Genomic DNA, 57502 nt, shown 5'->3' with positions numbered 1-57502 from the left:
TAAACTTTTACAAACCAGTACCTAGGCAAGAAAGGAGTGGATCATGGTTGCTCGAAACCGGTTGACTCTATCCGTGTGCGCTTTCTAGGAATTTAAGCCCACGACTAGAAGCTAGTATGTTAAAATACAAATTGAGATTTTGACATCAAATAAATGGCGTTTTTTCTGAATCGATCCAAATTCACAATAAAAAATTCAGAATTCCGCCGTTTAAAAGAAGGGAGTTAATCAGAGTATGAGAATCTCAGAATTAAAGAGGAAAGCCCTTCAGTCGTTAGGAGGTAAATGGGGAGTAACTGTTTCGCTTATGTTGCTGTTGTTCTTGATCAACCTCATTTTTCCTTTAATTGTCGAAGTGATCGGAAGCGGTGGTTTTTCAGAATGGCTCATGCAGGAAGACACACCGTTATGGTCCGATATCTTCAGCATGGTCTTTTCCATTGCCTTAATCCCGCTTACCATTTCAACCACTTGGTTCTACCTGAATTTAGTTAGGGAAGGGAATCCTGGCATTCCGGAAGTGTTCGCTATCTATAAAGATGGAAAAACCTCTTTCAAGCTTATTGGGGCATCCATCTTACAGGCAATTTTCATTTTTTTATGGTCATTATTATTAATCATTCCGGGTATCATCAAGGCCATCGCTTATTCGCAGCAGTTTTTCTTATTGAAGGATCATCCTGAATACACGGTGCTTGAAGCCATTACAGAGAGCAAAAAAAGAATGAAGGGCTTGAAATGGAAGTATTTCCTTATGCACCTAAGCTTCATCGGGTGGGGCATCCTTTGCATGTTCACGCTGGGAATTGGTTTACTATGGTTGATTCCTTATGCAGGAACAACAACGGCTGCATTCTATGAAGAATTGATTGTGCCTCAAGAAGATATTGACGATGATCAACAAATAGAGGGATAAAAGATTAACCGAAAGCATATGGCTATCGGTTTCAGACTGTAGACAAACTCGATTTTAATCGAGTGAACTGCCCCGTAAATGTTAGACACCAAACTAACATTTACGGGGTGTTTTTTATGGCATGTACAATTTGGACGTTGATTTACGCTCCAGGCACTCGCTTTCCACGAGCCTCCGGGGTCTCCCTAGACGCGCTTTTCCCGCAGGAGTCCCGCACCTTCCTCTCCAATCAGCTTTGTTATAAAAATTAGTTAGAAACCATACTGATGAGTTGAAGGTGTTGGTTTGGGAACATCATTTGATCAAAGTCACGTTTTCCGAACCCCTTTTGTCTACAAACTGCAATCAGTAGCAAAAGGCTATCGGTTTTTTATTCCCGTTTCTCCTTAAAAAGGTTAAATTGTTCATTTTGCCTGGTGTATAATAGAATATTGAGAATGCCATTTAGGGGGATTACATAGTGAGTGGGTATAATATTGCGGATCTGGTATACCAATTGTTTTGCCTTTTATTTCTAATCCTGATCATCGTTGGGACCGTATCCCTTTTCCGTTCCATCAAGCACCGTAAAACCAGACTGGATATCATGGAAAAGAAAATGGATGATTTGCATGAACTGATTAAAAGGGGAAAAAATTGACGGCGGCATCGTGCAGGCGTTCAAGCTGCAGGTAAACTCGAAGAAAAGCGAGTTTGCCTGCAGTTTTTTTATTTAATCAGCTTGATTTCAGAAATAATATTTTTATTTTAAATCATGGTTATCACCTGTAATAGCTTGATGGGCATTCGGCAGGAAACCATTCCGAACCCTATGTTTGTGCAGTTTTTATTATTTGAAAAACGTTCTAATCAACGTGATCCACAAACTCAGGTAAGCACAAAAAAATTATACTAAAATAACTTAGTGGAAAGCGCTGTCTCCAAATTTGAAAAAAGAGGATTGGATTTTAGCATCGATTGAGAGACATAAAAAAATAGAAAAAGAAAGGGAATTGTCAAAAATAAGCAGTTTTACATAGGGGTGTCGGGATTGTGGGGCAAATTTCATGTAAGGCCGCTGGTATGGAAGATGCATGGTTTGTTGCGGTGTTTTACCCTATAATGGAATAGATGTGTATTTAAGGATTTGGTGAAAAAGTCTATCAGGAATGCTCGGCCCTATAACAAATCGACGGAGATGGAGAATGCTTCACATTCGGTCCTTTTGTTAGGTACTTTTGAGAAGTGGGAGGAGTCGGTATCATGAAAGAAGTTATTGCAGTAAAAGAAATTACTAGGTTTAAAACAAGGGCGGAGGAATTTAGCCCGTACGCTTGGTGTAAAAGGATGTTAGAAAATGACCCTGTGAGTTATCACGAAGGAACGGATACGTGGAATGTCTTTAAATATGAAGATGTGAAGCGGGTTCTCAGTGATTATAAACATTTTTCAAGTGTTCGGAAACGGACGACGATTTCGGTTGGAACGGATAGTGAGGAAGGTTCTGTGCCTGAAAAGATCCAAATCACTGAATCGGATCCACCTGATCATAGAAAACGCCGTTCACTGCTGGCAGCAGCATTCACACCTAGAAGTCTTCAAAACTGGGAACCTCGCATTCAGGAAATTGCAGATGAATTGATTGGACAAATGGATGAGGGAACGGAAATCGATATTGTGGCATCATTGGCGAGTCCGCTTCCGATCATTGTCATGGCCGATTTGATGGGCGTTCCCTCGAAAGATCGTTTATTGTTTAAGAAATGGGTGGATACCTTATTCCTTCCTTTTGATAGAGAAAAACAAGAAGAAGTAGATAAATTGAAGCAAGTGGCAGCAAAAGAATACTATCAGTATTTGTATCCGATTGTTGTGCAAAAACGATTGAACCCGGCGGATGATATCATCTCAGATCTATTGAAGTCGGAAGTGGATGGGGAAATGTTTACGGATGATGAGGTTGTCCGGACGACCATGCTGATTTTAGGTGCAGGAGTCGAGACAACCAGTCATTTATTGGCCAATAGCTTTTATTCGCTGCTATATGATGACAGAGAAGTTTATCAAGAGTTACATGAAAACCTGGATTTAGTTCCGCAGGCGGTCGAAGAAATGCTCCGTTTCCGATTCAATCTTATTAAATTGGATCGCACTGTAAAGGAAGATAACGATCTATTGGGAGTGGAATTGAAAGAAGGGGATAGCGTGGTTGTTTGGATGAGTGCAGCTAATATGGACGAAGAGATGTTTGAAGACCCCTTCACACTTAATATCCACCGCCCTAACAATAAGAAACATCTCACATTCGGTAATGGCCCTCATTTCTGCCTCGGAGCGCCGCTAGCCAGGCTGGAAGCGAAGATTGCGCTAACTGCATTCCTGAAGAAATTCAAGCATATTGAAGCGGTGCCATCGTTCCAGTTAGAAGAGAATCTTACCGATTCAGCGACAGGGCAAACTTTGACATCACTACCGCTTAAGGCAAGCCGCATGTAAAAAATGAAAAACCTTGTGCCCTAACCTGCATAAGGTTTTTTTCTTTTTGCATGTTGAATGGTATGCGTTAAATATGTTCCTGACACTCCTTGAAACGTTCGGCAGGAAATCTTATAGTAACCTGAAGTTGAGGTGACAATGACGAATAGAGTAGTATGATAAAGTAGAAAATTTTGTGCCCAGGCATGTTCCCCGAATTAGGTTGGCGGGCGATGAAGCAATTACACCCACCATGCAATGAAGAAGATATGATAAAATAGAAATTTCCAGATGAAACAGTTTTAATAAGTGAAAGGATGTTATTATGAAATTAAAGCAGCAATTAACCATTGCCTTTATAATAAGTGTACTTTCTTTAATCGGGTTCAGTTTCATGGCATTTACCATAAGTGCAAATGAATACCTGAAATTTGATGAAGATGTGATTTCCTTGGTGCAGGGATGGGAGTCCCCTCTGCTGACGGACATCATGAAGTTCTTTACTTACATAGGTTCAACCGCTTCACTGATCATCCTTTCCTTGGTCATTTTGTTTTTCCTATATAGGGTTTTGAAGCATCGTTTGGAACTAGTCTTATTCACTGCAGTCATGGTGGGTTCACCTCTTCTCAATTTGATGGTTAAGCTATTCTTTCAACGCGCCCGGCCCGATTTACATCGACTCATCGATATAGGGGGATACAGTTTCCCTAGTGGACATGCCATGAATGCATTTTCTTTATACGGTATTCTTACATTTTTGCTATGGCGTCACATTACGGCTAGGTGGGCAAGGGTTCTATTGATTCTTTTCAGCATGTTGATGATCCTCTCGATAGGTATTAGCCGGATATACTTGGGGGTCCATTATCCTAGTGATATCATTGCCGGATATTTGGCGGGCGGTTGTTGGATTGCGATTTCCATCTGGTTTTTCCAAAGGTATCAAGACCGGCGGAAGAACAAAGATCGTTAATGAAGGGAGCAAGGTTATTGCAAGATAAGCAGCCGGCAGGTACAAGCCAGCTGTTGATTCAAGAAAGTTAGGAGCGTATTAAATGGAAAACTGGATTACGGAATTCATGAATGATTTTGGGTATATGGGAATCTTTCTATTAATAGCATTGGAAAATATTTTCCCGCCGATCCCGTCTGAGGTCATTCTTACTTTTGGCGGTTACATGACGACAAAAGCGGATATGACGATCATCGGTGTCGTGATCGCTTCGACCCTAGGGTCTGTGGCAGGGGCAGTCGTCCTTTATGGAATTGGTTTACTTCTTGATGTGAAGGTCATTGAAAAGTTCGTGGAAAGATGGGGCCATATTCTTCGGTTAACGGTATCGGACGTCCATAAGGCGAATTCATGGTTTGACAAATACGGGTCATGGACCGTGTTTTTCTGCAGGCTGGTTCCGCTGATCAGAAGTTTGATCTCGATACCAGCAGGGATGTCCCATATGAGTTTTTGGCTCTTCCTGCTATACACAACATCCGGAACATTAATTTGGAACATCATCTTGGTGAATATCGGGGCAGCTGTTGGCTCCTCGTGGGAAGATATTGTAGGGTACATGGACATTTATTCAAACATCGTATATGCGATACTGGCCTTGCTATTGATCGCTTTCGTTGTTTTGATTTTTAGAAGGAATAAAGGCAAAGTATAATCTCAGTTTAGTTGATTGGGCCGTTATCATCGGCATTCATTCCCTAACCGAATATGACCATTAAAGGCTGTCATTGCGACAGCCTTTTTCTTATTGGAGGAAGAAAACTGAACCCAGAATAAAGGGGGAGTGCTTTGGACAAAATGAGTGAAACGAAAAAGGAATGAGGTTCGGTGCTATGGCTTCTTTTTTCAAACAAAAGAGACAAGTGAAGCAACGTGAAAAGAAAAAGGAAGATGAAAGTCAATCCAAAAGCAAAACGCCTGATTATATTGAAAGTTCCCTTTCTGCCAATCTGGAAATCGTGAAGAAAAAGACGGGAAAAAGTCCCGACATCATTATCCGAACGTTGAAAATCGGGCAAAACCCGGAGATAAAAACAACTATTTTGTATGTGCAGGGTCTGATTGATAATCCTAGCGTTACGGACTTTATAATTGAATCAATCATGAAAAATCCTCACCTGTCAAAAAACATACTACCACTGGAAGCATTGGACATTATCTCTGAGGATGTAGTTTCCCTCGGTGGCGTAGAAAGGGTCACGGACTGGGAAAAGCTATTTTTGACATTATTATCTGGGGACAGCATCATTTTTGTTGATGGAGTAAACGTCGCCCTGGTTGCCAGTACAAGAGGAGGAGAGAAGCGATCGATTCAGGAGCCAAGCACGCATTTGACTGTCCGGGGATCTAGGGAAGGGTTTACGGAATCGAATGGAACGAACATCGCCATGTTACGCCGCATCATCAATACCCCGGATTTATGGATAGAGTCGATGAAAATAGGCACGGTGACTAAAACGGACGTTTCCATCATGTATATAAATGGGATCGCTAAGGAAGGAATTGTCGAGGAGGTCAAGAAGCGCTTAAATCGAATTAACATCGATAGCATTCTTGAATCAGGATATATTGAACAATTGATAGAAGACCAGGTCATGACCCCATTCCCAACCCTTAACCATACAGAAAGACCAGATATGGTCGCAGGAAACCTGCTGGAAGGAAGAGTGGCGATATTCGTAAATGGAACGCCTTTTGTCTTGATCGCCCCGGCATTGTTCGTACAATTTTTCCAATCTGTCGAAGACTACTATAATCGCTTCGACATTGCTTCAGCGACACGTTTTTTACGGATCATCGTTTTCATCATCTCGATAGTCGGGCCGGCTGTCTATGTTGCAGCCACGACCTTTCATCAGGAAATGATTCCAACGAAGCTGCTGGTCATTGTAGCAGCCCAAAGGGAAACGGTTCCTTTGCCTGCCGTCGTTGAAGCGCTTCTCATGGAAATGACCTTTGAAATATTAAGGGAAGCAAGCCTTCGGATGCCAAAGGCCGTTGGTTCGACGATGTCCATTGTCGGGGCATTGGTCATTGGGCAGGCGGCCGTCCAGGCTGGTATCGTATCGCCGGCAATGGTCATCATCGTCTCGATCACGGCGATTGCCAGTTTTGCAACCCCTTCTTATTCCATAGCGATTTCTGCCCGCATTGTGCGGTTCGGATTCATCATTTGTGCCGGCATGTTAGGTTTTTATGGGATGATTTTAGCCTTTATCATCCTTATTGTCCATTTATGCAGCCTGCGTTCACTTGGAGTTCCTTATATGACACCGCTCGCCCCTCTGAATCCGAAAGGGTTGGGCGACACATTCTTCAGAAGACCTATATGGGCATTCAAGGAAAGGCCGCAATTTTTGACCAATGAAAATAATCTGATCAGGGAAGGCGATAACCAAAGACCGCTGCCTCCTGAATCGCGTGGAATGAAAACTTCTGACGGGAAAAAAGGTGAAGGCAATGAATCGTAAAAGATTAGTTCTGCTCTTGATGATGTTGATCGCCGCCACATTCACCACAGGCTGTTGGGATAAAAGAGAGTTAAACGAAATGGCCATCGTCTCGGCGGTCGGACTCGACAAAAATAAAGAAGGAAAGTTAGTGGGAACTTTCCAAATCATTAATCCAGGAAATGTTGCCGGAGCTCTTCAGGGCGGCGGCGGAACGAATCCACCGATATCCATTTATAGGGCAACCGGAGATAATGTGCTTGAACTGGATAGCATCGCTTCAACTAAAATCTCCCGAGATATGTATTTTGCCCATGCCAACCTGATTGTCATAGGTGAGGAACTAGCAAAAGAAGAGGGTCTCAACAATATTTTCGATGCTTTTGAGCGCTCACCGGAATTCAGGGGAACTACGAGGGTCGTGATTGCCCGGGGTGTGAAAGCCAAGGATATTGTCGAAACGTTAACTGCAATAGATAAGGTATCTGCCGAGAAAGTCATTAGGACGATTGAAACCACTGAAAAAACCCAGGGGAAAAGTATTAGCATCAATCTCCAAGAGGTGATCAAGAATCTGCTTAGTACCGGAAAAGAACCGATAATAAGCGGTTTTACCGTGAGAGGAAACAAGGGTAAGGAAGATAAAATGGAGAATACCATGTCCTCGGATATTGAGGCAAACCCTATTGCAGCAGGGATAGGTGTTTTTAAAGATGGCAAATTGATTGACTGGCTGGATGGTGGTAGGGCATTAGGGTCAATGTGGGTATTGGATAGGATCGAAAATGCCCATTTAAACCTTGATTGGGAGGGTGAAAAAGAAGCAATCACCTATTCAGTTATTCGCCAAAAAACCAACATCGGGGCAAAATTGGTAAACGGCAAACCGAAAATATCGATAAAGGTGCGTGCAGAAGGAGATATCCGGGAAGTGAATGTTCCTTTGAATCTAACCGATATGCATGTCCTGATAGATATTGAAAAGAAGTTAGCGAAAGACTTGGAGAAAGAGATGGAAGACGCAATCGTTCGGGCACAAAAAAATAAATCCGATATTTTTGGCTTTGGGGAGCTCATGCACGAATCCCATCCGAAAGAATGGAAGAAACTAGAGAAAAACTGGGACGACGATACTTTTCCTAAACTGGCAGTTGATGTGCAGGTAGAAACTTTCATTCGCCGTACCGGATTGCGTAATAAGCCGTATCTATCGAATTTAAAAAAGGATGAACAATAAAGGAAAGGAAGTGGCATCCTCATGGAAAAGGCAAATATCAGCGGGTACCAGTTGTTCGTCCTTATTTTCCTGTTTGAAATGGGCAGTGCACTTTTGGTTCCGCTTGCAGGCGAAGCCAAGCAGGCTGCCTGGCTGGTCATCCTTATTGCGATGGTAGGAGGATTTTTATTATTTTTCATTTATTATGGCCTTTTTCAATACTACCCTGAGCAGCTGTTAACGGAATTTGTACGGAGTATATTGGGGAATTTTCTAGGCAGGATCGTAGCTTTTCTATACATCCTTTATTTCATCTACCTTGCTGCAAGGGTGCTGAGGGACTTCGGAGATACGCTGCTTACTTTTGCCTATCCTCATATTCCGTTATTTGTCGCGAACGCTGCATTCATTTTAGTCGTGGTGTACACGGTCCGAAAAGGGGTAGAAGTATTGACGAGGACCGGGGAACTATTCTTTGTCTTGGAGAATTTACTTTTAATGACCTTCTTTCTTCTGATAGTCGCTTCAGGCATGATCCATTTAAACAACTTAAAACCCGTTATTGAAATGAGCGTGACGGAGATGGTGAAAATGGCTTTCACTAAAACGATATTCTTTCCATTTGGCGAAATCATTTCCTTTTTAATGATTTTTCCTTATTTGAACGAACCTGAGCGATTGAAAAAAATTGGGATAAGCAGCATTGCTGCAGCTGGCATTTTTCTCGCGATAATAATGGCTATGAATATTGCTGTACTTGGGGTGGACCTGACGACACGTTCGCAATACCCTCTTCTTTCCCTCATTCAGTCCATAGAGGTCGCTGGCTTTCTCGAACGGCTCGATGTGTACTTCTTGTTTTTGTTGATGATTGGCGGGTTCATCAAGATAAGTGTATTTACTTATGTGGCGGTAACGGGTACGGCGAATGTTTTCAATGTTAAACAGCCCTCCAGACTTGCTTACCCCGTTGGCTTTGTCATATTACTGAGTTCCATCATAATAGCAAGCAGCTTTACGGAACATATGCATGAAGGGCTAGGAGCCGTACCGATATACATTCACCTCCCATTTCAGGTGATCATTCCGTTGCTTCTCTTGATCATTGCCTTTTTTAAGAATCGAAAAAAAAAGAAAGGCCAGCACCAAAATAAGTTCCAAGGCGGAGTTGATCAAAAATGAAATTCTTCGGTATTACGCTTTTGCTTCTGATCCCTTTAGTGGTCCTATCATTAGGTATGGATATTCTAATGGGATTTGATCTGGATAATTCAATCAAACATGACTTTAATCCATTCTTGGTGAAGGACCCCGCTGAATTTATCCTTTTTATCATTCTTGTTTCATTCCTTGTATTCAGCTTCTTTTATCGAAAAAAAAAGAAAAAGAACAAGGGCAAATGACAACAATGATGCTGCAATTCCCGTTGCTGAAATAGAGATGAACTCCGAATGGGGGAGTTTGTCTTTTTGCTTTTTTACAACCCTGTAAACCCATTTCATAGTATGATGATAAAATGAGATATTTTCAGCGGAATAAAATCACTCAACCAAAAAACCCCGGGAGGAGGACGGCAATTTGGATATCAAATTGAATCGAAAAATCATAAAAGACATGTGCGGGGCCGTCTCCTTCAAAAGAGGGGAAGCTTTTCATCGTGCCAATAAAGTCACATTTGAAAGCTATCGTCATGATGGTTGTGAAGCATCGGTTAGAGGCAAGGAAGACTTCCATGTCACGATTGAAGTGGATGCAGTCGGCGGATTTCAGACGAAATGCAGCTGTCCTGCGCTAGCTTCCTTCCCCAGGGATTGCCAGCATATTGCAGCCGTCCTGCTGTCGGTTTACGACCATCAGCGAGATGGAACGGTTCCAGAAGGTCTGCATGCTGCCGGTTCTGATGCTATAGCACATGAGAAGCTGTCAAAGGGCTTGCTGACCCTTTTCAATAATCAGCCTGTACGGAAAAGCGGTCATCAGCGCCATTTTGAAAAAAGAACGATGCTTGAAACGGAATTCACGTGTAAGCCAGTATGGATGGGAATGGAACAATATATGTTAGGACTGGAAATGAAAATCGGTTCTCTCAATGTGTCGAATGTCCGGGATTTCCTGAAGCGAGTTAAAGAAGGAAAGCCTGCCCAAGTGTCCCCTTCATTTATATATGACCCTGTGCTGCATTGTTTTCAGAATGAAAATGATTCCGTGCTTCAGGAGCTCATTACAGTGATATCGGATGAAAAAGTCTATGTGGACGCCCTGACGGATAAATCTGAATATACATTGGACGATCACTTATTACTTTTGCCTCCATCTTCTTTTCGAAGGCTTGTCCCCATCCTTGAAGCGGCGCCAATGGTGAAGCTTGCCTATGGCGGCCTTACATTCAATGGCTTTCGTGTAACAAACGGACCGCTTCCTTTACAGTTTGGCTTTACCGAAAGCGAGTTCAAAGGTTATCAACTGAATATTAAAAGGCTGCACGAGATGATCGTCATGAATGCATACACATTGGTCCTATTTGAGGGGAAATTGGTTCAGCTCGAAAATGAGGATTTCAAACGCCTTTCAGAGTTAAAGCAAATGATGGAGGGTTCGGGGATGAATCAAATTCCAATCCATCATGACCAGCTGGAATTATTCCTGGACAAAGTGGTACCAGGCTTGAAAAGACTCGGTGAAGTCCATATAGCAAGATCCATCACCGAATTGTTTTTGAAGACACCGCTGATTGCAAAGCTATACTTGGATCGAGTGAAAAACAGGCTGCTTGCCGGGCTGGAATTCCATTATGAAAATATCGTGATCAACCCTTTGGAAAAACAGGAATCCAAGGTTATGAGGGATGTTGAGAAAGAGGCGGAGATATTAAAGCTGATGGAGGATAGCCAGTTTGCCAAGACGGACGGAGGCTATTTCTTGCAAAACGAAGAGTTGGAGTATGAGTTCTTGTACCATATCGTTCCTAAACTCCAGAAGCTGGTGCAAATCTATGCCACGACCGCTGTAAGAAACCGAATTTCCCGTGGAAATGCTGCACCGCGCATTAGGGTGAAAATTAAAAAAGAGCGTACTAATTGGCTCGAATTCAAATTTGAAATGGATGATATCCCAGATAAACAAATACGTGAGGTCTTAGCCGCGCTTGAAGAAAAAAGGAAATACTATCGTTTAAGGAATGGATCGCTGCTTTCCCTTGAAACAAGGGAATACGAGGACATCAATCGTTTTCTGAATGCACTGCCCGTACAGGATGAAGACCTGGAAAGCACACTGAACATGCCCATCATAAAAGGGCTCCAGCTCCTTGACTCCGTTAATGATGGCCAGACATTCACGATGGAAGAATCATTCCGGCAGTTTTTGGATAACATCAGGAATCCGGGCGCCTTGGAGTTCACGGTGCCAAATAGTCTGGATCCGATTTTGCGCGAGTATCAAGAAAACGGCTACAAATGGATGAAAGTCCTTGCACAATATGGTTTTGGCGGGATTCTTGCTGATGATATGGGGCTGGGAAAAACACTGCAAAGCATCACGTTCATTTTATCCGAGCTACCTGACATCCGTAAGAAAAGGGTTCCGGTGCTTATTGTCTGCCCATCATCATTGACCTACAATTGGCTGAGTGAATTCACTAAATTCACTCCTGATATACAAGCCGTCGTCGTGGATGGAGACAAGACGGAAAGGTCGAAGCTGCTTAAAGAAATGAAGGACGTGGATGTAGTGATCACTTCTTATCCATTGCTCCGGAAAGACATCAAGTCGTTTGAAAAAGAGGACTTCCATACGGTGTTTTTCGATGAGGCACAGGCCTTCAAGAACCCGGTGACACAAACGGCACGAGCGGCCAAGAAGATAAAAGCGGCACATCGCTTCGCGTTGACTGGTACACCCATCGAGAATTCACTAGAAGAGCTCTGGTCCCTTTTCCACGTCGTATTCCCTGAACTATTCATGGGGTTAAAGGAGTATAGCAACCTCTCAAGGAAGCAGATTTCCCGCAGGATCCGTCCATTTTTGCTGCGGAGAATGAAAGAGGACGTACTAGGGGAATTACCGGAAAAAATCGAGTCGCTGGAATCGATGGAACTGCTTCCCGATCAGAAGAAACTGTACGGCGCTTATCTGGCCAAGCTTCGGCATGATACGCTGAAACACCTGGACAAGGATACCCTTCGCAAAAATCGGATCAGGATCCTTGCAGGCTTGACCCGGCTTCGGCAAATATGCTGTCACCCCGCCTTGTTTGTGGACGGGTATAAAGGCAGTTCAGCAAAATATGAGCAACTGATGCAAATTGTCGAAGATTCGAAGCATTCTGGAAGACGGGTGCTGATTTTCTCGCAATTTACAAAAATGCTTACAATCATCGGCAGGGATTTGGCCTTGAAAGGACAACCCTTTTTCTACCTGGATGGCCAAACCCCATCAAAGGAACGTGTGGAAATCTGCAATCGGTTTAATGAAGGAGAACGGGATATATTCCTCATTTCGTTGAAAGCGGGCGGTACGGGTCTCAATCTGACGGGTGCCGATACAGTCATTCTATATGACCTTTGGTGGAATCCGGCAGTTGAGGAACAAGCCGCGGACCGTGCCCATCGAATGGGGCAGAAAAATGAGGTTCAAGTCATCAAGCTTATTGCCCGTGGGACAATCGAAGAAAAAATGAATGAACTCCAAGAGAAAAAGAGACATCTTATTGAAGAAATCATCGACCCTGGAGACAAGTCATCATCTGCACTTACAGAAGAGGATATCAGGGAAATCCTGATGATATAAGGGTTTAGCCGAAGGTAATAAATAAATAGTTCAGTTATGGAGCATTCCTCTTACAAAGGAATGCTTTTTTATTTTTAAGGCACTTTTTCGTAAAGATTGTTGTTTTTAAAACGAAACTATTTAAGGTTGATTGGAGCGGAAGTGCGAGACTCCTGCGGGAGCAGCAGGACAGGTGAGACCCCACAGGCGTTTACGCCGAGGAGGCTCACCGCCCGCCCCGCGGAAAGGGAGCATCTGGAGTGGAAATCAACCACAACTCACTACCTGGTAAATAGCAATAAAGTATGTGAAAACATCCATTTTTAAAAAGAATAGGATATTTCATTAACAATAATAATATAATAAAAAACAACAATGTTTTATTGTAAAACGATAAAGTGTGTGTTAAATTAAATGGACAATAAATAAGTGAGGTGCTTTTTATGAAACTAGGAACAACACTCTTTTTAAAGATGGCTGTTATTCTTATTGGAATTCCAGTTCTTGCTTTGTGCATCTTCGTGGTGCCTGGAATAGCGAATTTTGCAGCAGAATTGTATCCGGATATGGCTTATTTGAAATCTCTCGTTTTAATCGACTTGTATGCATCGGCGATACCTTTTTACTTTGCTCTATATCAAGCCTTTAAACTTTTAAGCTATATTGACAAGAACAAAGCTTTCTCGGAATTATCTGTAAGAGCCTTAAAGACTATAAAAAATTGTGCAATCACAATAAGCAGCTTGTATGTAGCAGGCATGCCGCTCTTTTATCTCATGGCGGAAAGGGACGACGCCCCAGGTATCATATTAATCGGAATGGTCGTTATTTTTGCTTCAATGGTGATTGCAGTCTTTGCTGCTGTTCTTCAAAGGCTTTTACAAGAAGCCATCGATATAAAATCAGAAAATGACTTAATAGTCTGAGGTGAATAACTTGGCAATTATAATCAATATTGATGTGATGTTGGCTAAAAGGAAAATGAGTGTTACAGAACTTTCCGAGAGGGTTGGAATAACGATGGCTAATCTTTCCATATTGAAAAATGGCAAGGCAAAAGCGATTCGATTAACAACTTTAGATGCGATTTGTAAGGCTTTAGAATGCCAACCCGGGGATATTTTAGAATACCGAAATGATGGAGGCACTCAAGATTAAGATTTATAAAGGGGAGTTACTCATGAATGTAGAAGGAAAAATGGAGGCACCAATCATGAGAGCATTAAAACAACTCGTTCGTTTTGGTTGGGAGCAGGCCCTATCATGCTTGTTTCCGGCCGTTATTTTTGCCTCTTTGGCTATTACAAAATTCATTCCGCTTCCCTTTCTGCCGCGGTATGACTGGCTGCTCATCATCTGCCTTCTAATGCAGTGGTGGATGCTGCGTTCCGGGCTTGAAACACGGGATGAACTAAAGGTCATCACCTTGTTCCACCTTATTGGTCTTGCCCTTGAACTTTTCAAAGTACATATGGGCTCCTGGACTTATCCAGAGGAAGGATATTTCAAGTTTTTTGGAGTGCCTCTGTATAGCGGATTCATGTACGCAAGTGTAGCGAGTTATCTTTGCCAGGCGTGGAGGAGGTTAAAGGTTGAACTGATCAAGTGGCCGCCGTTTTTGGTCGTTGTATCTCTTGCGCTTGCGATTTATTTGAATTTTTTCACTCACCATTATTGGATGGATGTTCGTTGGTGGCTATCTGGACTTGTCATCATCGTCTTTTGGCGAGCATGGGTCACATACGAAGTTGGTGGAACCCGTTATCGTATGCCAATCGCATTTTCTTTTGTGCTCATCGGATTTTTCATATGGATTGCCGAAAATATCGCAACGTTCTTTGGAGCTTGGGAATATCCAAACCAAACCGATGCATGGAGTCTCGTTCATCTAGGGAAGGTAAGCTCATGGCTCTTACTGGTGATTGTCAGCTTTCTTATAGTAGCCACGCTAAAACAGGTTAAGGGGAAAGATTCCGCTGTGATGGATGAGGGTCAATTTTTATAAGATAATTATTCAAGTTAGATAAAAATAAGTATAGACGACACATTGTGTCGTCTTTGATTTTCTATGCTTTTATGCCATTCCTATGAAACAAGTTTTAATCCCACTGCTGCGCCAAGGACCATGGCTATAAAAACGACCCTGCGCCAATCTTTGGATTCCCCGTATAAAAGCATCCCGATTATCGCTCCGCCTGATGCACCGATTCCTGTCCAGATTGCGTAAGCCGTTCCCATCGGCAAGGTTTTCATGGCATAAGCAAGAAACAGGAAACTTGCTCCAAATCCGATGAATAACAGCAGCAAGGATTGCCAATTTCGGTCTTTGTGCAATTTATTGATCATCGCAACCCCAAACATCTCAAAAAGCCCCGCTAAGATTAAAGAGACCCAAGCCATTATGATTCATCCCCTTTCTCAGCCTTATCATCCGTCACTAGCTTCAAGCCGATCACCCCTGATAATAAGAGGAGGATCAATAGCGTTTTGCTCAGCTTGAAGGATTCTCCAAAGAAAAGGATTTCGGAAAAAACGGTCCCAGCTGTCCCCATACCGACAAAAACGGCATATACCGTTCCGACAGGAAGCTTCCTGCCAGCCATTATCATCAAGTAAAAACTGATGATGATCGAAATGACCGTTCCAGCCCAAGTCAAAAAGTCATCCGCATGTTTTAAGCCAATCACCCAAAATACTTCAAAAAAAGCTGCAATGAATACTTTAATCCAGTTTGTGCTCATGAAATAACGCACCTCCGATTTTATTCTTTACCAAAAAAACAAAAAAAGCCCAAGAGATAACTGTTAAACAGTTTCTCCCAGGCTTTTATCCTTCCGTGACACAGCATGCTGTGAGTTTTCTCTCGGACCAGACCAGCAATGAGACGCACTGCGGAACCCTAGAAAACCTTTGACATATACAATTACCTTTCATTATACATAATTTTTGAACTTACTCAAGGTAAAAGTTTTGCCAGCTGCCATGCCGGTTTTCCTCTAATATCCGCATATGTCCCGTAACGTTTGCAGCTTTATTTGGCTCTTTTCGTAAAGATTGTTGTTTTTAAAACGAAACTATTTAAGGTTGATTGGAGCGGAAGTGCGAGACTCCTGCGGGAGCAGCGGGACAGGTGAGACCCCACAGGCGTTTACGCCGAGGAGGCTCGCCGCCCGCCCCGCGGAAAGCGAGCATCTGGAGGGGAAATCAACCACACCTCACTACCTGGTAAATAGCAACAAAGTATGTGAAAACAGCCTTTTATTTAAATAACGCAACGTAAGGTACGAGACACCTGGGGACGAGCGCCTGGAGTGGAAATCAACAAATAATGAAGGGATAGATATGGTAGTGTAAACGGCTGAGGAGTTTGCGGCGGTGCAGGTCAATTTTTCGGATCTTAACAAAGAATGCTAATATAAGAAATAGATAAAAGAGGGAAAGTAGGTGGCTCTTATGGAGAAGCAGGTACATATTTTAATTGTTGAAGATGATAATGATATTAGCGGATTGCTTTGCAATATGATGAAAAAAAGTGGATATGTCCCTCAGCCGGCATTTTCAGGGACGGAAGCAATATTGTACGTGGAGAAAAAGAAATGGGATATGGTGTTGTTGGATTTAATGCTGCCAGGAATGGACGGGGAGGAAGTTCTTCGTAAAATTAGGGAGCATCATCATGTCCCTGTTTTGATTATATCCGCAAAAGGAGAACAGCAAACGAAAATAAATGGATTGCGCGCTGGGGCAGATGATTTCATTACGAAGCCATTTGATATTGAAGAAGTAATGGCAAGAATAGATGCTCATTTAAGAAGATCTTCAACCATGAAAAGAATAGAGGAAAAGAACCAGCTTACGTATAGAGGCATTACTGTGGATACTGATACGAAAATAGTTATCGTAAATGACTTGAAGGTAATACTAACGGCAAGAGAGTATGCCATTTTGGAATTACTTATTTCCTATCCTCAAAAAATATTTTCGAAAGCCAATGTGTTTGAAGCGGTTTGGGGAGATGATTATTTAAGGGATGAGAATACGGTGAACGTCCATATGAGTAATCTGAGAAGTAAATTGGCTAAAGCGAGCCCAACTGAAGAGTATATTGAAACCATTTGGGGAATGGGATATCGCTTAAAATAACTTAAGATTTTCTTAAGGTTTTCTTTATAATCCCTTATGATTTTCATTTTATGATGAATCACAGATAAGGGAGGAAAAAAATGAGTGAATATATATTAAGGACATCCGGTTTAACAAAAAAATATAAACATACCACTGCATTAAATAACGTGAATCTATCTATCAAAAAAGGTGCCATATATGGCTTCATTGGTCAAAATGGAGCAGGGAAGTCAACCTTTATTAAACTTGTGGCAGGATTAGCCTTTGCAAGTGAAGGAAGCATTGAATTATTTGGGGAAATCGATCCGGAAAAATTGATTGAAGCAAGAAAAAGAGTCGGAACCATTATTGAAGGGCCAGCTTTATTTCCTCATATGACGGCTAAGCAAAACCTGGAAGTCCATCGAGTGCAAAGGGGCATTCCCGGAAAAGAATGCATCGAAAAAACGTTAGCGCTTGTAGGGCTGCAACATACAGGAAAGAAAAAAACGAGAAATTTTTCATTAGGTATGAAACAAAGATTAGGACTGGCGATGGCGTTGTTGTCAGAGCCTGAATTTCTAATTTTGGATGAACCGATAAACGGCTTAGATCCAATGGGAGTAGTCGAAATCCGTGAGTTGCTATTAAAGTTAAACCGTGAGAAAGGAATTACGATTCTTATTTCCAGTCATATCTTAAGCGAATTGAATTTATTGGCAACTCATTATGGAATCATTCACGATGGAAAATTATTAGAGGAGTTAACAGCGAAAGATTTACAAGAAAAGTGTCAGCATTATTTACACATAAAAGTAGACAAGCCACATCAAGGAGTAGCGGTGCTGGAAGAAGAATTAGGTACGAAAGAATTTGAAGTAATGCCTGATGGAATCATCAAATTATATAAGTTTGTAGGTGAACCAGGCCTTGTTTCTACAACATTAGCAGCGAATGGGGCAGTGATTGAGCAGTTTATGCCAATGGGTGAAGATTTAGAAGAGTACTTTACAAAGCTTATTGGGGGCGGCAACCATGAATAATCTTATAAAAGCGGAATTGTATAAGCTTAAACATGATCGCTCCTTCTGGGCTATTGCCTTAACCATTATATTAATAGGAATTCTTGCTCCCAGTGAGATGCTAATTAGGGGAACTAGTGGAGAGATGAAAGGAATAGACGTTGTGATAGCGTTTGTTAATCAGAATGAACTGGTAATGAAATATGCCCCGTGCATTTTGGCTGGATTTTTTATTTCAAGTGATTATTCAACAGGTGTGATGAAAAATTTGATATCCGGTGGAAATAAAAGAATGGAAATCGTTCTTGCAAAACTGTCAGTCTTCACGATCGGTGCAATCATTATTTCCATCTTATTCCCACTTGTCCTATGGATAGTGTCCACTGTATTTTTTGGATCAGGGTCGCATTTATTCCCTAATATGTCCGTAGTGGAAAGCATTGTTCCAATGATAGGGTTACTTGCTTTGTATGGGGCGGCATTTGCTTCATTTATGACACTCATAGGACTCATCTTTACAGATAGTGGAAAGACCATTTCATTTTTATTTGTATTCACTTTCGGATTGGAGGTTGCATTTTCTATATTCTCGAAAAACTCTCCCATCATTCAAACGATATATAATCATAGCATCATTAAATTAATAAAAGATATTCCTGCGGCCATACTTGAACAAACAGAGTTATTTACGATGATTATTGTTCCTATTTTAACTTTTGTCGTATGTGCAATAGGATGCTGCATTGTATTTTCCCGTAAAGAAATCAAGTAAGAAAAAAGGGGGAGGCAAATGATCCATTTAACAGTACTATGTATGTTCATAGCGATCGTTTTTCTCTTCCGGTTTTTTTTCATGAAGCGAGAAATGAAAAGAATGACGAAACAGCTCCAAGCTTATCGTTATCGATATACAGAAAAGAAAGTGGATATTGAATATTTTGATCGGGATATCGAAAGACTGGCAGTGGAAATCAACGGTTATTTTGATTCCATGATGGAGATGAAGGTGGAACAAAAGCGAACGGAAGAGACATTGAAGCAGGCAATTGCCAATATGTCGCATGATCTGCGAACGCCACTAACCTCCATTTTAGGTTATATCCAGCTGTTGGAAGATGAGCACTTAACTTTGGAAGAACGAGCAGAGTATATTGGAATTGTCAAAAGGCGAACGAAAAGATTACAAGATTTGCTCGATGAATTTTTTGAATTATCAATAGTGGAATCGATGGACTATGAGCTGCAGTTCCAAACATTCCATCTCAATCAGAGTATTTGGGAAGTGCTCATGAACTATTATGATGCATTTCATGAGCGACAGTTACAAGTGGATATCGACATGCCTGATGAAGAGATCATGTTATATGCAGATCCATCTGCAGTAATAAGAGTTGTTGAAAATTTAGTGAGTAATGTTCTTAAGCATGCAAGTGGTTCGGTACAGATATCATTAAAGGAAGAATCATCTTCCATTGTCTTTACTATTCGTAACAAAACAGATGTAATGACAAAACAAGATGTTGAGAGGATTTTTGATAGGTTTTATACAGGTGATACTGCAAGAAATAAAAAAGGAACGGGACTAGGGTTATCCATTGCGCAAAGTTTAATGAAAAAAATGAATGGTGAGCTTTTTGCCACTCTGAAAAATCATCAATTTATCATGACCTGTCAATGGAAAAAAAGAACGTAGTCGGCTTCTGTTTTCAGCTCAAAAAAGCCCCTAAGTCTTATCCGGGGCTTTTTTGGCTTGCTATTTAGGCATTCACTGTCCGTTTCGGGGATGGACCTTCTTTTTTATGAGATGCATAGCTATGCAGGATCATTCCCATGATGACGATAAAGATGCCGAACCACGATAACGGAGAAGGAATCGGTAAAGATAGGAATAGTAATTCGCCAGCAAGGGCAAAAAGGACCTCCATCGATTGTGTTGCTTCAACTGAAGCTAATTTCTGCATATTTCCGCGTACCAAATCGGTCGCCATGAAAAAAAGGACCGTGGCGATGACTCCAGAAAATAGTGCCACCAAAAGGGATTGGAAACTCTGCATCTTCGTCGGTGCACCTACTGTAAAGAAACCGTACAAGGAAAGCAAAAACCAGAATGGCAGACTCGCCAAAGTCATTCCCAAAACCCGCTGATAAGCATCCAGACGGCCTTCGGATACTTCCATCATTTTGCGATTTCCCAAAGGGTATGCAAATGAGGCGATGACGATTGGAATCACTCCCAGCCAAAGATTGGCCATTGAAATGTGTTTGGTATGTTCCAGTTGCATCAGGATGATCCCAAGCAGAATGATCATGGACATGAGGAGGCCTTTCACAGAAACCCTTCCCCTTTGCCTTTCGATCCCATCTTTCGTTTGGACATTTTCAAAAAACAGCGGCGCAAGCAGTGCACCCGAAATGATCGTGATTTGCCAAGTTCCGGCGATCAGCCAGCCAGGTGAGTAGGCGGACGCAAAGCATAAAGGAGCATAAAATAACCCAAATCCGACAAAACTCCAAAGCAGCCAAGGACCCGGCTTTTCTCTCATCACTTGTAAAAGGGGACGCAGGTTTTTTCTGCTCCATACGATACACAACAGAAAGGGCACCATAAAGATATAACGCAGCGAAGCACTCCAAATCCAACTTCCGCCAGACAGCTCCATGGCCTGATTCAAAACAAACGTAAATGCAAAAAAGAAAGCAGAACAAATACCTAATATAATCGGACGCAATTGACTCACCTCAATCTGTTTTATGAGTCAGTAAGACTCTGGAAGGATGGCAATCGTTTCGGCTTTCTGAAAAATTTTTCAGGAATGAAAGCAGAATGAATTTTCTAAATATTATAAGCGATCAATTTAAATTGTCCTTCAAAAGCAAAAGAAAATCAACAGGATTCTTTTAAGCTAGTGAAATTCATTCTTCATGATTCGACATGAAATGAAAAGAAAGCTTGTTGGAATTGAATGAAGACGTTTCCATTTAAGTATTTAAATTAGAAATATATACCAAAGAAAGAAGCGGCAAACGTTGTCGTGACGCGTGTTATGAAGGAATTACTAATATTTTATATAAAAATCATATAGAGGCAGATAGTATATGAAGATACGAGAATTGACGAATATGGTAGGTAGTGGTATCTTAATAGAAGTGCAAATAATGTCGAATGGTGACGAAATGTATAAATGCAACATTCGCAAGAAAGTTAGTGGGGTAAATTAAATGAAATCTACAGGTATTGTACGTAAAGTTGACGAATTAGGACGGGTAGTCATTCCAATTGAACTGCGCCGAACATTAGGAATTAATGAGAAAGACGCTCTGGAGATTTATGTAGAACAAGAGCGCATCATCCTTCAAAAATATAAACCAAACATGACTTGTCAGGTTACAGGTGACGTTTCCGATGACAATATGAAACTTGCTGACGGTAAATTAATACTTAGCCCAGAAGGTGCCGAACTTTTAATTAAAGAAATTCAAGCCAGCATGGAAACTGCTAAATAATTAATATACTAGATAAATAGCATCCAAGTGTAGGGAAGGTTTTCCCTACACTTTTTTATATTAAATGGTGAAATAATAAAAATGGTTCGATTCACGGGAGAAACCAATCTTTTCATAAAGTCTCTGTGCTTTCACATTATCCTTGCCTGTCTCCAGTGAAACCCCTTTAGCACCTGTTTCACGTGCAAAAGCGATGGCCGCGTTCAATAACTCCTCGCCAAATCCCTTTTTACGGGCGGACTCCTTCACGAATAAATCATTCAATACCCATGACCGCATCATACTCACAGACGAAAAAGAAGGATATAATTGTACAAAACCAATTGGATTTCCTTCATCAAACGCCATAAAAACCACAGACTCCCCATGTGTCAGCCTTTCCCTTAAAAACTCCCTTGCACGACCAGGATCAGAGGTTTGCTCATAAAACACCCTGTATAAATCAAAAAGTTCCGTCAGTGATTCCAGCTCATGTAATGTAGCCTTCTGTATGCTCATAAATGGACCCCCAAATGTTAGAATACTCTAAATTTACCATTTAACCATGCCATACGCCAAATTCCGGACCGCATTTTCCAGCCCCAAAAATCAGGATGGAGCTCAAAAAGGCACCATCCTGATTTTTTCATCATGTAGAGGGCTGTTAAACCCGAAATGAGCAGCAAACTCATGAGATATCAGCGTTTACTCGTGAGTTTGAAGCAAATACTCGTGAGTTTAGTCGATTTACTCGTGAAAGGAGCATTATCCATAGAATGCAGCAGCAACCTCACGATATATAGGCGTTTACTCGTGAGTTTAGTCGATTTACTCGTGAGTTTAGTCGATTTACTCGTGAAATTGGAGCAAATACAAGTGAGTTTGGCCAATTTACTCGTGAAAGGAGCATTATCCATAGAATGCAGCAGCAACCTCACGATATATAGGCGTTTACTCGTGAGTTTGAAGCAAATACTCGTGAGTTTAGTCGATTTACTCGTGAAATTGGAGCAAATACTCGTGAGTTTGGCCAATTTACTCGTGAAAGGAGCATTATCCATAGAATACAGCAGCAATCTCATGAGATATCAGCGTTTACTCGTGAGTTTAGTCGATTTACTCGCGAGTTTGGAGCAAATACTCGTGAGTTAAGCTGTTTTACTCGTGAAATTGGAGCAAATACTCGTGAGTTAAGCCAACTTTACTCGAGTGGCTTATCTTCTAATCCGCCTGTGTTAAGGATATGTACCTTTACGTTTATATCATGTATTGAATCCTTATCTAAATAATCCTTCGGCTCGTTCATATGATTCTTTTGCCAGTATTTTGTTTCTTTGATATAAAGGGTGTTGCCTAAGTTTAAAGGGTCTGCGTTCTTTTGGAGCCCTGTTTTAAACGTTGTTTGGATTTCTTTTTTTATTTGGCTTTCGAATTTGCGTTTTATTTTCTCGATATCGATTTGGGTATCAAGCCCCAGTATTTTGCCGGATACGTTAATTTGAATATCGAATTTGTACTTTCCATCCTTGAGAACAGGTTTTACTTTATGATCCGGATGGGAGAAAGAGGCATAGATGTCTTGCTTATTCATGATGATGTTCACTGGAGTTTTGTTGGTCCTTTTAGTGAGCCAGCGGACACCGCTCAATTCTTTTTCAGAGAACCAGGGCTGGGACACTTTATAGTAAATGACAAATGCACCATCCATATAGAGACTTTTTCGATTTTTATCTTTTTCCTTCCAAACTTTATCGTTCCAGGAAATGGAGGGTAAAATGGTTGTAGATGCTTTTTCCCGCTGATTGGAATAATACCTTTGGACCGTAATGGGTTGGATGAATGATCTAATCCGGTATACATCATCCGGAAAATATAATGTCGTGTATAAAGGCGACAAATTAAAAAAGCCGTTAATGGAAAATAGCTCATCCATTGAACTTTTTGTGGCAAAAATATTGGCTGAGTATCTAAGCAATTGGTTTCTGTAAATATAATCCACTATTTCTGTGCTTTGCCGATTCAAAACATTTTCACTGATTACAAATGTGGATACATGCCCTATATAGAGAGACTGTTGAGTATTGCGCATTAGTTGATTAATGGCGATTGAAATGGACCGTCCTTTTTGTTTCCCTACATATACGGGAGGGGCTTGAGTCGGCTTCGATTCCGTTTTAGCTACCGCAGCGAAGTCTACAAGTTGCGTATAAACTATGTATTCCCCATCTTGGAAATCTATCCCGATGGCTGTTATATAATGAAAGTCCTGGATTGTTTTTTCATCCCAACAGCCTGAAAGTAATAGGATTAAATGTAGGGTCAACCAAATTTTACAGATGCGGAACATGCCTTACTGCCCCTTTCTCGTCTTATCATCAGCTGCCAAAGATCGTTTACTGATGGAATTCCATGGCCTCTTTATGAATGAATCCAGTATTTTTGTGATCCTTAGCGGGTTCATTCCTCCAATATATGGAAGACCGAATGAATCAAGCCTGGATAGTAATGTGACAATGGAAAGGAAACCGATTATCAAGCCATAGATTCCATAAATGCAGCTTAGTAACAGCACAAACATTCGCAGAACGGTAACGGCACCTGTTAAAGACTGGTTTACAAGTGTATAAGATGCAACTGAGGTTACGGCGGTGACCACAAGCATGGTTTGCGAGGTCAGTCCTGCCCTAATTGCAGCATCACCGACAATGAGACCTCCTACAACGGCAACTGTCTGCCCAACCGCTTTAGGTAACCTGACTCCGGATTCACGGAATAATTCAAATAAAATGAGCATGAGAATGAATTCCATCGTGGCAGATAAGGGAAGTCCCAGCCTTGAAAGGGTTATCGTGGCTAGTAACGGGAACGGCACCTGTTCAATATTGAAAGCGGAAATCGATATCCAAAACCCCGGCAATAAAACGGTAATGCCAAGCCCCATAAAGCGAAGAAGTCGCTCAAGGCTTACAAATAGAAAAGGAAGATTCGAATCTTCTGCGGTTTTTATTTGCAATAGTAAAGTAGAAGGGGCCACGATTATCGTTGGCATACCGTCCACGATTAGAATGAATCTTCCTTGATTGAGTGCTTCGACTACAAAATCGGGGCGACTCGTATAATGAGTGAGTGGAAATATACTAAATTTACTGTTAGTGATCAATTCCTCCAATTGTTGGCTGCTCACCAAAATATCAATATCAAGGGAGTTGATTTTCGATCTTACATTTTTAACAAGTTCTTTATCGATGATGTCATCCATGTACATTAGTGCGACTTTCGTTTGACTGCGCCTGCCAACGATAAAGTCTTCATAGGCAAGCGATTTGGTTTTTAGCCGCTTTCTGATTAAAGCTGTATTCATGGATAAATCTTCGACAAATCCATCTCTTGGCCCCCTTACCGAGACCTCGAAGGAGGACTCCTCAGGCTGCCGGTTCGGAACTTTGGACAAATTAATGGAAAATAAATCTTGTGTTAGCGGTATGAACAATAGAGCATTCCCGGAGAAAATCTGCTGTTGGACACTAATGAATTCACTATCAATGGTCACTTTCGTCAAATCCACCAATGGTTTTAGCTTGTTGATAACCTTTTCTGCATCTATTCTCTCATCCAATTGCATCATTTTATTTAACTTTTCTAAAATTCCTTCGTTCAGTAAACTGATATCAGCCATACCCGAGCAGTAAAAAATAAGGATTGGAATGGGCCTTTCGGTTTCTCCGATATAAATCTTGTCAAATAAGATATCTGAGCTTGAACTGAATAACTCTCGAAATGTCTCCTCCCTTAATTCAGGGAGGGTTGGCTCATTTTTGGATCGTTTCATTCTCATGTTTTTTACCCTCCTTAGAACTAATGAAAGTGCCGATAAACAAAAAGGCGGACAAAAGTATCAGGAAATAAAGAGCACCAGGGTAGTAAAAGGTTTGGGTTATATGCAAGAACTTGAAATTACTGTAGGGAACGATGGAGACGATCACCATAAGAAAGCCTACAGCGAAGAGAATTCCCAGCTTCATTTGGTTCGTTTTTTTATTAAAGACTTCAGTTATTAAGAATAAAGCCAGTGAAACACGAATATAGGCCCCAGCAAGCCATTGATAAATGGAAAAGAAATCTGTATGTTCGATATATTTTCCAATAGTCAGCAGCCGCCACTGTTCATAGGCAGGATACCTCATGGCTTCGGCTAAGGTCGGCCCGAATTCAGCGAGTGCAGCTGTTAATGGGCCGAGAAGTAGGAACACTAATCCGAGGCATATGAAAACCAATACTTTCCGACTGATCTTATCAGAAATATTTTCCTGAAAGAAAGCCAGTAAAATCAGTTCGGCAAGGCCATAACCAGTATATAGAAAGCTCTTAACACCATGAAAATAGCCATTCTCGAAAAGGGGAAGGAGGTGGCTGTAGTCTTTTGTCGGCATATTTCCGGTCGCGACGAAAATGCCAAGAATGATGACTATGGGCAATAATACAGAAGCGCAAATGGCAATGGAGCGCATACCTGAATGGGCAAGGAAGATACATAGCAGTGTAAACGGAATGATAATCGCTAAACTTGGGGTTTCAAAAAGAAAGCTTGTAGTGATCCAATCTATCGTTTCCTTTGTAGTCGCCAAAACAAGGCTGATCAGGTAGAGCACTATAAAGAATAAAGCGATATTTTTAATAGGTTTTCCAAATCTATTTTCAAGCCAATCCGTCAGGGATTGATTATTCATATTCTTGATTATCCTCGATAATATGTAGACCCAAATCGGGATCAACCCAATCGTAATGATAGAAAAAAACCAAGCATCCCTTCCGCCGGTGGATAGGAGGAAAGGGATCAAAATAACGTGATTAAGAAGGCCGATTGATAAAAAGAAGATGCTCAGGGTTTGTATCGAACTAATTTTCTTCAATATGATCCTATCCCCATTTCCATTGTTTAAAGATTGGATTGATGCAAAATGCCATTCATTTGTTTATGATTGCTAAATGAGGAAATAGTATACGCGCTAATGATATGGATTAAATTTCTGATATTTAGTGATGAGCAGTAGAGCAAAGCAAAGTATGCCGGAAAAAGGATTTGTCTTAATCGATAAAGAATATATATAGATGCTATTTTTATTGAACATCAAGGGGGAATGAAGATGGATTTAAGATACCCGGTCGGGAAGTTTCAGTTTGACGGGGAAATTACTAGTGGTGTAGCCGAAGGGTGGCTCAACGAGATTGAAGCCTTGCCTCAGATCCTGCGGGAAGCGGTAGGAAACATGGATGATGAACAGCTTGATACGGCTTATCGTCCTGGAGGATGGACGGTCCGCCAAGTGGTGCATCATGTTGCGGATAGTCATATGAATGCGTATATTCGCTTCAAATTGGCCCTTACGGAAGAAAATCCTGTCATTAAACCGTACGAGGAAGGGAAATGGGCAGAGCTGCCTGATTCTGATTTGCCGGTTGAAGTTTCTCTATCACTAATCGAAGCTGTACATATCCGCATGGGCAAACTTTTATCGGGGCTTCATGCAGACGACCTGAGCAGAACATTCATCCATCCTGATTCAGGAGAGGTGACAGTCGGTGAAAATATAGGAATTTATGCATGGCACGGACGCCATCATCTGGCTCACATTACTACTTTATCAAAGCGCCAGGGATGGTGAATATGACTGAGAAAGGTGTGATTACTGTGAACGCCGATGTGAAAATCGAACAAAAAACATCAATCGAAGACCATCTTAATGAACTGTCTGACCTTTTGGTGCAAGTGGTGGATGATGGTGCGTCCATCGGTTTTTTACCACCCATGGAACGGTCTGAGGCGATTGATTATTGGAGTAATGCAATGAATCCTGATGTGATTTTATTAGTCGCTAAGTTACAGGGTAAGATTGTCGGGAGTGTACAGTTACATTTATGTTCAAAGCAAAATGGCGGCCATCGAGCGGAAATCGCAAAATTAATGACGCATACTGGTTATAGAAGAAATGGCATAGGACGTTCACTCATGCTAGAGGCTGAGAAGAAGGCCAAACAGGAAAGGCGGACATTATTGGTCCTGGATACGAGGGAAGGAGATCCTTCAAATCTCCTGTATACCTCATTGGGATATATTCAGGCAGGCAGGATTCCTGAATATGCGAAATCTGCAAATGGTGAATTCCAACCGACCATTTTTTATTATAAAAATAATCTCAGGTAACGAATTGAATGGGGGGAATCCAAGTGCAAGCTTCAATCGAAAAAGATGGTAATGGGATTATCGCAAGATTCGATCGCCTGCTCAATCATTCGGTTGAAAAGGTATGGGGTGCTTTAACGGAGAATGATAAGTTGGAAAAGTGGATGTCCAACCTGGAAATGAAGGACCTCCGAAAAGATGGGACGATAAAATTCAATTTCAATGATGGGTCAGGGAAATCTTTTGATATGAAGATCAGGGACTTCCGGGAATCTGCCGTTTTAGATTTTGAATGGGGGGACGGCTGGGTTCGTTTCGAGGTATCCCCTGAAAAGGATGGATGCTCATTGGTATTGAAAGAATCCATTACGCCAGTTAATGATCATACATCAAAAGATTTGGCAGGCTGGCATATTTGCCTAGGTATGTTTAGTGATTTACTTGATGGACACCATCAGGACTTCCCAATGGATGAATGGGAAAAATGGCATAAGGAATATACGGCTGCCGTCAAACGAATGGATGGATAATGAATGTGTGACAGGCAGCAGGATACATAAGGAAGCGGAACAATGAATTTCGGCCAAAGCCGAAGTGATGCTTCTGCCATGAAGGAAGTTTTTTATTGATATTCCGGTTGGCTCCATGTTAAGATGACTTTAACTTTTAAGAAATGGAGGTTTTCCTTGTGACATATATCAGACTGCGTTTCCAATCTTTGAACCGTTAATTGAATACGTTCAAGAGCTCTGCCGTCCGCAGGGTAAATGGGAATGGTCTGTCTATTTTTAAGGAAACCTTCATTTTACGCATTTAAGAAAAAAGAGACCCAATCTCTTTTTTTTGTGTCCAGCTGTAGCCGGGGCAACCTTTGTGATCATAGGTTTTCACGATTCCAGTTGAATTTAAAATGGAAGAATTATAAGGGGAAATTATATTACTTATCCAAGGGTCATTTTGGATAGATGTAAGATTCTTCATTGTATTGACCAAACCGAAGGCCAGTGGGAGATTGATTTTTTATCGTGAAAATAGTCATCCTCTCAGGTTTCTTTAGATAGGTTCTGATCCATTTACTCTAAACACAGGCAAATAGCCTGTGTTTTTTTTAGGGCATTAAGAACAAATATTGAAAATAGAATGAGGTGTTTAAGAGATGAAATCATTAAATGAACAAGTAAAGGACAATTGGAAAAAGAATATCACTCTTTTTCTAGGCAGTCAGACGATATCCCTCTTTGGCTCGTCCTTGGTCCAGTATGCCATCATGTGGTATATCACATTGAATACACAGTCGGGTGTCATGATGACGATATCCATCGTTTGTGGTTTTGTGCCCACCTTCATACTCTCCCCAATCGCGGGGGTATGGGCAGACCGCTATAATCGGAAGATACTGATCATTCTTTCGGATTCTTTGATTGCCATTTCAACGCTCGTATTGGCCATCTTGTTTTTAATCGGCTACGATGAGCTTTGGCTGCTTTTCGTCATGTCCGCTGTCCGCGCAATCGGAACTGGGATCCAGACTCCTGCAGTCGGGGCCATTCTCCCGCAACTTGTGCCAGAGGATAAGCTTACGAAGGTGAACGGGACAAATGGAAGCATTCAAGCGCTAGTGATGCTCGTTTCCCCCATGGTGAGCGGCGCGCTGCTTACGATGGCTTCAATCGAAACCATTTTCTTCATTGATGTGATTACAGCAGCAATTGCCATCTTCACATTGCTGGCCTTTTTGAAAATTCCAGCACATTCGAAGGCATTACAAAAGCAAACAACCAGCTATTTCACCGATTTGCAAGAAGGCTTCAGTTATATCAGGAATCACGACTTTCTTAAGAAGTTCTTTATGTTTTTCGCATTTTTCTTCGTGCTTGCCGCACCAGTTGCATTCCTAACACCGCTTCAAGTCACACGCTCTTTCGGGAATGATGTTTGGCGGTTGACTGCGATAGAAATCACCTTTGCCATCGGTATGATGCTAGGCGGGATTTTCATGGCTTCCTGGGGAGGCTTTAAAAACAAGATCCATACGATGACACTTGCAAGCCTTATAATTGGTGCCTGTACTTTCGCTCTTGGAATCATCCCCGTTTTCTGGATTTACTTGATCATCATGGGGGTAGTGGGATTGGCGATGCCCATTTTTAATACGCCGTCCATGGTCTTGTTACAGGAGAAAATCGAGGGTGATCTTCTTGGGAGGGTATTTGGTGTTTTAGGAATGATCTCGACTTCCATGATGCCCCTGGGAATGCTTGTATTCGGACCGATATCCGACATCATTAAAATAGAATGGCTCCTTATAGGAACTGGTATATTGCTGTTCATTCAAGGTTTTTTCCTGCTGGGCAGCAAAGTGTTGATCGAAGCCGGAAAACCTATCTCCAAAGATGCCTCCGAGTAATGGGGCACGGAACGACATGTCAGGCTGAAGGATTTTCAGCATGCCGGATATTTATTCTTGTAGAAAGATGATACCATGAAAGTCATCATTTGATTGGGGAAGGAGGAAAAGATGGGTTTTTTGGGGAAATTATTTAATTGGATGGTAGTTATCGGAATGATTCTTCTTATAGGACGATTGATTACGATGGCGTTCTTGTTTCTGGAAATTCCATTTACGACCTTTTTCAAGGATTACAGTCTCATTTCGATCATCATTTTAATAATAGGTGCAATTGGTCAGCAATTCACCAAGCCGGGTAAAAAGTAAATGAGTTATCACCTTTCCTTTTCATGAAAAGAATCAGCTTCGAATTCACTAGACCGAGATATTCTAATGTCGGTCTAGTTTTTTATTTAAGCTATGTTAAATAATTCTGACTGTGGAACAACATCGCTATCGGCAATGAATTGTCGTCGGACAATACACTTTGCACCGATGCTTGGAGGGCATTTTCACCTAGGCAAGAAATAAAGGATTGGAACACTACTGTTTTAAATCAGACGGTGCAGAACGTGTAAGAGGGATTTATCATATCCAAAATGTTAATAATTATCACATTCTATTAAAAGGTTGGATACAACGACTTAATGGAGTAGCAACAAAATACCTACCCCATTATTTGAGTTGGTTTCATTTCTTGGATATGATTAAACATCGAAGTGATAACATTTCAATAAGTAGTATGATAGTAGAAAGTTGTCTTTTCAAGACAGATTTACTTATAAAGAGTTAAAGATTATCAACCTTAATAAATGAATACATTGGAACTAAGGGGGCGGAAAATTGAATATAGAAGTTGGCTATTTCCCGAAGAGATATTATGACTCAAATCCTGATGCTGGAGGTTTTTTTCCGTTTGCAATAGAAGGCACTACACCATATGTTTTCTTAATGGATGGCTTTTATCTACCAGAATGTGATGAAAATTTCCTGCCATTGTGGATGAGGAATATGAAAGCATTTCCACTTTATTTTTGTGCTGAGGTTTCTTCTTATTGGAAAGATGAGTTTGAACATAATTGCAAGGAATTCAATATCAGTTATAGATACTTAACTAACCGATACGTTGTTACTGAAATCCAGAATGAAAAGCAGTTTAAGGAGATTTTCCCTTTCTATATTACTCTTGGTAGTGGGAATGATTTAGTTTTATGGTCCACAAACAAAGATGTATTTAGTGTAGAACAAAGAGAATGGAAAGGAAATTGGGAAGGGAAAATTGCGGGAACAGTAGTGGTTAAAGTAGAAGTCGATGCAAGTATTTTTTGGATTGGCTATGATGGAGATAACATTGCGGTTATCTCAGGTCAATCGAATTTCGCAACATATAAAAAAATAATCAAGACTTTTCCCGATTTTGTAGTTCCAAAGCTATGTAAGTACGAGTAATTTTAAAAATTAAAATGATTATGAGACCCCTGATAAGAGAAGGTCTCATTTATTTGACTAAAAAATAACAATATTATTTAACATAACCTTTATTTAAAAAAATGTTTCAGTTGATTTCAGAAATCCGCTCCCTTTCCGCCGACAGTCTGCCAAGCCTCCTCGACGCAAGCGTCTGCGGTGTCTCGTCTAGCCAGTTATTCGGCAGGAGTGTCGCAAATTTCTTCAATCGATTAAGGATATAGGAAAAAAACATGAAGAATAATCTAGTCTTAAGAATATTGGGGATGAGACTAGCCTACAGTTTTTTCTTAATAAATGTTCCAGTTGATTTCAGAAATCGCTCCCTTTCCGCCGACTGCCTGCCAAGCCTTCACAGCATGCACTAGTGGGGTCCCGGCCCTTGGAAAGCGAGTGTCTGGAGGCAACGCTCACATTTTACAATGGGCTTTGTTTTTCGGGTCACGAATGCATTATTTATTCCCATCATTTTCACTGACATGCATTTCTTGTTTAATTTCATTCATCCTGTTTTTTCCCCATTCATACATCATTTCAACGATCGGCAGCAAGGTCATTCCAAGTTCAGTCATGGAATATTCGACTTTTGGAGGGATCTCGGGATATACCTCCCGATGGACGATGCCGTCTTCCATTAGTTCACGTAACTGATTCGTTAAGATTTTATGGGATATTTTCGGGAAAAGCCGTTGTAGTTCACTGAATCTGTGTGGGCCTTCTACACCTAAATGCCATAGAATGACGATTTTCCATTTGCCGCTGAATATGGATAAAGTAAGTTCTTTTTCGCAATTATAATAGCCGTTTAAGATCTTTTCTTTGATTTCATCTCTTAATGTTTCTGACATGGACATTAGCTCCTTTTTTATTTTACCAGTAACCTTAAGGTAACCTCCGCACATAAAAGTGCATTCTTCACAGCGCCGATTACGAGCGTTACAATTTGAGTGTCATCAGACAATTCAATTCAGGAGGCAATATATATGAGTAAAAAAGCATTACTAATTATACCACCAGAACGTTTTAATGAAGATGAATTATTTCAGCCGAAGGAAGTATTGGAAAATGCAGGGGTGGCAGTGACGATAGCCAGTACGAAAACAGGAGAAATAACTGGTGACTATCAAGGCAAGGCTTTGGCAGAGGTGATCTTTTCTGAAGTTTCAGCAAGTGATTATGATGCAATCGCAGTAATTGGGGGATCAGGTACGAATGATCATCTATGGGGCAACCAAGAACTGCAAAGTTTTTTGAAACAAGCGCATGAACAAAAAGTTCTTGTAACGGGAATTTGTGCAGGTTCTGTCACTGTAGCGAAAACAGGTTTACTTTCTGGACGTAAAGCTGCTTGTTACCCAGTTGATGTTCAAATTGACGAATTGAAAGCCAATTCCGCTGAATATGTAAAACAGCATGTCGTTGCGCATGGTGACATCATAACGGGTGATGGTCCGGATGGCGCAAAAGAATTCGGAGAAAGCTTAGCCGCAGCATTACGCTAAATCGCGTGTTATTGCTGACTTAATATCCCCTATGTGAAACCCTTGGATTCTATACAATCCAAGGGTTTTTTTTTTGAAAATGGAATGCGAACTTTAGACCTATTAATTTATCCGTTATTGGTGATTGACAAGGGATTGATAGGTATACAGTATGTTTATGTGGAAAAATAAAGTAAGTGACCGTAATTTAGGAAGGATCCATTTTGAGCATAGATTGAATCTTTGTTTTCACACATAAGGGCATTTGCAGGCCAAATAAAAGGGGGAAACGATTGATGAGAAGTTCATCGATTGACAAGAAAGAAAAAGTAAAGAGAAGGATATCGCTCCGGATAAAATGGTTACTATTTATATGTACATCCGTTTTTCTCGCGATAGTCGTATCCGTTTCGATAATGGGGGTAAAGGTGACTTCCATTTTTAAAGAAGATAGTACGTCCATCAACGAAAGCTCGGCCCAAAATGCAGCGGCACAAATCGATTTGAGCATGGCCACGTATGAAAATTCGTTAGAGCAATTATCACAGCTGGTTTCCAATCAGATCAAGAATGGTGATTCAATCAAGGATATTCAAAAAACGTTAGAGGCTTTTCAAAAGAACAATGAGGATTTAATTTCCGTTTATTATATGGATGGATCGGATGGTTCCTTGTATGCTTCTCCCCAAATGGATTTCAATCAGGATGCCAGGGAGACAAAGACTTATACGCAGCTGACCGAAAGACCAGAAACGAAATGGATGGATGTGTATAAAGATGGAGGTTCGGGAATGATCATGACTTCCGTTGTCACGCCCGTTTCATCGGACGGGAAAATGGCAGGGGCCCTGGGTTATGATATCGACCTTGCGGCAATCGGGAAAATGAGGTCAACCATCGAAAAAGATTCCACTAGCAATCTGGTGATATTGGATTCACAAGGGTTTATCGTGAGTTCATTCATGAAGGATATGGACGGGAAGAATATGAATCCTGACAAAAGCGGCATGGAAGAAGGTGTGGAGGATTTCATTACGGACACTGATCGATTCAGTTCAGAGTTCAAGTGGGTGGCCGACATGTATAATGGGGGCGGAAAAGCGAACCAACCCTTGACGTTGGATGGTGAAGATTACACAGGTGAATGGAGTACGGTCCCTGAAGTGAACTGGAAGGTGTTGGCGCTCACACCAGACAACATCCAGCATGAGCTTAAGACTTGTGGAAAAATCAAAAACCATTTCAGATGTCACGAATGCCATTTCGAAAATATCGGAACAAACCAATTTATTATCTTTGAATGCATCTATAGAAGCTGCAAGGGCAGGTGAGTCCGGCAAAGGTTTTGCTGTCGTGGCGAATGAAGTAAGGAGCTTGGCTGATGATTCAAAAGAAGCTACAAAAAATATTCAAGCAATCATCCAAAGCATTCTGTCAGATACAGAGGAATTGCTGAAAACGACAAATGAAACGAATCAAATCAGCAAGGATCAGAAAAATGCCGTGAACACGGTAAGTGAAGCCATGAAAGAGCTGGAAGATTCAGTCGGGAAAATATCCAATTCGATTCAGGAAGAAACACAATCCATTGAAAGCATCAATCGACAAAAAGAAACGGTTATTAAAGTGATAGAAGAAATCACCGCCGTATCACAGCAAACGACAGCTTCATCAGAAGAAATTGCATCATCCATGGAGGAACAAGCTGCTTCTTCCAATGAACTTGCTCAATATACACAGCAGCTTACACAGTTAATAAATGATTTGGAGCAGACGCTAGGGGAATTCCAGATAGAGAAGTAGGGATAACAAGTGTTGCAAAAAGGGAGGCCATTACAGTGGTTTCCTCTTTTGTTGGATTGCCATTTCATCATTATGAAAGGTGAATCGCTGGGACATCTCTCTATGGTGGACAAAATCAATAGAAGTACAATTTAGAGGATCGGGTCAAGTATCCATGCTTTTTTTACAAAGGGGAATAATATATAGGAATCGGACAAGTCGGCACGGATATTAGAAGCTTCACAAATTTATATGCGATAGATTCATAGTAACGAGAGGGGAATGCCATTTAGCTTTCCCCTTATTTACTTCTGCTAGATGATGGGTGTACCAATGGGTTTGGGTTCCTGATCAATAATCCATCGCCTTCGTAATCAATTTCCGTTTGTTCTCATGCAAAACCTCAAATACATTTCCCTTCCAAAACTATGCTGCATATCTTCCATTTTTATCAAAGTGTGTAAACAAAATCCTCTAGGAATTCTTCGATTTCCAACTTTTCTCGATGAGGTATAGGAATAATGATTTGCTTTTATGGTGTTTTATTGAATCCGACTGTTGGTTCTTTGTGAAAAATAGGCTAAAGGTTTCGTTATTTTTACCGATAATATTATTGTTGTGAGCATTAAGGTGCATCTGATTGAGTGGATGATAGGATAGAAGATTCGTATGATGGGATTTACATGAACATCGTAAATATATAAATATTTCAGCATATAAAGGAAGGTTAAAATGTTTAATGGAAAAATAAGCTGTATGATACTGACGACATTGGTATTCATGGTTAGTTTCACTTTTTTACCTGGTTTAAAGGCCGAGGCTGCAGATCCTGTGCATACTGTAATCTCTGGCGAAACGGTGGAATCGATTGCCAAGACACATGATATATCGGCTGAACAATTGATGAAGACGAATGGTTTACCGGATGATAAGTTATTTGCGGGCCAAAAGTTGACAATCATTCAAACGGCGTATACTCCTTCCATCTATCAATGGTCGGAGAGAGGAAAAAAAATTGCGAAATATGCGAGATCTTTCATAGGGTTTAAAAAGACAGCTGGAGAGGAGACGCCTGAAAAAGGATTCGATTCGAGCGGATTGATTCATTGGGTGCTTTCCCGGCAAAATGTGCCGGTTGACCGTTTGACAGTAGATGGTTTTTATAAGCAAGGGATGGATACAGCCACTCCGAAAACTGGGGATATAATATTCTTTCTGGAAAAAGACAGCTTAAAAGTGGTGACTGCGGGTATTTATGTCGGCAATAACCAATTTGTCAATTCTGGATATGGTGCGGAAACGGTTCAGGTGAGATCCACTACAGAAGATTACTTTGCAAAATACCAAGTGGCGTACAAAACATATACGCCTAAAGGAGAGCATATCGTCCAAACGGGAGAAACACTTAAAAGTATATCCGAGAATTACAGTATTTCCTTGAGTACGATCAAAAGTCGTAACGCTTTAAATACCGATGAGTTGATGCAAGGGCAGTATCTTCAACTATACAGCAACCCGTTATATCCGTTTTACGTAAACCAGGAGGCTGCATATGATAAGGCATATGATGTCATCAAGTATGCATACACTTTACGCGGATTCACCTATGCTTTCGGGGGAGAAGATCCAATGACCGGAATGGATTGCAGCGGCTTCATTTATTGGGTCATGAAAGAGCAGGGCCTTTCGGTAAAACGAGGTTCCGCAGAGGAATACTTTTCATTGGTACCCAAAATTTATAATCCAAAGGCAGGGGATTTAGTATTTTTTAGCGACACAGGAACAAGGCTAGGTGTGACGCATGTAGGTATTTATCTGGGTGACGGACGTTTTCTCCATACAACGGAAAACGCAGGCGTTCATATTTCCAACCTTTCGTCAGGTTATTTTGCCGAGAAATTCGAAAGCTTCGGTCAAGTTGAAAGCCTCATGGACTAAGAAGGTCATTCAACCTGTTTATATTCATGAGTCGCTTTTTCAATGGCAGTAACGAACCGTTTAAGAAGATTACAGTGATTGACCCTGTTTTTACTGGTAAAGTCATCACCTTTGAAAAAGCTTTTTCTGAGCTTTGTGGAAAGTTCCAATTGCACCCCTGCACCAGTTTTGGATGTGTTGGTGATGTTGTTTCCATTCATGCCAGAAAGGTGCTGCGGTGCATGATCAGTTTGAAATCCAGCTTTGTTGAGGCATTGCTGGATAAGGTTCTTATATGGTTCGTTCTTTCCGCCAATGTAAACCAGCGCATGATGTACGTCGTAGTGGCCATGGATCGAAAGGGTGGTCTGAGCATTCGCTGCCATCGAAACGCCGCTCGGTTCATTGAATAAGCGGGATGTTATATGGAGGACCTGGTTGCCCCTTGGTTTTAGGCCTTCGAATAGGTAGGTGCTTGCACAAAGTCTCTCTCCAAGTGCGGCCGCAACTTCGCTCGTACCTGGTTCGATATTCCCGCCATGGATGGCTAGAACTGCAATATCAGGATTCCTGTGATGAACGATGATGCGGTAATCAAGGTATTCTTGTTCATTTTCCTGCAGTTCAAAAAAATCGGTATAGCTATTTTCAATCATGGTAATCCTCCGTATCTGTAGTGTATCTAATCTTCCATACCCGTTGACGGCAAAAATAAAAAAAGCGGGGATGCCCCAGCTTTTTTTATTTTTCGACTGTTGTATATTGTTCTATTTTCTTTTGCTCGTCGGGTGTTAACGTTTCTGTCCGTTTAAACGTATTCATTGTTACAAGCAGGGCTGCTACAAGAAGGACAGGTATTACCCAGCTTGTTATTTTTTTTACGATATTCATATTCAAAATCCCCTTATACAACGCTAAAATTCATATGATATTTAGAAAAGGAGGGGCTGGATTGCCTGTTTAATGCTGAGCTTTCCAGCTTCCGTTTCTTCTTTTATCTCCAGCTCCGGATATTTGTCCATTTTTCTCGTTTTTAACGAGTCCTTGAACCCCGCCATAATACATGGGGGAAATCTTCTGAATGACTTCATATCCTGAATCTTCCAAGTCGGATATGGTTTCATCCGAAAGCCTGGATTCTGTATAAATCTTCTTTCCATCAAAGACGAACCGATTACGATCGACGATATCCTGTAATGAGCCTTCATTTTCTGTATAAGAATAAAGAACCTGCATCAATACTTGCGGAATCCTATCACCGCCTGGTGAGCCGATCCCGATCGATTCGCGCCCAGGTTTCTTGAGAATGGTCGGAGCGGTGAAAGTTCTTGACCGTTTATATGCCTCTTGAGAGTTCAAGCCGGACCTGAAATTTTTCAATTGATCGTTAAGGAAAAATCCATTTGTATAATCCCCAGATCCGAAAAAGTTACTGAGCGTATTTGTTGTGGAAACGACAGTGCCATTTTTGTCCATTATCACAAAGTGTGTCGTACTTTCATGTTCTTCGGAACCATTCGATTCTTTATCTTCCCATTTTTCACTTTTTATCTTATTTTTAAGATTATCCAAGTGAATGGGGGAGAGCAATTTTTCCGCCTTGGAGTGACTTATTCCATCTCCAACATGGACGGTCCGATCTTGATAAGCAGTATCCGTGATGCCCCCCAAGACTTTCATATAAGCTGATTTGCTTGAAGAATCACCTAGGTTCATTTCCTCGGCTAGCTTTAACATTTCAAGAACGGTAATTCCTGAAAAGGGCGGAGGGGCGGTAAAAACATCATAACCGGCAAATGTTCCTTGGACCGGTTTCCGTTCTTTCACCTCATAGCGCTTTAAATCCATCAAGTCGATATCTGATTCCCTTTTAATATCCCGCGCAATTTCCCCTTTATAAAAACCATCAGGTCCTTCCTGCTGGATCTCCTTCAATGTTTCAGCAAGTCTTTCCTGGACGAGGGTTTTGCCTGGTTCAATGGCATCACCATCAGGATAAAAAAGTGAAGTCGCATCGGAGGATATCCTTGGCTGAGCCGCTTCTAAGCGTGATGATAACGATTCGTCGACTTCAAATCCGTCTTCAGCCAAATCTATCGCCGGCTGAAGAAGATCTGCCATTGGTACGCTCCCATACTTATCACTGATGACCTGCATGCCGGCCACTAAGCCAGGAATCCCTGCATCGTGTCTTGAACTTGGGTCTTCTGGGGAGGATTCACGATAATCGATAAATTCGGGTTCGCCGGATTCCGGGGCAATAAGCATACCTCCGCCGCCGCCCACGCCAGATCCATAAGGTTCGACTACACCTAATACATACGATACCGCAATGGCGGCATCAGCCGCCGTTCCGCCGTTTTCCAAAATATCCATACCGACATCTATTGCGAGTGGATTTGAAGAACTGACCCCATATGATTGTTCCGTTTTACTCTTTATCGGATCATTCGTGTCAGAAATAGGGGGTGTCTTCGAACATCCAGCAATATATATGAGCAAGCTTAGGGATATGAGCACTTTTCCGGTCATACGGTTAATCATCGGTTTTTCCCCCTTTTCGTTGAGCTTCTAAGTTGTGTGTCTTCATTCTTCAAAATAGTAGTGATAAAGCGTTCCTTACTGAATGGGTTGCATTTCCGGTTGTTTAGCTTGTACGGCCTTTTTCTCTTGTGCTGCTTTTTTCTCTAGTGCAGCTTTCTTTTCCATTGCTGCCTTTTCCTCTTGTTCACGCTGTCCCTTATGATCGATTACCTTCTTGTGATCCAAGGTAATCTCGATGCGATCCTCTTTTTTAGACCACTGGACTTTTTCACTCGTTTCCTTCGTCAACTGTCGGTAAACACGTGATTTGTCAATGGAAGAGGTAGCTGGCCTTGGTGTTGCTTCTTCAATTTGCAGCGGTACGACATCGATTGTAGCTTTTCCGTCTTCCGCTAAATGGTATTGAACCATGGCTGAATCCTTTGTGCGTGTCCAGCCTTGATCGAATATGAAATTTCCTAGACTATAGAAAATGATTCCATCTTTATAAACATCAAACGATTGAAGCACGTGGGGGTGATGCCCGATGATGATGTCAGCGCCCGCATCGATGATAGCTTTAGCCAAGTCTTTTTGCCGATCGGTTGTTGAGGTTGAATACTCTTGTCCCCAGTGCATATTCACCACAACCAAGTCTGCATTGCCTTGCTTGGCATTCCTTGCTTTGCCGATCATTTCAAATAATAAATCAGGATTGGAGTTCAATAGTCCGGCTTTATCATTTTTTGATACGGCATCCTTACCGTAAACATCTGTGAAGCCAAGTGTTGCAACACGTACGCCATTAACATCCGCATAGTCGATGCTGTTTTTTGCTTCCGCAGTGTTCGATCCAACACCGACATAGTGCATATCCTCACTTTTGAATTCATCAATCGTGTCAAGGAGTCCTTGTTCTTCATAGTCCATCATATGGTTATTTGCCAATGACACCACAGAGAAGCCAGCATCTTTAATGGCTTCCACACCACTAGTATTGGAGTTTAACCGGATTGGAGTATCTGCTTCCTTGTAGTTAGATACCTCTTCTTTTAAAGCGGTATGTTCATAATTCCCACTGACATAATCCGAATTGGCAAAATAGGGTTTCATATACCGGAAGAGGTATTCATACCCGTGCTTTTCCGTCACTTCTTCAACATAACGTCCCATCATCACATCACCGACCATTGTCATCGTCAATGGTTGATCGGATTTTGTTGCGACTGTTTTCACTTCCTCAGCCCGTCCCATCCAAGTGGTAATGACTAAAGCGATTAGTAATATAGGTAGTATGATTCCAGTGTATTTAAGATTCTTTTTCTTCGTGCGTTTAATAAAGATAAGTGTTTTTTCTTTTGCATTTAAAGTCCGTTTCATTTTTTGCACCTCAGAATAGGTAATACACGTTCATTAAACCGAAAGTTAAGCCGGATAATAAAAGCGTGCTGCCAAGTGTCAATGGCATTCCTTGTCTTTGTATGGTATTCGCTATCAATCCAGGTACGATTATACCGATTCCCCGAAACTCGAATATTTCAAAGGGCATGACGGGGTAGACTAAGTCCAATAGGAGTTTCAAGCAAATCCCGGTCACCATCATGGCGGCGAATTTTCTTCTTCCATATAAAATCACCCATCTTGAAAGGCCGTGGGTGACGATTAAATAAGTTACGACACTAATGATCAAAATGGTGAGCATGATTTCCCATTGATCAAATACTAATGCCAAATAACCTGGCACGATAAGTCCTGCGGGTACGACACCCGTCTTTTCTGAAAATATAAGGCTAAGCGTTACTCCCAGTACTAGGGCTACGTATAAATCCGATCCAAACATTAAGGTTCCTCCTACTTAACTTGCTTTTTGCTTTGTTTTAGATTTCATGAATGCTTCAATTAATGGTTCCGCTGCACCGTGAATATTCCCGACACCGTAGACGATGCGATTTTTCATCAATGGGCGGAGACGGGCCACGATTTCTTCAGTTGACCAGTTTTCTAAATCCCAATATTCTTTAGTATCCAATTTACCTTGCTCGAATACCCTTGTAATCGGTGATGTGGTTTCGCCAATGGCAATGACGATTTCAGATTTTATGTAAGGCAATACATCTCTTGCAAACTGCTCGGTACGGTCCACACGATCGGCACGGCAATTCATGATGACGATAGGAGGTTCTGTGCTGTATCCGAACGTATTGACACGTTCCCATATGTTCAGCGTCGATGACGCGTCATTTGCAGCAAAGCCATTGACAAAGAAAGTTGGCTGGATGGGATCTCCGAATTTGGTGATCCGCATGGCACCTGGATCGGGATGCGCATTCAACATGCCGCGAAAAGCCGTTTTTTCATCAATGCCCAATGCCTCAGCAACGGCCAAGGCCAGTGATGCATTATCAGGAAATACCATATAGTCGAATTCACGCAGGAACTCTTCCGATATTCTGGAGTTGTCTGCAACGATTACTTTTGTGTTGCGTTCTTTGGCAATTTGCTTGAAAAAGTCCAAATATTCACTTTCGATGGTTATTAAGTGACCATTATGGGGAATGGTAGCAGTGAAGGCTTCAGCAACCTCATCCAATGTCGGTCCCATGACATCCATATGGTCTTCCAATACATTCACGATGACCCCAATGTTTGCCTGGATCATTTTGTTTTGAAAGATTAGTTGATAGTCAGGCTGTACGGCCATGCACTCACAAACCAGTGCTTCCGTGCCTAAGTCGGCCACTTCTTTAACTACACGCCGTTGTTCTCCTATGTTGGGTCCTTCCGGGCGTCGTACAATCGGTTTTTCCTTGTCGGTAAACCAATAGATCATTCTTGCTGATGTTCCGGTTGTTTTACCTACTGTTTTGTATTTAGCTTCCTGGATCACACCTGTAATTAGACGCGTTACAGTCGATTTCCCTCGAATCCCATTCACATTCACACGTACCGGGATGGAGTCGAGACGCTTCTGATGGCGTTTTTGTTCAAAAATGCCATAGCCAAGCAAAAAGATCGCACAAATAAATATTGGTGCCATTTTTTAACCTCTCTTTTTTTCAAATATTTGAATTACTGAATACACACTACATGATTTTAAACTTAATAGGCAAGAGTCAATTATTCTATCGTAATATAGTTATCGTCAGTTTTTTCAAATATATGTATATTAGAGTGTAATAGTATCTAATGGGATAAATTGTTTTATGAGTACAAAGATATGGCTGAAAATTGAGGGAATCGAGGTTTTATTTACACTAAATTATGGAAAGTTTAATAAAAACCTATTTTGGTCAGAAGTAAAATAGGTTTATGAGTATTTGAACCTAATTCATAATGGCTATATTTGAATAATAATTAATTTTTAAATGTGAGGTTTATTACAGTTTGTTAATTGTTTATACCCATTGTTTGACATAAACGTTACAATTTTTATGCATTTGTCATTCAATGTGAAATATTGCATCTAACGACTCAAATAGTTGAACTCTTTTGAATATGGATAAAGATGAGTAAAAGAACACATCTCTTTTTTTTGATATTTTTCGGATTTTCCTTGGTAATACCCAGGGGTCTATAATTGAACTTTTACCTAAAACATGAAATAAACTAAAGTTAACCCATTTCTTTTAAAAAATACCTAGTTTCTTCTATAAATATAGTGTTTATAGAAGAATGAAAAATAAAAAAGCCCAGAAGCATATCTGAGCTTTCGGCTTATATATTGTAAATGAATGTAATGGTCACGGATCTCCGTTAATCATGGAGATTTAACTTTTGTGGGTCTTGAGTTACAGCTTGGGTAGCTGATAATGGAAGGAATCAGGTTAACTGGATTTCTTTCTGTCAGAAATCTCAAGGTTGGAGCCCTTTTTACCGCCATCAATCACATAAAGTCTAGGAGCTAATCTCCTTCTTTTTCCTTGATTGTCAGGATTCTTCTTCATATAATTTTCGTATTCTTTGCGAAAGAATTCTTCGGTTTCCCGTTCCAGTGCTTTTCTTTCTTTAAAATCTGCGATGAATTTGAAAAAACGTTTCATATGAATTCCTCCTTATGGGGTTAAAAGGTCTTAGTTTAATAGTAACATATCGTTGGTGTAGTTTAACCTTTTTTTACAAATTTGGAGTGGAAAATATGTTTTTGTGTGAATAAAGATGTGAATGGTTTGATTCGAGAGAAAGCATGCAATCGATAATTACTGAGCATATGGGCCCGTGCATGGTGTTGAAGGAAAGGACAGGATTTGCAGGTATTGGAAGTAATCATTATTTCAGTTAAAATATTCCTTTAATTATATTCATTATACACTAAATATTCTGAAAACAAAGGAAAATATTCACTTCCAGCCGCTTTTGATAGATTTGCTTTTTTAATGGTTCATTATTGTGTATAGTTATATATTCCCCGAATATACGAAAATGAAACAACCCTTATAATAGGAGAAAAAAAGCAAGTTCCCGCATTCAAGCAGCGGGAACTTGCTAGTGTCATAATTGGAATTTCTTAACCTGTGCAGTCAGCAATTCTGCCGAAGATGCAAGTTCACTGGCATGATTCGTGATTTCATCCATCGAAGAGCTGGATTGCTGAGCGGAGGCGGAGACTTGTTCGATTCCTGCCGCGGACTCTTCAGAAACGGCAGCGATATCTTCGATAGCCTGATTGATTTTTTTGCTATTTGTGGAGATATAGTTCAATTCTTCGGTAATATGCTGTATTTTCATTTCCATATTCCCGACAGAGTGATTGATTGTTTCAAAGGTTCGGCCTGTGAGTGTGATCTGTTTCGTGCCTTCATCCACTTGAGTATAACCATCTTCCAGGGAGTGGACGACTGTTTTTGAACCCGTTTGAATGGCGGAGACAATATTGGTGATATCCCCAACGGAGTGTGTGACCTCTTCAGCGAGTTTCCGCACTTCATCGGCGACGACGGCAAAGCCCTTGCCATGTTCACCAGCACGAGCGGCCTCTATGGCTGCATTCAGCGCCAATAGATTGGTTTGATTGGATATATCTTTGATGACCTGCACAAGCTGCGAGATGTGCTGTGATTGAGAATCGAGCCCTTTCACTTGCTCTACGGCATTTTTGACAATCCCATCAATACTTTGCATCTGTTGGACTGAACTGCGCATTAAAGCGGTGCCGTCCTTGGTCAAGGAAAGGATTTCGGTTGAACTTCTAGCCACATCCGCTCCTTCCAGGTGGGCCAACTCGATCCTGCCGGTGAAATCATCCATCATGCGAACCATTTCAGCTGCCCGGCTGGCTTGTGACTCCGAACCTTCCGAAAGTTCATACATCGTAGACGCTATTTGCTTGCTGCCCTGCTGCACTTCATTTGCTGATTGAGTCAGATCCTCGCTTTGGTTGGTAACGGATTGCGAAACAACGAGCATTTTTTCGATCGTATCACGAAGGTTTTTCTGCATTTGGTTGGCGGAGACCGTTAATTCGCCCAGTTCATCATATGACTTTTGCTCCAGGGGCTCATGATTCAGCTCTCCGTCAGCAACCATTTTCATCCTGTCCCTAATTTTAAGGAGGGGGGTGGTAATGAGGTTGGCAGTAACAAGCGCCAGCACAAGGCCGATAAGGACTGCTGCAATGGATATGATGATACTTGTCGTCTTGACCGATTTCCCGCTTTCGATGACGGTTTTACCTGAAGCGACAAACAATTCCTCGCGTTTAGAAGCAAGCTCCTTGAAACCCTCCATTACTTCATTGCTGATTGGCGCCACTTCATTTTTGAGTATCTCTTTAGCGCGTTCTTCATTTCCTTTTTCATACTGGATAAATACCCGTTCTACAATCATCGTCCTCCAATCCACGCTTTTCTCGATCAATTCCTTTGTTTTATCAGAATCGCTTAAGGCTAGGAGTTCCTCCTGGATGACCTGGCTTTCTTCGGTATATTGTAAGAACCTTTCTTTATAACTCTCGTCGCCATATAGAATATAGGCCCGGACGAATGCGGTTCTTTGTGCTAGATTATATAGGAGCTTTTCGTCTTGGATAAGAAGCGGAAGTTCCCTTTCGATGATATCCTGGGAGTATGCCAGTGACTTGTTGCTGCTATAAATGTTGAATGCTCCTAAGATGACACATAAAGATATGATGAGTGAAAATGCCACCAATACCTTTGCTTTAATGCTTTTCAAATTATTGGACCCCTTTATCGATATTTTATTCACTCTTTTTTATCGGATTTTTAATGTGATTTTTAAGTAATGAAAAGTTAACCAAATTTTCCATCAGGTCTAATGTTCACTTTATATAAACATCTTGATTTCTTATCATTTTCAAGTTACTATTGACTTGGAAAAATATAATATTCCGCGTTAAGGCGGAAGAGGTTCTAGCTACCCTCTCAAAAAAACTAAGGAGAAACAGTGCTCTATTCTTAGGGTGCTGTTTTTTTCCGTAAAAAGGAGTTTTATAGAAATGAAGAAGAAAGAAAAGGCAGTGGTTGTGTTTAGCGGAGGGCAGGACAGTACGACGTGCCTGTTTTGGGCATTGGAGAGATTTGAGGAAGTGGAAGCGGTGACGTTCGATTATAATCAGCGGCATAGCTTGGAAATCGAATGCGCTCAAAACATTGCCAAGGAATTGGGCGTGAACCACCATATCCTTGACATGTCGCTGCTGAACCAACTGGCACCGAATGCATTGACAAGAAGTGATATCGCAGTGGCGGACGGAGAAGAAGGGGAGCTGCCGTCGACGTTCGTGCCAGGGAGGAATTTGCTGTTCCTTTCGTTTGCCGGAGTGCTGGCGAGCCAGATTGGCGCTAAACATATTGTCACAGGAGTCTGTGAAACGGATTTCAGCGGATATCCTGACTGCCGCGATGTATTCATTAAATCGTTGAATGTGACCTTGAACTTATCGATGGACCAGTCATTCGTGATTGATACGCCGCTAATGTGGCTTAATAAAGAGGAAACATGGGAGCTTGCTGACCAGCTTGGCGCGTTCGACTTTGTCCGCGAAAAGACCCTGACTTGCTATAACGGAATCATCTCCGATGGCTGTGGAGATTGTCCGGCATGTAATCTGCGGAAAAAAGGACTGGATGACTATGTAAGCAGACGGAAGGTGCTTTCATGATGTACGGTTTTAAGATAGTGGATAAACTCCAAAAAATAGATGAAGATATTCAGCGCAGCCAATTGAAGTATACAAACAAGAGGGTTCTCGTGAGTAAGGAATTCACCTTTGACGCGGCGCACCATCTGCATGACTATGAAGGGAAATGCAAGAACCTGCATGGCCACACGTATAAAGTCATTTTCGGATTGAGCGGGTATACGGATTCACGCGGGTTGATGATAGATTTTGGTGACATCAAGGATATATGGAAAAATGAAATCGAAATCCACCTGGATCATCGTTATTTGAATGAAACCCTGCCGCTCATGAATACAACAGCTGAAAATATGGTTGTCTGGATCTATGAAAAAATGGCCGAAGCCCTTTCATTAAAAGAATATGAGGGTGCTAGAGTCGAATTTGTTCGACTGTACGAAACGCCGACAAGCTATGCCGAAGCCAGACGGGAGTGGATGGAAAGTGAGTAAACTCCCGGTTATGGAAATCTTCGGGCCGACCATCCAAGGAGAGGGAATGGTCATTGGTCAAAAAACCATGTTCGTTCGGACGGCCGGCTGCGATTATTCATGTTCCTGGTGTGATTCCGCATTTACTTGGGATGGCACAGGTAAGGAAGATACCGTTCAGATGACTGCCGATGAAATATGGGATGAGCTGAAGCGAATTGGGGGTTCCGGTTTTTCCTTCGTGACGATATCTGGGGGAAACCCGGCCCTGCTGAAAAACCTAAACGGCTTGATAGCGATCTTACATGAAAATAAAATGAAAATTGGTATCGAAACACAAGGGAGCCGATGGCAGGATTGGTTTCTCGATATTGATGAACTGACTATCTCACCTAAGCCGCCGAGCTCTGGAATGAACACGGACTTTACGGTTCTTGACCAAATCATCTCGAATCTTGCCAATCGAAATCCTGAAAACCATGTTTCTTTGAAGATCGTCGTCTTTAACGAGGAAGATTATCAATATGCCAAACATGTACATGGGCGTTACCCGGATATTCCTTTTTATCTGCAGGTCGGCAATGACGACAGCAGGACGGCGGATGATCATCAATTGATCAGCGGCCTATTGAAGAAGTACGAAGAGTTAATTGATAAAGTGATAGCGGATGATGAATTGAATGATGTGAAAGTCCTGCCACAGCTGCATACCTATATATGGGGTAACAAGCGGGGCGTGTAAAGTAAAGGCAGTGTGATGTTTAATCACACTGCCTTTTAAGCTTATTACAACCTTTGCATGTGTGTAGCTTTGAAGGATGATGTGTATTTAAGGCCATATCCAAATAAGCGATCCATTCCTATATGTGCGGTCCAAATTAAACCAATCATCATCCATGCATCCGACTTTAGGAAAATGGCTAACAAAATCATGAAGATGGACACGATATAAGTATGGAATGCGTTATAAACCTTTGCTCCAATCCGATCATCGATCAGATAGGCCAGCATGGAAACATCAGGGGACAAAATCAACAAAAGGAAAATCCACCAGCTGAATTCATATAACGAATAGATGTAAATCACCGCTAAAAGGACCATAAGTCCTTCAATATGAAGGAATTTCTTCACCATTTCATAACCTCCAAAGTTTAATTGACCATTGGTCAATAGTGTCCGAAAAAATTATATGATGTTCTTGGTGATATTTTTTACATGAAAATAGGCTAAACCTTTTACATCTTGATAAGATAGCTCAGAATTAATATAAAAAGTTATGAATCCGTGAAGAGAAAGAAAAATCGACCAAATGGATGCAGGATTCAGTTTGTTGTCCGTTAGATCCGTCAAGGACTGGATTAGCTTTTCGTATGTTTCATTAGAATCGAATTGAAGTAACTGCTGAATTTCTTTTTCCTTCGATAAAAACATGATGGAATAATGATTCTGTTGGGTTAAACCAAACTCCAAGAAGCACAATAAAATCTTTTCCATTTTTACAGAAGGGGCATTTTCCGACAGGATGATATCATCGATTAAAGAATTTAAAACGGAAAAATCCGTTTTCACTAAACTATAAAATATTTCCGCCTTGTTTTTAAAATGATAATAAATGGCTCCATGACTGCAATCCAATGATTTAGCCAATTGCCTCATCGAGACATTCGAATACCCTAACGCTGCAAAAAGGTTTCTAGCTTCATTCAAAACCATGTCCCTGGATAATTCTTGACCTGCCGATTTCCTTGGCGACATCTTGTCACCTCCTTATTAATTGACCACTGGTTAATTAGGATGATAGCTCACTGATTTTCAAATGTCAATTATTAGGTCGAATGATAAAGTACTGTTTTTTAAGTGGAATTTTGCCATTGTAGGCAACCGAAATCGCGATAGCCCTATAGTAAACCTGAAATCGAAAGGAACACTTGCTAATCTTACGGTTCAAGGGGAGGGTAAAGTTGCAAATGGAGCAGTGGGCGAAGATGCAGAATCCATTTCCAGTTCCCCTAACCAGAAATTTGAATGTCCTTGTAACTGAAAAAGAATCCCGCTTTTAATATGAGCTCGTCTTAGTTTTTAACCAATAATAACCTTTTATGGTATTATGAGGTTATACAGATGTCCTTGGAAGGGATGAATATATGAAAAAGAAATTTGGTATTTTGGCATCAATTTTCATAGTCTTGACCAGCTTTTTTTTATTCACTAAACCGTATAAAGAGAAAACAAAACCTGTAGAAGACATTTTTGAAGTGTATCCAACAGATCAGGTAATAACAAATGAAATGATATTCATAGAGGGTATTGATGAGGTCAATCCAGGGAATATCGATTTGAATGATGAAGAGGAATTGGAAAAATTGGTGAAAAAGCAATATGAGCAAAATCAAAAGGGGGAAATAATTTTTACAGAAAAAAATCAGTGAAATCACCTGCCTGTAATGAGTAACTAATGGGGGAGGGGCAGTTATTGATAGTATTGGATAGTATCTATGGGGAACACATTGTAGAGGGAGTCCTGGAAGAGCTGATAGTAAGCAAACCGGTCCAAAGATTGAAAGGGATACATCAAGGTGGGGCAAGTTATTTAGTTAATGAGAAGTGGGATGTCACACGATTTGACCATTCGATTGGTGTGATGCTTTTAATAAAAGCGCTTGGAGGTTCATTAGAGGAACAAATCGCGGGCTTACTGCATGACGTATCCCATACTGCATTTTCACATGTCATTGATTTTGTTCTGGATTGTAAGGATGAAGATTATCATGAAAAGATATATGATCAAGTCATTATGGAATCCGAAATCCCATTTATACTGAAGGAATATGGATATGATTGTAAAGTCATTTTCCAATCAAAATGGGAATTGCTTGAACAACCAGCACCTGAGTTATGTGCAGATCGGGTAGATTATACTCTTCGGGATATGTATCAATATGGACATATCACCAGGGAATCCGTTAATGAATTTCTAGATCATGTCATCATAATAAATGGAAGGATGTATCTGGATAATATTGAATCGGCGGAATGGTTTGTGAAAACGTATTACAGCGAAGTTATTGATTTTTTCATGAACCCGCTTAATATATATGGCTATGATATCTTGGCAAAGACCTTAAAAGTGGCTTTAGCTAAAAAACTGATCAGCCTTGATAACTTACTCAGTACAGATGAAGAAGTTATGTCCTTGTTAAGCTTCACTGAAGACCATGCAGTGCAAAACCTGTTAAAACGGATCCATGGTAACGTAAAGGTGAAAGAAGATCAATTGGAATACGATATACATCGGAAAAATAAAATGCGCCTGATAGACCCTTCCGTTATTCAAGGAACCCAATTAGTAAGAGCATCCAGCTTATCGGAAAAAGTGAAGAAAATGGGAATTGAAGCCTATAAAAAAGCTTCAAAGGGCATATATCTAAAAGTGATTTCAGATTGAACTTTGTGTCAAATCATACGGAAAGTCAAAAACTCAAGGGTATCATTCATCCTTGAGTTTTTTCTCGGAAACATCTAAGTCTCCTCCCGTATAATCGAACATCTAGGAAAGAGCTAGATTAACGGATGCCTTATACATCTGAACCAGCAATCTTTAATAATTAAAAAACTAATGATGCTCTCAAAGTAGTAACGCCATTTTCTAAATAACCCTTTAAACAGGTTAATGTATATACCCAACCTTCTTTTTGTCCGATCATTTTGTTTATTATTTCAGGGTCGTCTTCACTCAATCCAGATTCGTTCACTTCAATGATCGTACTCGTTTTATCCAACTCTTTTAGTGTAATGGTAACAATCGTTTCTTGATCATTTCCGCCCCATGCAAACACGATTTTCCTATTTTCCTCTACTTCCAATACATGAATGACCACTTCAGCATCGTATTCGTTGTATCTCAATGTAGGCGTCCTGCCTTTTTCCCATCTTTCCGAACTTGATGAGAACCAGAAATTCCCGATTTTTTCAGGATTCACAATGGCTTCAAACACTTCAGTAGCTGGCTTGATTATCTTAAATTTCGTGATTATTTGGGTATCCATTACTAACTCAACTCTCTTTCAATGTGTTTTTATAGTTTCCGTTTAATTATCCCAGTCTACTGATATGGGCGGGAGGGTCCGTCCAGTTTCAAGCAAGCTCTTCAGGTTACTTAAAAGGGCTGGCCATCCATTATTCAAGCCTTCAAAGGTATTGTCATCATATACGAAATCCGTCTCCAATAGCTCCTCATGCCTAAGAATTAACTTCACAGTAGAATCGTCCATTTTCTGTAATTCAAAAGTGACCCGTGTAGGCTGCTCGCGAGGTGTTTCGTCTCCTGCCATGATCCATGTAAACGAGAGCAGGTGCAACGGCTCGCATTTAAGTACATGCCCATGATCGGTAATCCGTCCATCATCCAGCAAATATTTAACGGCTGACCCTTCTTGCCAGTCAGACTGTACTTGTAATCCGAAGTGGTATTTCTTCGTGACTTCACCACTCGTCAAGGCTTCCCAAAGCTTCTCTGGTGTGGTTGCGATATAAATAGGATAGACAAACGTAGTTTTTTTCATCATTCTTTTTCTCCTCGCCAAATAAGGTACAAGACTCTATCTTTGATTTTCGGCTTTTATATACAGCCGGTCAAGCAGTTTTATGCGACAGAAATCGGCAAAAGGGGGAAACAGGCCCATTGAAATAAATGGCTAAATCAATCGGTTTCAGCGAATACATACTTAAATCGACGGTATGGAAACTTCTTGATTTCCAACCGCTTTCAAGCTACGATGAATAAGGAAAATGATAATCCGCCCGGGCGGAAGAGGTTCTAGCTACCCTCTCAAAAAAACTAAGGAGAACAGGGCTCTTTCTTAGGGTGCTGTTTTTTCTGTATAAGGAGAATTAAGAAATGTTAAGAATTTTATTGTATTTAGTATCCATCATCACGGCGAATGTGGTTACAGCAGCTTTTGCGCCATTACATTTTGGCATGTTCATCATCCCGATGGGGACATTGCTCATCGGGGGAACCTTCATCTTCCGAGATCTGGTCCAGAATAAATTCGGCCGCGCGAAGACCTATATATGCATCGTCACTGCACTTATTTTATCTGCATGTGTATCATTTTTATTAGGAGATACGTTACTGATTGTGTTTGCTTCCGCATTATCCTTCGTGGTCGCAGAAACAGCGGATACGGAAATTTATACCCGTTTAAAGCTCCCGATGAGTTGGAGGGTGTTTTACAGCGGGATCGTTGGAGGATTTTTCGATTCAGTAATATTTGTCGTGATTGGCCTAAGTCCTCTGGGTGCCAATATATTGCCATGGGAAGCAGTACCAGCTGCGGTCATCGGCCAAATCATCGTTAAAACGATCATTCAGTCCATTGGTGCCGTATTGTTGGGACGAATCAACGTAGAACTGGAGAAACGTGTAGTCTCCAGTTAAATGCTAGGAGGGATGCACTCGATGGATGGAACCAAAAAAGAAGAAGAAAAATGCTATTGCCTCGAGGCCTTTCGTGAAAAATATGGCCCGCATGTTCAAGGGGAATGCATGAAGCTCTCCTGCGCCAATTATCGCAAGCATAAAGGAATAGACAAAAAAAGGACCTGATTAGGTCCTTTTTTTGCGTGATTGAAGTAACTCACGAGTAAACAGTGCCAAACTAAGTGTACAGTACGAATTCACGAGTAAAAGTGCGAAACTCACGAGTAAAAGTGCAAAATTCACGAGTAAAATTGCGAAACTCACGAGTAAAAGTGCGAAACTCACGAGTAAAACAGCAAAATTCACGAGTAAAAGTGCAAAACTCACGAGTAAAACAGCAAAATTCACGAGTAAAAGTGCGAAATTCACGAGTAAACGTGCGAAAACTAAGTGTGCAGTACGAATTCACGAGTAAAACAGCAAAAAAAGCTCCCTGGGCCGTTCCATTAATGGGTGCAGGAAGCTTTTTATTTGGTTTAGAATTGCTCTGCGCTTTTTCGAACTAATTTTTCCAGGAAGAAAAAGCATTCGCGTTTCCGCTCAAGTTCGGTTTGTCCATTTTCGGTGACATGATAATATTTCCTTCGGCCTGATTCGGACTCTTTCCAATGTCCTTTTATGAATTCTTTTTTTTCTAATCGTTTAAGGGCAGGGTAGAGGGTGCCTTCACTTATTTCATAGTTGCCCTTGCTCATTTGCTTCAGGATTTTGGTTATTTCATAGCCGTATAGCCTTTTTTGTGAAAGAAGTGAAAGCAAAAGGAGGTCAATGCTTCCCTTCATTAATTCTTTATCCATATAAAATCTCCTTCTTTTCATTTTTAAAGTGTAATACGTTGTACATCGTATCACAAGGTGCATTTTACTTTTCTTAAAAAAAATGGTTAAATGACGATTGCTAAATAAATTTAATCATAGTAAAATGTGCTTCGGAACGGATGAGTTGTGAAGAGTGTGGTAAGGATACTATATACATGATTTAATTGTTTTAATGAAAATACGGAATAGGATAGAAGAATCACTACTCAAGGGGTATTAATTGATTTTTTTTCGAAAATCATTTAGATTCTATTTATCAACAAGAGCAAAGAAAGAAGGTCCTAGATAGATGAAAGTGAAAGCACCTGAGTCATTCACATATATAGGTGGAAAGAGAGCAGTTCTTCTGCTTCACGGGTTTACCGGAAGTACAGGAGATATGAAGAAATTAGGGAAGTACTTAAATGATCTCGACTATACTTGCCACGGACCTCTTTATAGTGGGCACGGAGTATCAGCCGAGGAACTTGCTAAAACTGGTCCAAAGGAATGGTGGGGAGATGTAGTTAATGGCTATAATTTCCTAAAAGGAGAAGGCTATGAGGAAATTGCAGTTGTAGGAATTTCTTTAGGGGGAGTGTTCTCATTAAAAGTGGGAATTGAATTGCCTGTAAAAGGGGTAGTTTCAATGTGTGCTCCGACGCAAGGAAAAAGTATCGATCGACAAAAGAACCGCTTGCTCAATTATGCACAGGCTTATAAGAAGTTTGAGGGCAAAGATGAAGACCAAATTGCTGCAGAAGTGAAGCTGCTTGAAGAAGAGCCTATGCCTCAACTAAAAGATGTGTTGAACATTATAAATGAGACAGGTGAAAATTTAGATTTAATCACATCCCCAACTCTTGTTCTGCAAGGTCGTTTGGATGATCCCGACTATACGGAGAGTGCTACAGCGATTTTCAATGAAGTCGATACACAGCATAAACACTTGATATGGTATGAAAAATCTGGCCATATTATCACATTGGGCAAGGAACGTGAACAGGTGTATGAAGATGTGTATAAGTTCTTGAATACACTGAATTGGTCGGAGTAATAAGCGATATTTTGGATCCCCTTTAAGTTGAACGTGTAAAAAGCCTACAGTCCTAAGTAGGCTTTACACAATACTTGAGGGGATTTTATTTTGGCTGTAAATCTATTTGTAGAAAAAGACCTTTAAGGTATCGTTATTATCAAGAGTTGCCAATAAAATATCGTTCACATCGGCATTATATGTTATTTTGATTCTGTTTTTCAGCCATGCTTCGTCTTTACCGCCCCGATTCAATTCTTTAGAATCAATCTTTCCCTCTTTAATAATCGTTTTAGGAAAAGTGAAGGCATTTGTTGTTAGGTGCATATCTGCTGGGGTTACTGCTTCATATTGGGGATCTAAAAACAATGAAATGGTACCGCCCGGTTCCCATAGCGCGAGGGATACTTTTTGAATATCTTCGACTTTTTCTTTTCTTAATTCCGATAATAAAACATCGATGGAGATTCTGGCCCTTGCTAAGCTTTTGTAAATGATTTGTCCATTTTCGATAAGCGGAAAGGGGTCTGAGTCAAAAAACCTTCGGAGTGTGCCCCACTTAAGTCCCGCAAACACACTCATTATATATAAAATGATCAATACACTGGTTGTTATCATGGAGCCCTTCAAACCTAACTGTTCATCAGATAAAGGGTGGGCAAGAATGTTTCCAATAATTAAAGCCATAATGAAATCAAGTAATCTTAACTGCGAAATGGACCGTTGTCCCATCAATTTTACCGAAAGAAGCAAGAAGAAGAATGAAATAATGGCTCTTAAGATCCACTGGATTGCAGTAAGAGTTTCCTGGCTATTAAAAAAATCCACAAAAATTCACGTCCTAATTTCCAATAGAGGAGATGTAATGGGAAGCTTATTTAAAGACCACTTTAGTTGGGGCCGTTTATAGTTTTAGCTAGCTCCTTCATAAGTATTACCCAACATTGCGCTTCGGAGACTTTATTGACTGTTTTCGAAAAATTTATATTAATATAACAACTTTAAAACGTATTGTAATTAAAAATAAACTGATTTAAAATGATATCTTTCCTGAGAAATTTATTTAAAAAATATCCTTGTATAATATCAGTGACAATGGTCTGATAGTTTCTACCTGGCAGCCGTAATGCCGGACTACAAGGAAGTATGAAAATAGAAGAGATGAACAGGTTAATGTTGGTTCGCTTGAAAAAAGCTTATCCTAAAAAACATGCTTCGATGAAAGCTCTTACTTTTTCACACTTTCTTGCTGCGGCTGAAGGTGTAAAAAGGTGAGGGCTTTTTATATAAAAAAAACGAATGGGAAATGATATAGCTAAAGGGGATGAAAGCATGCTTTTCTTATTGAATATACTAGGTGTTTTAGTTGTAATGGGCATCGTTTATCTTTGTTCACCTAATAAAAGGAACGTTAAGTGGAAAGCCATACTTACCTTGCTGGTTCTTGAATTGCTTATCACATGGTTCATGTTATCGACAAAAATAGGGGCATGGGTCATCAATCTGATCGCTTCATTCTTTACCTGGTTGATTGAATGTGCGAATGAAGGGATTTCTTTTGTCTTTCCTTCGCTTATGGCAAATGAACAAGTGGATTTCTTTTTCAGCGCATTGATGCCGATTATCTTCATTATCACGTTTTTTGATGTTTTATCGTATTTCGGTATACTTACGTGGATCATTGATAAAGTGGGATGGCTCATTTCAAAAGTATCCGGTTTGCCGAAACTTGAGAGTTTCTTTTCGATTCAGATGATGTTCCTTGGAAATACGGAGGCGCTTGCCGTACTCCGCCTTCAACTCAGTGCGATCAAGGATCAGCGTCTTTTGACATTTGGAATCATGAGCATGAGCAGCATAAGCGGTTCAATCATTGGAGCCTACCTGTCCATGGTACCGGCAACTTATGTTTTTGTAGCGATACCTTTGAACTGCTTAAATGCTTTGCTGATAGCTAATATGCTGAATCCCGTCGATGTCAGTAAAGAAGAAGATGTCGTTTATGTACCTTCTAAAGAGGAACGTAAAGATTTCTTTTCCACCATTTCCAACAGTATGCTGGTTGGGGCCAAAATGGTCTTCGTCATCATGGCAATGGTTATCGGCTATGTGGCGTTGACGGCCAGCGTAAACGGCATTTTCGGCTTCTTCGTGGATGGATTGACCATTCAAAAGATTTTCTCTGTCATTTTTAGTCCATTTGCATTCTTGCTTGGATTAACTGGACAGGATGCCATGTATGTCGCTCAATTGATGGGAATCAAGCTTGCCACGAATGAGTTCGTTGCCTTGCTCGACCTAAAGGATAAAGTCAGTACACTGCCTCCGCATACAGTCGCCGTGGCTGTCACTTATTTGACGTCATTTGCCAACTTCAGTACAGTGGGCATGATCTACGGAACATTCAATTCCATCCTCAATGATGAGAAATCGAACATTATCGGAAGGAATGTTTGGAAGCTGTTGGTTAGCGGGATGGCTGTTTCCCTGTTAAGTGCCATGGTCGTTGGATTATTCGTTTGGTGATTTAAAACATGGGCATCCATTTGGATGTCCCATCTGAAAAAAGCTGTGCAGGATTTTCCATGCACAGCTTTTTCGTTTATTTCGTCAAATAGTTCTCTGTATAATATGGTTTATTTTCCTCATCGAAGGCAACTCCGACACCGAGGGATTCAAAATCTTTCTGTAATTTGTTTTCCCTGTGTCCAATGGAGTTCATTAGGCCTTCATGGGCAAAGATACTGCTATTCTGACCGGCAGCCAGGTTCTCCCCCGCCATTCGAAAATTGATTTTGTCATCTTCCATCCGGTCAAAAGGGGATTCCCCTTCAAGGTTTGTATGGTTGAAGTATTGATTCACGGCCATATCTGCACTATGATCCTGTGCAGTGACCTTCACTCGTTTATCCCATGTTAGCACGGAGAGATCATGATTGACCCGTGATGCATTGGTCAAATCGAATAATTGATATTCAAAGCCCTTCTTTAATCCGGGGCCGGCTTCTGCAAAATAGCCGCTCTTTTGCTTTTCGAGTTTTGCGTCGATGATTTGGATTGCCGTGACTGTATTTTTCTCATGTTTGTCATAAAAAATGGTCACATAGCTATTTTCCATTTCGAACATATCGTATTCGCCGCCGTCACTTCGAATCTGGTAATAGACGTTTCCTTTAAGCAGTTTTGTTACAGGCTCCGCCATTTTCCCGGTCACGGTTTCTTTTGGTGTACCGCGTTTAATGCCTTCCTTTGAGGAAATCAAATCTTGGTTCGTATATAAACCAACAACTTTATTGTTATTATCGTAGGCAACCATGAAGAAGTTTTGATAATTTTCGTGATAGGCAAACCAGTCCACGCCATATTCATTCCGCGTATTCCGCTTAGCTTCACCAGCCATTTTTTCTACATCATCCTTCGTGTCGCCAATTTCGATATTACGGACTGAAAAGGA

General features: G+C 40.9%; 62 protein-coding genes, 1 pseudogene and 4 riboswitches (1 of these 67 cut by a window edge). Of the genes and pseudogenes, 39 read left to right on the top strand and 24 right to left on the bottom strand.

The features are described from left to right. The first annotated feature begins 235 nt into the window (after positions 1-235). The 13 genes from MHB45_RS17680 (at position 236) to MHB45_RS17620 (ending at position 14823) form a co-directional block, all read left to right on the top strand. Positions 236-916 carry a DUF975 family protein gene (locus tag MHB45_RS17680; RefSeq protein ID WP_048686802.1) on the top strand — a complete coding sequence of 227 codons (681 nt, stop codon included), beginning with the start codon at positions 236-238 and terminating at the stop codon, positions 914-916. Positions 917-1376: 460 nt separating this feature from the next. After that, a complete protein-coding gene (locus MHB45_RS17675; RefSeq protein ID WP_034309467.1) occupies positions 1377-1556 on the top strand; it encodes a hypothetical protein in 180 nt (59 codons plus the stop codon). 599 nt (positions 1557-2155) lie between these two features. Next, a complete protein-coding gene (locus MHB45_RS17670) occupies positions 2156-3391 on the top strand; it encodes a cytochrome P450 (protein ID WP_048686812.1) in 1236 nt (411 codons plus the stop codon). Positions 3392-3695: 304 nt separating this feature from the next. Continuing rightward, positions 3696-4346: a phosphatase PAP2 family protein gene (locus MHB45_RS17665; RefSeq protein WP_048686800.1), complete on the top strand. Its 651-nt coding sequence runs from the start codon at positions 3696-3698 to the stop codon at positions 4344-4346. An 82-nt stretch (positions 4347-4428) separates the two neighbouring features. Continuing rightward, on the top strand, positions 4429-5040 hold the full coding sequence (locus MHB45_RS17660; protein WP_048686798.1) for a DedA family protein: 612 nt from the start codon (positions 4429-4431) through the stop codon (positions 5038-5040). 178 nt (positions 5041-5218) lie between these two features. After that, positions 5219-6856 (top strand): spore germination protein, encoded by a 1638-nt coding sequence (locus MHB45_RS17655; protein WP_048686796.1) that lies wholly within the window; start codon positions 5219-5221, stop codon positions 6854-6856. Beyond that, positions 6846-8072 carry a Ger(x)C family spore germination protein gene (locus MHB45_RS17650; RefSeq protein ID WP_048686794.1) on the top strand — a complete coding sequence of 409 codons (1227 nt, stop codon included), beginning with the start codon at positions 6846-6848 and terminating at the stop codon, positions 8070-8072. Before MHB45_RS17655 ends, MHB45_RS17650 begins: the two co-directional genes overlap by 11 nt. A 21-nt stretch (positions 8073-8093) precedes the next feature. Continuing rightward, on the top strand, positions 8094-9233 hold the full coding sequence (locus MHB45_RS17645) for a GerAB/ArcD/ProY family transporter (RefSeq protein WP_048686792.1): 1140 nt from the start codon (positions 8094-8096) through the stop codon (positions 9231-9233). Beyond that, complete coding sequence (locus MHB45_RS17640; protein ID WP_048686789.1) at positions 9230-9454, top strand: hypothetical protein; 225 nt, start codon at positions 9230-9232, stop codon at positions 9452-9454. Before MHB45_RS17645 ends, MHB45_RS17640 begins: the two co-directional genes overlap by 4 nt. A gap of 175 nt (positions 9455-9629) precedes the next feature. Continuing rightward, positions 9630-12839, top strand: coding sequence for a DEAD/DEAH box helicase (locus tag MHB45_RS17635; RefSeq protein WP_048686786.1), 3210 nt, complete (start codon positions 9630-9632; stop codon positions 12837-12839). Between the two features lie 422 nt (positions 12840-13261). Next, positions 13262-13744: a DUF2975 domain-containing protein gene (locus tag MHB45_RS17630; protein ID WP_048681524.1), complete on the top strand. Its 483-nt coding sequence runs from the start codon at positions 13262-13264 to the stop codon at positions 13742-13744. A gap of 10 nt (positions 13745-13754) precedes the next feature. Then, complete coding sequence (locus MHB45_RS17625; RefSeq protein WP_048681527.1) at positions 13755-13976, top strand: helix-turn-helix domain-containing protein; 222 nt, start codon at positions 13755-13757, stop codon at positions 13974-13976. Positions 13977-14031: 55 nt separating this feature from the next. Next, positions 14032-14823: a DUF817 domain-containing protein gene (locus MHB45_RS17620; RefSeq protein ID WP_072273834.1), complete on the top strand. Its 792-nt coding sequence runs from the start codon at positions 14032-14034 to the stop codon at positions 14821-14823. A gap of 80 nt (positions 14824-14903) precedes the next feature. Here the strand turns inward: MHB45_RS17620 and MHB45_RS17615 are convergent, their stop codons facing one another. Beyond that, a complete protein-coding gene (locus MHB45_RS17615) occupies positions 14904-15218 on the bottom strand; it encodes a DMT family transporter (protein WP_034309447.1) in 315 nt (104 codons plus the stop codon). After that, complete coding sequence (locus tag MHB45_RS17610; RefSeq protein ID WP_048681535.1) at positions 15218-15559, bottom strand: DMT family transporter; 342 nt, start codon at positions 15557-15559, stop codon at positions 15218-15220. Before MHB45_RS17610 ends, MHB45_RS17615 begins: the two co-directional genes overlap by 1 nt. 72 nt (positions 15560-15631) lie before the next feature. Beyond that, positions 15632-15732: riboswitch (guanidine-I (ykkC/yxkD leader) on the bottom strand. A gap of 539 nt (positions 15733-16271) precedes the next feature. On the opposite strand from MHB45_RS17610, the gene MHB45_RS17605 reads away from it, so the two are divergent. The 4 genes from MHB45_RS17605 to MHB45_RS17590 all read left to right on the top strand — a co-directional run bounded on the left by MHB45_RS17605 (position 16272) and on the right by MHB45_RS17590 (position 19637). Next, positions 16272-16961 (top strand): response regulator transcription factor, encoded by a 690-nt coding sequence (locus tag MHB45_RS17605; RefSeq protein ID WP_048677953.1) that lies wholly within the window; start codon positions 16272-16274, stop codon positions 16959-16961. Between the two features lie 80 nt (positions 16962-17041). After that, a complete protein-coding gene (locus MHB45_RS17600; protein ID WP_048677952.1) occupies positions 17042-17965 on the top strand; it encodes an ABC transporter ATP-binding protein in 924 nt (307 codons plus the stop codon). Then, positions 17958-18716 (top strand): ABC transporter permease, encoded by a 759-nt coding sequence (locus MHB45_RS17595; RefSeq protein WP_048677951.1) that lies wholly within the window; start codon positions 17958-17960, stop codon positions 18714-18716. The genes MHB45_RS17600 and MHB45_RS17595 overlap by 8 nt, the downstream gene beginning before the upstream one ends. 18 nt (positions 18717-18734) lie before the next feature. Next, a complete protein-coding gene (locus MHB45_RS17590; protein ID WP_048677950.1) occupies positions 18735-19637 on the top strand; it encodes a sensor histidine kinase in 903 nt (300 codons plus the stop codon). A gap of 64 nt (positions 19638-19701) precedes the next feature. Here MHB45_RS17590 and MHB45_RS17585 read toward each other — a convergent pair whose 3' ends face one another. After that, the gene (locus MHB45_RS17585) at positions 19702-20673 is read right to left on the bottom strand and encodes a DMT family transporter (RefSeq protein ID WP_048677949.1); all 972 of its coding nucleotides are present in this window, start codon (positions 20671-20673) and stop codon (positions 19702-19704) included. A gap of 490 nt (positions 20674-21163) precedes the next feature. On the opposite strand from MHB45_RS17585, the gene MHB45_RS17580 reads away from it, so the two are divergent. Beyond that, positions 21164-21448: an AbrB/MazE/SpoVT family DNA-binding domain-containing protein gene (locus MHB45_RS17580; RefSeq protein WP_048677948.1), complete on the top strand. Its 285-nt coding sequence runs from the start codon at positions 21164-21166 to the stop codon at positions 21446-21448. A gap of 60 nt (positions 21449-21508) precedes the next feature. Here MHB45_RS17580 and MHB45_RS17575 read toward each other — a convergent pair whose 3' ends face one another. Beyond that, positions 21509-21946, bottom strand: coding sequence for a GNAT family N-acetyltransferase (locus tag MHB45_RS17575; RefSeq protein WP_072273422.1), 438 nt, complete (start codon positions 21944-21946; stop codon positions 21509-21511). A 156-nt stretch (positions 21947-22102) separates the two neighbouring features. On the opposite strand from MHB45_RS17575, the gene MHB45_RS17570 reads away from it, so the two are divergent. After that, positions 22103-22579, top strand: a complete 477-nt coding sequence (locus tag MHB45_RS17570) for a hypothetical protein (protein WP_340908022.1) — start codon at positions 22103-22105, stop codon at positions 22577-22579. 49 nt (positions 22580-22628) lie between these two features. On the opposite strand, the gene MHB45_RS17565 is transcribed toward MHB45_RS17570, so the two are convergent. Genes MHB45_RS17565 through MHB45_RS17555 form a run of 3 tightly spaced genes read right to left on the bottom strand, consistent with a single transcriptional unit; the run spans position 22629 to position 26337 of the window. After that, the gene (locus MHB45_RS17565; protein ID WP_202186335.1) at positions 22629-23774 is read right to left on the bottom strand and encodes a Ger(x)C family spore germination protein; all 1146 of its coding nucleotides are present in this window, start codon (positions 23772-23774) and stop codon (positions 22629-22631) included. Between the two features lie 3 nt (positions 23775-23777). After that, a complete protein-coding gene (locus MHB45_RS17560; protein ID WP_053087434.1) occupies positions 23778-25262 on the bottom strand; it encodes a spore germination protein in 1485 nt (494 codons plus the stop codon). Beyond that, positions 25237-26337: a GerAB/ArcD/ProY family transporter gene (locus MHB45_RS17555; RefSeq protein ID WP_161922252.1), complete on the bottom strand. Its 1101-nt coding sequence runs from the start codon at positions 26335-26337 to the stop codon at positions 25237-25239. The genes MHB45_RS17560 and MHB45_RS17555 overlap by 26 nt, the downstream gene beginning before the upstream one ends. Before the next feature lie 234 nt (positions 26338-26571). On the opposite strand from MHB45_RS17555, the gene MHB45_RS17550 reads away from it, so the two are divergent. From MHB45_RS17550 to MHB45_RS17520, 7 genes and pseudogenes are all read left to right on the top strand, one after another. Beyond that, entirely contained in the window at positions 26572-27090 is a 519-nt protein-coding gene (locus tag MHB45_RS17550) for a YfiT family bacillithiol transferase (protein ID WP_081088691.1), read from the top strand. Between the two features lie 2 nt (positions 27091-27092). Then, positions 27093-27629, top strand: coding sequence for a GNAT family N-acetyltransferase (locus MHB45_RS17545; RefSeq protein ID WP_207117716.1), 537 nt, complete (start codon positions 27093-27095; stop codon positions 27627-27629). 23 nt (positions 27630-27652) lie between these two features. Then, the gene (locus tag MHB45_RS17540) at positions 27653-28138 is read left to right on the top strand and encodes an SRPBCC family protein (protein ID WP_048686940.1); all 486 of its coding nucleotides are present in this window, start codon (positions 27653-27655) and stop codon (positions 28136-28138) included. 626 nt (positions 28139-28764) lie between these two features. Continuing rightward, complete coding sequence (locus MHB45_RS17535) at positions 28765-30015, top strand: MFS transporter (RefSeq protein ID WP_202186334.1); 1251 nt, start codon at positions 28765-28767, stop codon at positions 30013-30015. A gap of 111 nt (positions 30016-30126) precedes the next feature. Next, positions 30127-30324, top strand: a complete 198-nt coding sequence (locus tag MHB45_RS17530; RefSeq protein ID WP_048686936.1) for a hypothetical protein — start codon at positions 30127-30129, stop codon at positions 30322-30324. A 125-nt stretch (positions 30325-30449) separates the two neighbouring features. Beyond that, positions 30450-30813: pseudogene (locus MHB45_RS17525) on the top strand (IS1595 family transposase); the annotation flags it as partial. Between the two features lie 27 nt (positions 30814-30840). Beyond that, complete coding sequence (locus tag MHB45_RS17520) at positions 30841-31446, top strand: hypothetical protein (RefSeq protein WP_048883190.1); 606 nt, start codon at positions 30841-30843, stop codon at positions 31444-31446. 470 nt (positions 31447-31916) lie between these two features. Here MHB45_RS17520 and MHB45_RS17515 read toward each other — a convergent pair whose 3' ends face one another. After that, a complete protein-coding gene (locus MHB45_RS17515) occupies positions 31917-32312 on the bottom strand; it encodes a winged helix-turn-helix transcriptional regulator (protein WP_048687547.1) in 396 nt (131 codons plus the stop codon). A gap of 135 nt (positions 32313-32447) precedes the next feature. On the opposite strand from MHB45_RS17515, the gene MHB45_RS17510 reads away from it, so the two are divergent. The 4 genes from MHB45_RS17510 to MHB45_RS17495 all read left to right on the top strand — a co-directional run bounded on the left by MHB45_RS17510 (position 32448) and on the right by MHB45_RS17495 (position 36665). Then, the gene (locus tag MHB45_RS17510; RefSeq protein ID WP_048687548.1) at positions 32448-32966 is read left to right on the top strand and encodes a DJ-1/PfpI family protein; all 519 of its coding nucleotides are present in this window, start codon (positions 32448-32450) and stop codon (positions 32964-32966) included. Positions 32967-33241: 275 nt separating this feature from the next. Beyond that, positions 33242-34276, top strand: coding sequence for a cache domain-containing protein (locus MHB45_RS17505; protein ID WP_048687549.1), 1035 nt, complete (start codon positions 33242-33244; stop codon positions 34274-34276). Further along, positions 34167-34748, top strand: a complete 582-nt coding sequence (locus MHB45_RS17500; RefSeq protein ID WP_072273417.1) for a methyl-accepting chemotaxis protein — start codon at positions 34167-34169, stop codon at positions 34746-34748. Before MHB45_RS17505 ends, MHB45_RS17500 begins: the two co-directional genes overlap by 110 nt. Before the next feature lie 711 nt (positions 34749-35459). Further along, the gene (locus MHB45_RS17495; RefSeq protein ID WP_340908021.1) at positions 35460-36665 is read left to right on the top strand and encodes a C40 family peptidase; all 1206 of its coding nucleotides are present in this window, start codon (positions 35460-35462) and stop codon (positions 36663-36665) included. A gap of 5 nt (positions 36666-36670) precedes the next feature. Here the strand turns inward: MHB45_RS17495 and MHB45_RS17490 are convergent, their stop codons facing one another. The 8 genes from MHB45_RS17490 to MHB45_RS17455 all read right to left on the bottom strand — a co-directional run bounded on the left by MHB45_RS17490 (position 36671) and on the right by MHB45_RS17455 (position 45335). Beyond that, positions 36671-37300, bottom strand: a complete 630-nt coding sequence (locus tag MHB45_RS17490; protein ID WP_048687552.1) for a poly-gamma-glutamate hydrolase family protein — start codon at positions 37298-37300, stop codon at positions 36671-36673. Positions 37301-37385: 85 nt separating this feature from the next. Continuing rightward, positions 37386-37535 carry a CapE family protein gene (locus MHB45_RS17485; RefSeq protein WP_153246158.1) on the bottom strand — a complete coding sequence of 50 codons (150 nt, stop codon included), beginning with the start codon at positions 37533-37535 and terminating at the stop codon, positions 37386-37388. Positions 37536-37604: 69 nt separating this feature from the next. Continuing rightward, complete coding sequence (locus MHB45_RS17480; protein ID WP_048687553.1) at positions 37605-39188, bottom strand: gamma-glutamyltransferase family protein; 1584 nt, start codon at positions 39186-39188, stop codon at positions 37605-37607. A gap of 75 nt (positions 39189-39263) precedes the next feature. Further along, complete coding sequence (locus tag MHB45_RS17475; protein WP_048687554.1) at positions 39264-40547, bottom strand: CapA family protein; 1284 nt, start codon at positions 40545-40547, stop codon at positions 39264-39266. Positions 40548-40557: 10 nt separating this feature from the next. Then, positions 40558-41007: a poly-gamma-glutamate biosynthesis protein PgsC gene (pgsC, locus tag MHB45_RS17470; protein WP_048687555.1), complete on the bottom strand. Its 450-nt coding sequence runs from the start codon at positions 41005-41007 to the stop codon at positions 40558-40560. A gap of 15 nt (positions 41008-41022) precedes the next feature. Beyond that, positions 41023-42204: a poly-gamma-glutamate synthase PgsB gene (gene pgsB / locus MHB45_RS17465; protein ID WP_048687556.1), complete on the bottom strand. Its 1182-nt coding sequence runs from the start codon at positions 42202-42204 to the stop codon at positions 41023-41025. A 787-nt stretch (positions 42205-42991) separates the two neighbouring features. Then, positions 42992-43207, bottom strand: a complete 216-nt coding sequence (locus MHB45_RS17460) for a hypothetical protein (RefSeq protein ID WP_048687557.1) — start codon at positions 43205-43207, stop codon at positions 42992-42994. 448 nt (positions 43208-43655) lie between these two features. Continuing rightward, positions 43656-45335 carry a methyl-accepting chemotaxis protein gene (locus tag MHB45_RS17455; protein ID WP_202187266.1) on the bottom strand — a complete coding sequence of 560 codons (1680 nt, stop codon included), beginning with the start codon at positions 45333-45335 and terminating at the stop codon, positions 43656-43658. A gap of 185 nt (positions 45336-45520) precedes the next feature. Further along, positions 45521-45563: riboswitch (PreQ1 riboswitch) on the top strand. Between the two features lie 55 nt (positions 45564-45618). On the opposite strand from MHB45_RS17455, the gene queC reads away from it, so the two are divergent. From queC to queE, 3 genes are read left to right on the top strand one after another with little or no spacing between them, the layout of a single operon-like run. Continuing rightward, positions 45619-46284: a 7-cyano-7-deazaguanine synthase QueC gene (gene queC / locus MHB45_RS17450; protein ID WP_034309401.1), complete on the top strand. Its 666-nt coding sequence runs from the start codon at positions 45619-45621 to the stop codon at positions 46282-46284. Beyond that, positions 46284-46754 carry a 6-carboxytetrahydropterin synthase QueD gene (queD, locus tag MHB45_RS17445; RefSeq protein WP_034309398.1) on the top strand — a complete coding sequence of 157 codons (471 nt, stop codon included), beginning with the start codon at positions 46284-46286 and terminating at the stop codon, positions 46752-46754. The genes queC and queD overlap by 1 nt, the downstream gene beginning before the upstream one ends. After that, complete coding sequence (gene queE / locus MHB45_RS17440) at positions 46747-47475, top strand: 7-carboxy-7-deazaguanine synthase QueE (RefSeq protein WP_202187267.1); 729 nt, start codon at positions 46747-46749, stop codon at positions 47473-47475. The genes queD and queE overlap by 8 nt, the downstream gene beginning before the upstream one ends. Before the next feature lie 44 nt (positions 47476-47519). Here the strand turns inward: queE and MHB45_RS17435 are convergent, their stop codons facing one another. Together MHB45_RS17435 and MHB45_RS17430 are read right to left on the bottom strand one after the other, a co-directional pair. Then, entirely contained in the window at positions 47520-47867 is a 348-nt protein-coding gene (locus MHB45_RS17435) for a DUF4260 domain-containing protein (RefSeq protein ID WP_048687561.1), read from the bottom strand. A gap of 51 nt (positions 47868-47918) precedes the next feature. Then, entirely contained in the window at positions 47919-48488 is a 570-nt protein-coding gene (locus tag MHB45_RS17430) for a TetR/AcrR family transcriptional regulator (protein WP_340908020.1), read from the bottom strand. A gap of 389 nt (positions 48489-48877) precedes the next feature. On the opposite strand from MHB45_RS17430, the gene MHB45_RS17425 reads away from it, so the two are divergent. Together MHB45_RS17425 and MHB45_RS17420 are read left to right on the top strand one after the other, a co-directional pair. After that, complete coding sequence (locus MHB45_RS17425) at positions 48878-49162, top strand: hypothetical protein (RefSeq protein ID WP_253349801.1); 285 nt, start codon at positions 48878-48880, stop codon at positions 49160-49162. Positions 49163-49206: 44 nt separating this feature from the next. Continuing rightward, positions 49207-50178, top strand: a complete 972-nt coding sequence (locus MHB45_RS17420) for an HD domain-containing protein (protein ID WP_048687565.1) — start codon at positions 49207-49209, stop codon at positions 50176-50178. A gap of 160 nt (positions 50179-50338) precedes the next feature. Here the strand turns inward: MHB45_RS17420 and MHB45_RS17415 are convergent, their stop codons facing one another. Together MHB45_RS17415 and MHB45_RS17410 are read right to left on the bottom strand one after the other, a co-directional pair. Continuing rightward, positions 50339-50779: an SRPBCC family protein gene (locus tag MHB45_RS17415; protein WP_048687566.1), complete on the bottom strand. Its 441-nt coding sequence runs from the start codon at positions 50777-50779 to the stop codon at positions 50339-50341. A gap of 42 nt (positions 50780-50821) precedes the next feature. After that, positions 50822-51298: an SRPBCC family protein gene (locus MHB45_RS17410; protein ID WP_202187268.1), complete on the bottom strand. Its 477-nt coding sequence runs from the start codon at positions 51296-51298 to the stop codon at positions 50822-50824. A 239-nt stretch (positions 51299-51537) separates the two neighbouring features. After that, positions 51538-51580: riboswitch (PreQ1 riboswitch) on the top strand. A 50-nt stretch (positions 51581-51630) separates the two neighbouring features. Between MHB45_RS17410 and MHB45_RS17405 the strand changes: the two genes are divergently transcribed. Together MHB45_RS17405 and MHB45_RS17400 are read left to right on the top strand one after the other, a co-directional pair. Next, positions 51631-52173, top strand: a complete 543-nt coding sequence (locus MHB45_RS17405; protein ID WP_048687567.1) for a VUT family protein — start codon at positions 51631-51633, stop codon at positions 52171-52173. Positions 52174-52194: 21 nt separating this feature from the next. After that, on the top strand, positions 52195-52341 hold the full coding sequence (locus MHB45_RS17400; RefSeq protein ID WP_153246159.1) for a hypothetical protein: 147 nt from the start codon (positions 52195-52197) through the stop codon (positions 52339-52341). On the opposite strand, the gene MHB45_RS17395 is transcribed toward MHB45_RS17400, so the two are convergent. Together MHB45_RS17395 and MHB45_RS17390 are read right to left on the bottom strand one after the other, a co-directional pair. Beyond that, positions 52342-52584 (bottom strand): hypothetical protein, encoded by a 243-nt coding sequence (locus MHB45_RS17395; protein ID WP_253349799.1) that lies wholly within the window; start codon positions 52582-52584, stop codon positions 52342-52344. It lies immediately after the preceding gene. Positions 52585-52691: 107 nt separating this feature from the next. Next, positions 52692-53012 carry a PadR family transcriptional regulator gene (locus MHB45_RS17390; protein WP_048683482.1) on the bottom strand — a complete coding sequence of 107 codons (321 nt, stop codon included), beginning with the start codon at positions 53010-53012 and terminating at the stop codon, positions 52692-52694. A gap of 310 nt (positions 53013-53322) precedes the next feature. Here MHB45_RS17390 and MHB45_RS17385 point away from each other — a divergent pair, with 310 nt between their 5' ends. Beyond that, positions 53323-54069, top strand: coding sequence for an alpha/beta hydrolase (locus MHB45_RS17385; protein WP_048683478.1), 747 nt, complete (start codon positions 53323-53325; stop codon positions 54067-54069). A gap of 102 nt (positions 54070-54171) precedes the next feature. On the opposite strand, the gene MHB45_RS17380 is transcribed toward MHB45_RS17385, so the two are convergent. Then, the gene (locus tag MHB45_RS17380; RefSeq protein ID WP_072273410.1) at positions 54172-54876 is read right to left on the bottom strand and encodes a DUF421 domain-containing protein; all 705 of its coding nucleotides are present in this window, start codon (positions 54874-54876) and stop codon (positions 54172-54174) included. A 228-nt stretch (positions 54877-55104) separates the two neighbouring features. Further along, a riboswitch (purine riboswitch) is annotated at positions 55105-55205 on the top strand. 175 nt (positions 55206-55380) lie between these two features. On the opposite strand from MHB45_RS17380, the gene MHB45_RS17375 reads away from it, so the two are divergent. Further along, positions 55381-56574 (top strand): nucleoside transporter C-terminal domain-containing protein, encoded by a 1194-nt coding sequence (locus MHB45_RS17375; RefSeq protein WP_063595059.1) that lies wholly within the window; start codon positions 55381-55383, stop codon positions 56572-56574. Between the two features lie 76 nt (positions 56575-56650). Here MHB45_RS17375 and MHB45_RS17370 read toward each other — a convergent pair whose 3' ends face one another. After that, on the bottom strand, positions 56651-57502 hold the 3' portion of the coding sequence (locus MHB45_RS17370; RefSeq protein WP_309247775.1) for a CAP domain-containing protein. 300 nt of this gene lie beyond the right edge of the window; the window shows 852 of its 1152 coding nt (coding positions 301-1152); the start codon falls outside the window, past its right edge; it ends in the stop codon at positions 56651-56653.

It is taken from the genome of Peribacillus sp. FSL K6-5616 (genome assembly GCF_038008245.1).
Taxonomy (GTDB): Bacteria; Bacillota; Bacilli; order Bacillales; family DSM-1321; genus Peribacillus; species Peribacillus frigoritolerans.
Note: the sequence above shows the minus strand (reverse complement) of the source record. Positions and strands in the feature narration are given on the sequence as shown.

Bases quoted from the DNA above. Each gene is read 5' to 3' on its own strand.
- MHB45_RS17680 (WP_048686802.1), top strand. From the start codon at position 236: ATGAGAATCTCAGAATTAAAGAGGAAAGCCCTTCAGTCGTTAGGAGGT.
- MHB45_RS17665 (WP_048686800.1), top strand. From the start codon at position 3,696: ATGAAATTAAAGCAGCAATTAACCATTGCCTTTATAATAAGTGTACTT.
- MHB45_RS17660 (WP_048686798.1), top strand. From the start codon at position 4,429: ATGGAAAACTGGATTACGGAATTCATGAATGATTTTGGGTATATGGGA.
- MHB45_RS17655 (WP_048686796.1), top strand. From the start codon at position 5,219: ATGGCTTCTTTTTTCAAACAAAAGAGACAAGTGAAGCAACGTGAAAAG.
- MHB45_RS17650 (WP_048686794.1), top strand. From the start codon at position 6,846: ATGAATCGTAAAAGATTAGTTCTGCTCTTGATGATGTTGATCGCCGCC.
- MHB45_RS17645 (WP_048686792.1), top strand. From the start codon at position 8,094: ATGGAAAAGGCAAATATCAGCGGGTACCAGTTGTTCGTCCTTATTTTC.
- MHB45_RS17640 (WP_048686789.1), top strand. From the start codon at position 9,230: ATGAAATTCTTCGGTATTACGCTTTTGCTTCTGATCCCTTTAGTGGTC.
- MHB45_RS17630 (WP_048681524.1), top strand. From the start codon at position 13,262: ATGAAACTAGGAACAACACTCTTTTTAAAGATGGCTGTTATTCTTATT.
- MHB45_RS17620 (WP_072273834.1), top strand. From the start codon at position 14,032: ATGAGAGCATTAAAACAACTCGTTCGTTTTGGTTGGGAGCAGGCCCTA.
- MHB45_RS17615 (WP_034309447.1), bottom strand. From the start codon at position 15,218: ATGGCTTGGGTCTCTTTAATCTTAGCGGGGCTTTTTGAGATGTTTGGG.
- MHB45_RS17610 (WP_048681535.1), bottom strand. From the start codon at position 15,559: ATGAGCACAAACTGGATTAAAGTATTCATTGCAGCTTTTTTTGAAGTA.
- MHB45_RS17605 (WP_048677953.1), top strand. From the start codon at position 16,272: ATGGAGAAGCAGGTACATATTTTAATTGTTGAAGATGATAATGATATT.
- MHB45_RS17600 (WP_048677952.1), top strand. From the start codon at position 17,042: ATGAGTGAATATATATTAAGGACATCCGGTTTAACAAAAAAATATAAA.
- MHB45_RS17595 (WP_048677951.1), top strand. From the start codon at position 17,958: ATGAATAATCTTATAAAAGCGGAATTGTATAAGCTTAAACATGATCGC.
- MHB45_RS17590 (WP_048677950.1), top strand. From the start codon at position 18,735: ATGATCCATTTAACAGTACTATGTATGTTCATAGCGATCGTTTTTCTC.
- MHB45_RS17580 (WP_048677948.1), top strand. From the start codon at position 21,164: ATGAAATCTACAGGTATTGTACGTAAAGTTGACGAATTAGGACGGGTA.
- MHB45_RS17575 (WP_072273422.1), bottom strand. From the start codon at position 21,946: ATGAGCATACAGAAGGCTACATTACATGAGCTGGAATCACTGACGGAA.
- MHB45_RS17570 (WP_340908022.1), top strand. From the start codon at position 22,103: ATGAGCAGCAAACTCATGAGATATCAGCGTTTACTCGTGAGTTTGAAG.
- MHB45_RS17565 (WP_202186335.1), bottom strand. From the start codon at position 23,774: ATGTTCCGCATCTGTAAAATTTGGTTGACCCTACATTTAATCCTATTA.
- MHB45_RS17560 (WP_053087434.1), bottom strand. From the start codon at position 25,262: ATGAGAATGAAACGATCCAAAAATGAGCCAACCCTCCCTGAATTAAGG.
- MHB45_RS17550 (WP_081088691.1), top strand. From the start codon at position 26,572: ATGGATTTAAGATACCCGGTCGGGAAGTTTCAGTTTGACGGGGAAATT.
- MHB45_RS17545 (WP_207117716.1), top strand. From the start codon at position 27,093: ATGACTGAGAAAGGTGTGATTACTGTGAACGCCGATGTGAAAATCGAA.
- MHB45_RS17535 (WP_202186334.1), top strand. From the start codon at position 28,765: ATGAAATCATTAAATGAACAAGTAAAGGACAATTGGAAAAAGAATATC.
- MHB45_RS17530 (WP_048686936.1), top strand. From the start codon at position 30,127: ATGGGTTTTTTGGGGAAATTATTTAATTGGATGGTAGTTATCGGAATG.
- MHB45_RS17515 (WP_048687547.1), bottom strand. From the start codon at position 32,312: ATGTCAGAAACATTAAGAGATGAAATCAAAGAAAAGATCTTAAACGGC.
- MHB45_RS17510 (WP_048687548.1), top strand. From the start codon at position 32,448: ATGAGTAAAAAAGCATTACTAATTATACCACCAGAACGTTTTAATGAA.
- MHB45_RS17505 (WP_048687549.1), top strand. From the start codon at position 33,242: ATGAGAAGTTCATCGATTGACAAGAAAGAAAAAGTAAAGAGAAGGATA.
- MHB45_RS17495 (WP_340908021.1), top strand. From the start codon at position 35,460: ATGTTTAATGGAAAAATAAGCTGTATGATACTGACGACATTGGTATTC.
- MHB45_RS17490 (WP_048687552.1), bottom strand. From the start codon at position 37,300: ATGATTGAAAATAGCTATACCGATTTTTTTGAACTGCAGGAAAATGAA.
- MHB45_RS17485 (WP_153246158.1), bottom strand. From the start codon at position 37,535: ATGAATATCGTAAAAAAAATAACAAGCTGGGTAATACCTGTCCTTCTT.
- MHB45_RS17480 (WP_048687553.1), bottom strand. From the start codon at position 39,188: ATGATTAACCGTATGACCGGAAAAGTGCTCATATCCCTAAGCTTGCTC.
- MHB45_RS17475 (WP_048687554.1), bottom strand. From the start codon at position 40,547: ATGAAACGGACTTTAAATGCAAAAGAAAAAACACTTATCTTTATTAAA.
- pgsC (WP_048687555.1), bottom strand. From the start codon at position 41,007: ATGTTTGGATCGGATTTATACGTAGCCCTAGTACTGGGAGTAACGCTT.
- pgsB (WP_048687556.1), bottom strand. From the start codon at position 42,204: ATGGCACCAATATTTATTTGTGCGATCTTTTTGCTTGGCTATGGCATT.
- MHB45_RS17460 (WP_048687557.1), bottom strand. From the start codon at position 43,207: ATGAAACGTTTTTTCAAATTCATCGCAGATTTTAAAGAAAGAAAAGCA.
- queC (WP_034309401.1), top strand. From the start codon at position 45,619: ATGAAGAAGAAAGAAAAGGCAGTGGTTGTGTTTAGCGGAGGGCAGGAC.
- queD (WP_034309398.1), top strand. From the start codon at position 46,284: ATGTACGGTTTTAAGATAGTGGATAAACTCCAAAAAATAGATGAAGAT.
- MHB45_RS17435 (WP_048687561.1), bottom strand. From the start codon at position 47,867: ATGGTGAAGAAATTCCTTCATATTGAAGGACTTATGGTCCTTTTAGCG.
- MHB45_RS17430 (WP_340908020.1), bottom strand. From the start codon at position 48,488: ATGTCGCCAAGGAAATCGGCAGGTCAAGAATTATCCAGGGACATGGTT.
- MHB45_RS17425 (WP_253349801.1), top strand. From the start codon at position 48,878: ATGAAAAAGAAATTTGGTATTTTGGCATCAATTTTCATAGTCTTGACC.
- MHB45_RS17415 (WP_048687566.1), bottom strand. From the start codon at position 50,779: ATGGATACCCAAATAATCACGAAATTTAAGATAATCAAGCCAGCTACT.
- MHB45_RS17410 (WP_202187268.1), bottom strand. From the start codon at position 51,298: ATGATGAAAAAAACTACGTTTGTCTATCCTATTTATATCGCAACCACA.
- MHB45_RS17405 (WP_048687567.1), top strand. From the start codon at position 51,631: ATGTTAAGAATTTTATTGTATTTAGTATCCATCATCACGGCGAATGTG.
- MHB45_RS17400 (WP_153246159.1), top strand. From the start codon at position 52,195: ATGGATGGAACCAAAAAAGAAGAAGAAAAATGCTATTGCCTCGAGGCC.
- MHB45_RS17390 (WP_048683482.1), bottom strand. From the start codon at position 53,012: ATGGATAAAGAATTAATGAAGGGAAGCATTGACCTCCTTTTGCTTTCA.
- MHB45_RS17385 (WP_048683478.1), top strand. From the start codon at position 53,323: ATGAAAGTGAAAGCACCTGAGTCATTCACATATATAGGTGGAAAGAGA.
- MHB45_RS17375 (WP_063595059.1), top strand. From the start codon at position 55,381: ATGCTTTTCTTATTGAATATACTAGGTGTTTTAGTTGTAATGGGCATC.